We start from the raw sequence: 54,915 nt of genomic DNA, 5'->3' as shown, positions 1-54,915 counted from the left end.
CACAAGCGCCTCAAGGAGGAGCGCCGCCGGGTGAAGGCCGAGCGCAGGAACGAGCTGCGCGCCGAGCGCCGGGAACTGCGGGGCGCACGGCGCGATGAGCGCCATGAGGAGCGGGAGGAGCGCCGGCTGTCCCTGGAGAAGGAACGCCGCCGCGACGACTACTAGGGCTCGTACGGGGCTTCTGAAGAGGCTCCGGCTGATCCCGCTGAGCTTGCGGCTAGAGCTCGGCCGCCGTGCGGCCCCGCAGGTGGTCCAGGTCCAGCGCCCGCGCCATCGCCCGGTAGCCGTTGTCGCTCGGGTGCAGATGGTCGCCCGAGTCGTACATCGGGCGCAGCCGCAGCGGGCTGATCGGGTCGCGCAGCGCCTTGTCGAAGTCCACGACCTCGTCGAAGACCCTCCCGGCGCGGATCTGCGCGTTGACCCGCTCGCGTACGGCGTCGAGCTGGGGGGTGTAGCCGCGGTGCCCGTAGAAGGGCGTCAGGGTGGCTCCGATGACCCGCAGGCCGCGGGCGTGGGCCTGTTCGGTCAGCCGCTTCAGGCCCCACACGATCCGGTTGGGGTCGGTCTCGTGGGGGATGCGCAGTATGTCGTTGACGCCCAGTTCGACGATCACGGCCTTGACGCCCGTACGGGACAGCACATCGCGGTCGAAGCGGGAGAGCCCGCTGGGGTTGTTGGGCGGGTACTGCGTGCCGTCGCTCAGCACGCGGTTGCCGCTGATGCCCTGGTTGAGCACGCCGAAGCGGGGCGCGCCGGGCTCGCTGCGCAGCCGCTCGGAGAGGAAGTCGGTCCACCGGTGGTTCGCCCCGGCGGTGGAGGTGATGCCGTCGGTGATCGAGTCGCCCAGCACCGCGACCGCGCCCTCGGCCTGCTTGGACCACACGTCCACGCCGGTCAGATAGCGCCAGTACGGGCTCTGCTGGGTGTAGGCGGCGCCCGCCGTGTCCTCCGTACGGTCGCCACGCGCCATGTACGACGTCTGGCGGGCGTGCGGATGGTAGGTGACGGAGCCGGACGCCTGCGGGGTGTAGGTGGTGACCAGCAGATCGGCCGAGTCCGGGACGGCGAGCCGCGCCGGGTCGCTGATGACGGCCTTACCGGGCGGGATCGTCACCCAGGAGCGGTTGTTGAAGGTGAGGCGGCGCATGGTGCCGGTCGCCGCGGTGGGGTTGCTGGGCGCGGCGGCCAGCGCCAGCGAGGCATGCGTGATCGTCAGCGGACGGCTGCTGTAGAAGTTGGAGAGCTGGATACGGGCGCTGGTGCCGCCGATGGTGGTGTGCACCACGTTCCGTATCGACATGCCCGACAGGCCGCGCAGCGTCCGCGGCTCGGCAGCCGCCGCCGAGGTGGACCAGGTGCCCACCCAGGACCCGGCCGACGCCGGGTCGGCAGAACCGCGGGCCCCCTGCGCACGGGGGTCCGTACCGCCCTTGTCGCCACTGAGCCCGATGAATATCGCGGTGGAGACGAGGATCACCACAGCCGCCAGCGCAGCGAGCACGGCATACCCCGTGCGTCTGGGCATTGGGGGCATGCTCATGAGCGGGTTGTCTCCTCGGGCGGACGGAGCCCGAGGCTCCGGAAGTGGACGGGAACGGCGGGTGGTATCCGGCAGCGCCGATGCGGTCCGGTCGGTGACTCATGATCCCATGGTGGGACCCGGCTCCGCCTGTCGGCCTGCCCCCAATGTGCTGGGTCGCTCCCCCAGACAGACGACGGGAACTCACCGTACGTTCCACCCATGGGCGACTGAGACCGGAAAGAGACAATGCACGAGGGGACGGGTCGACCGGGTGGAGCGTATGGAGCGAAGAACGACTGGTGAGACGGCGGCCCCGCCGCCCCGGGGCGCGGCTGTGCCCTTTGTCACGGACAGCCCGCTGGACGTGGAGCGGCGGCGCGGAGTGCGCCGGATGAAGGCGCTCGCCACCGGCATGCTGCTCGGCGTCGCACTGGTGTACGTGCTCGCCACGTGGGCGCGCTCCTCCGGCGTCGACGGCTGGCCCGGCTATGTCGCCGCGGCCGCCGAGGCGGGCATGGTGGGCGCCCTGGCCGACTGGTTCGCGGTCACCGCGCTCTTCCGGCGGCCCATGGGGTTGCCCATCCCCCATACGGCGATCATCCCCACCAAGAAGGACCAGCTCGGGGCCAGTCTGGGGGAGTTCGTCGGGGAGAACTTCCTCTCCGGGGACGTCGTACGGATGCGGCTGCGCGCGGTCGGCATCGGCGGTCGGCTCGGCACCTGGCTCGTCCAGCCCGAGCATGCCGAGCGGGTGACGGCCGAGCTGGCGACCGCGCTGCGCGGCGCGCTCACGGTGCTGCGCGACTCCGATGTGCAGGCGGTGGTGGGCGAGGCGATCACCCGCCGGGCGGACGCCCAGGAGGTCGCGCCGGGCCTGGGCAAGCTGCTGGAGCGCGTTGTCGCGGAGGGCGGCCACCGCCGGGCCGTGGACCTGGTGTGCCTGCGCGCCCACGACTGGCTGGTGGAGCACAACGACTCGGTGATGCAGGCGGTGACCGGCGGCGCCCCGGGCTGGACGCCGCGGTTCGTGGACCGCAAGGTCGGCGACCGCGTCTACAAGGAACTGCTGCGCTTCGTCACCGAGATGCGCGATATGCCCGCCCATCCGGCGCGCGGCGCCCTGGACCGCTTCCTCACCGACTTCGCCGGGGATCTGCAGTCCGACACCGACACCCGGGCGCGGGTGGAGCGGGTGAAGAGCGAGGTGCTGGGGCGCGGCGACGTCCAGGACATCATCGCCACGGCCTGGGCCTCGGTGCGGGCGATGATCGTCACGGCGGCCGAGGACGAGCGCAGCGAGCTGCGGCAGCGGGCGCGGGCGGCGATTCTTTCGCTGGGCAGGCGGATGGTGACGGACCAACGGCTGCGGGACAAGGTCGACGGCTGGCTGGAGGACGCCGCCGTCTATGTGGTGACGACGTATCGGGACGAGATCACCTCGCTGATCACCGAGACGGTGGCGGGCTGGGACGCGGAGCACACCTCTCGGAAGATCGAGGCCCATATCGGCCGGGATCTGCAGTTCATCCGGATCAACGGCACGGTGGTGGGTGCCCTGGCCGGGCTGGTGATCTATACGGTCTCGCGGGCGCTGGGCGGATAGCCGCGCCCTGTCTCTGGCAGGTGCGCGCGGCCTGGCCTATGGTGCGCGCGTGCGACGTCGTGGAGGGCGGGCCGTGCTCGCCCGGGGGTTGTGGACGGTCGGTGAACTCGCCGTCACCCTCGGGGTCGTGGTGCTGCTCCTGGTCGTCCACCAGCTGTGGTGGACCAACCGGCAGGCGAGGGCGGGCGCACGGCACGAGGTGGGCGTACTGGAGCGGCAATGGCGCGACGGGGCCGCCGAGTCCGGGACGCCGGCGCCGGGGGCGACGCGATCCTCCGATTCCCCTCGTGAGGACGGACGCGACCGTGACCGGGCGACCGGGGGCGGGGGTCAGGAGCCGCGCCGGGACCAGACGTACGCCGTGCTCCGGATCCCGCGCATCGGCCTTACGGTGCCCATCGCCGAGGGCATCAGCCGGGCGGCGGTGCTCAACAAGGGGTACGTGGGCCACTATCCGCGGACCGCCCAGCCGGGCCAGGCGGGCAATGTCGCCCTCGCGGGCCACCGCAACACCCACGGCGAGCCCTTCCGGCAACTGGACGAGGTGCGCACCGGCGACACGGTGCGCATCGACACCGCCGACGCCCGCTTCACGTACACGGTCGAGCGCACCCTGCCGCGCACCTCGCCCGCCGACGGCACGGTGATCGCCGGGGTGCCGTACAGCTCCGCCCATCCCCGCTACCGCTACACCGAACCGGGCTACTACCTCACGCTGACGACCTGCACCCCCGAATTCACCTCCCGCTACCGCCTGGTGGTCTGGGCCCGGCTGCGGGTCGCCGCCCCACGGGCTGTCGGCGGGGGCCATTAGACTGACGGAGCCAGGTGGGGAGACCGGCCGGGAGAGGGGGTGTGACGGTGTCGCGACGACTCGAAGCGCTGCGCATGCAGCTCGGCGTCTGCCTGTTTCTGCTGACCGGGGTTCTCCTGGCGCAGAGCGGGGCCGTCAGCGCCGTCGCCCTCGCCGCCACCGTGGCGACCACGGCCGCCGTCGCCGCGGCGCTGCTGACCTGCGCGATCCTCGCCGCCCGCGGCCGAATACCCGCCCCCGCCGGGCGGATTCGCACCGCGATACGGGACCGCGAGCGCCGTACGGCGTTCCTGCCCCAGCGGGATCCCGACGCCTCCGGACGCCCGAGGCCGCGAGCGCCGGGCCGTCGTCTGCCGACGGCCGCGTAGGCGCACCCATTTCGCTGTACGGCGGACCCCCAGCCTCCGGCGTTCGAGGAGCGGGGGCCGGGGCGTTAGTCCCGGAAGCTCCAGCATTCGTACCGCCGCGCCACGCGGCTCGTCACGCCGATGTCTTCCTCACTCCGGCACCACGAGACCCGCGGAGGGCTCCCATGTCTCTTTTCTCTTCCCTCGGCACCCTGCTGACCACCATGGCGGGCGGCCTCGACCCGCTCTTCGGCGCGTCCGCGGCGGCGGCCGCCATCGTCCTGTTCACGCTGTGCGTCCGCGCGGCACTGCATCCTCTCGCCCGTGCCGCGGTGCGCGGTGAGAAGGCGCGGGCCGCGCTCGCGCCGAAGCTCACGGAGCTGAGCCGCAGGCACAAGGGCGACCCCGAGCGGCTGCGGAGCGCCATGGCGGAGCTGCGGGCGAAGGAGGGCGCGTCACCGCTGGCGGGCTGTCTCCCGGCGTTCGCCCAGCTTCCGGTCTTCTTCGTCATGTACCACGTGTTCTCCACCGGCAGCGGCGCCGGAGACCTCCTCGGCCACACCCTCGCCGGGGCCCCGCTCGGCGACCGGTGGGGCGGGGCGCTCAGCGGTGCGCCGGGTCTGGTCTACCTCGGGCTCTTCGCGCTGATCGCGGCTGTGGCGACCTGGACGTACCTCCGTGCCCGTAGGACGACCGTCCCCGGGGCACCCGGAGTGGCCCGGGCGCTGCCGCTGCTGTCGTTCGGGACCCTCGTCACCGCCGCCGTTGTCCCGCTGGCGGCGGCGCTGTACCTGGCGACCAGCACCACCTGGACGGCGGTGGAGCGGGCCCTGCTGCACCGCGGATGACGGCGCCCATGGCGGCCACCCGTGACGGCGCCCGTGGCGGCACCCATGACGGGGCCCACAACGGCGCCCAGATCGGCACCCGTCGAAGTCACGAGTGGAACCGCTGTCCCAGTCCGTGAATGAGGTCTTGCGGGCTGGACGCCCCTGAAGAGAGGATCGATCAGCCGGTAGGCGCCTCGCACCGGCCTGTGACCTCGGGAGTCTTGGGATGAAACTGCTGCGAGTCGGACCGGCGGGCGCGGAACGCCCCGCGCTGCTCGATCAGAACGGCACCTTGCGTGATCTGTCCGCCCTGGTCCCGGACATCGACGGCGCCCTCCTCGCCGACGAGGTCGCCCTCGCGCGGCTGCGCGCGGCGGCGGCCGCCGAGGGCGACGACGCGCTGCCGGTGATCGAGGACGGCGGGGTGCGCATCGGCCCGCCGCTCGGCAGTATCGGCAAGATCGTGTGCATCGGGCTGAACTACCACGACCACGCCGCCGAGACCGGCGCCAGCGCCCCCGAAGAGCCCATCATCTTCATGAAGGCCCCGGACACGGTCGTCGGCCCCGATGACACGGTCCTCGTCCCGCGTGGCAGCGTGAAGACCGACTGGGAGGTCGAACTCGCCGTCGTCATCGGCCGCACCGCCCGCTACCTCGACTCCGACGAGGCCGCCCTCGCCTCGGTCGCGGGCTATGCGATCGCCCACGACGTCTCCGAGCGCGCCTTCCAGATCGAGCGCGGCGGCCAGTGGGACAAGGGCAAGAACTGCGAGACGTTCAACCCGCTTGGCCCCTGGCTGGTGACCGCCGACGAGATCCCCGACCCGCAGGCCCTGGGCCTGCGCCTCTGGGTCAACGGCGAGGTCAAGCAGGACGGCACCACCGCGGACCAGATCTTCGGGGTGGCCCATGTGGTGCGCTACCTCAGCCAGTTCATGACCCTCTACCCCGGCGATGTCATCAACACCGGCACCCCGGCGGGCGTGGCCATGGGCCGCCCGGAGCCCAAGCCGTACCTCCGCTCCGGCGATGTCGTCGAGCTCGAGATCGACGGGCTGGGGCGCCAGCGCCAGGAGTTCAAGGACGCGTAGCCGGATGCCGGGCCCGGATGCCGGGAGGGGCGGCCCCGCCGGGGCCGCCCCTCCGCACGGCCGCCTCAGGCCGTCGCCGCCAGATAGCGCTCCAGCGCCTCCACCACCAGCGCGTGGTCCTCGGCCTGCGGCAGCCCCGAGACGGCGACCGCGCCGATGACGCCCGTGCCCGTCACATGGAGGGGGAAGGCGCCGCCGTGCGCGGCGTACCGGTCGGGGTCGAGGCGGGAGGACTCCTCGAAGCCGGCGCCCTTGGCGCGGAAGCGGGCGCCGACGAGGTACGAGCTCGCCCCGTAGCGCTCCACGACCCGGCACTTGCGCTCCAGCCAGGCGTCGTTGTCGGGGGAGGTGCCCGGCAGGGCGCGGTGGAAGAGCCGCTGACCGGCCCGGTGGATGCCGATCGTGACGGCGGCGCCGCGCTCCTGGGCCAGGTCGGCGACGAGACAGCCCAGACGCCAGGCGTCGTCGTTGTCGAAGCGGGGCAGGCGCAGCCGGCGCTCCTGCTCCTCGATGCGGGATATCAGCTCGGTGTGCTCGCTCATGCGGGGACCTCGATCCGGACGGTACGGCGCTCCACGGCCGACATCCGGGCCGCCTCCAGCACATGCAGGGCGGCCGCGGCCTCGGCGGCGGTGACGGGCGGCGGGGTGCCGTCGCGGAGGGCAGCGGCGACGGCGGCGTAGTACGCGGGGTAGTCGCCCTGGAGGGTCGGCACCGGGACCCCGCCGCCGGTCAGCGGGGACTCTCCGGCGCCCAGCCGGCCCCATTCGCTCTCCGGCTCGGCGCCCCATTCCGCGGACGCGTCGCCGGGGCGCAGCCCCTCGCGCAGGGCGGCCTCCTGCGGGTCGAGGCCGTACTTCACATAGCCCGACCCGCTGCCCAGCACCCGGAAGCGCGGGCCGAGCTGGGCGGTGATCGCGCTCATCCACAGGTGGGAGCGGACCCCGCTGGTGTGGGTGAGGGCGATGAAGGTGTCGTCGTCGGTCTGCGCCCCGGGACGGCGCACATCCACCTCGGCGTAGACGGACTCGACGGGGCCGAAGAGGGTGAGCGCCTGGTCGACGAGGTGGCTGCCCAGGTCGTACAGCAGCCCGCCGACCTCGGCCGGGTCGCCGGACTCCCGCCAGCCGCCCTTGAGCTGCGGCCGCCAGCGCTCGAAGCGCGACTCGAAGCGCTGCACGTCGCCGAGCGCGCCCTCGGCGAGCAGCTTGCGGAGGGTGAGGAAGTCGTTGTCCCAGCGGCGGTTCTGGAAGACGCTCAGCAGCAGCCCGCGGGCCTCGGCGAGCGCGGCCAGCTCCTCGGCCTCGGCGGCGGTCGCGGCCAGCGGCTTGTCGACGACGACCGGCAGCCCTGCCTCGAGAGCGGTGCGGGCGAGCGGGACATGGGTGCGGTTCGGGGAGGCGATGACGATCAGGTCCAGCTCATCCGCCCGGCTCCACAGTTCATCGGCGGAGTCCGCGAGACGGACATCGGGGAACTCGGCGCGCGCCTGCCGCTGCCGCTCCGGGCTGGAGGTGACGATGGTGTCCAGCACCAGTCCCTCGGTGGCAGCGATCAAGGGGGCGTGGAAGACGGATCCGGCCAGGCCGTAGCCGATCAGTCCCACGCGGACGGTGCTGCTGTCATCCATGGCATCCATGAGGCCACTTTGGCAACAGTGTTGCCAAAGTGCAAGCGGTGGCCACAATGGAGGGGTGAACAGCACCATGTCGGGGGCGGCCGGGCCCGGAGCCAATCTGACCGCCCTGCGCAGCCATAACGCCGCGCTCGTCCTGCGTCTGCTGCGCGACGCGGGCGAGGCCGGCGTCAGCCGACCGGAGCTGGCCGGCCACACCGGCCTCACCCCCCAGGCCGTCAGTAAGATCACGGCGCGGCTGAGGACGGAGGGGCTGGCGGTGGAGGCCGGTCAGCGCGCTTCGACCGGCGGCAAACCGCCCGCCGTACTCCGCCTGGTCCCGGGCGCCCGCCATGCGATCGGGCTGCACCTCGACCGCGATGAGCTGACGGCCGTTCTCGTCGACCTCGCGGGCACACCGGTCGCCGCCCGTACGGCGCCCTTCGACTTCGGCGCGGGGGCGGAGGAGGCCCTTACGGCGGCCACCGCCGAGGTCAGGGCGCTCCTCGCGGACGCCTGTACCGGCCCTGACGCCGGGACCGGCCTTACGGAGACCGGCACGGAGACGGGTGGCGCGACCGGTACCGAGACGGGTGGCGCGGCGGGCGGCGGCCTGGCGGGCGGGCTGCTCGGCGTCGGTGTCGCCGCGCCCGGTCCGCTCGACCACTGCTCGGGCGTGCTGCACCGCGTCACCGGCTTCCCCCAGTGGGACGGCTTCCCGCTGCGCGACGCGCTCGCCGAGCGGCTCGGCCTGCCCGTCGTCCTCGACAAGGACACCAACGCCGCGGCGCTCGGGCTGGTGACCGCCGGGACCGCCCCATCGGCCGCCTATCTCCATCTGGGCACCGGCCTCGGTGCCGGTCTGATGCTCGGCGGGGACGTCTACCGAGGGGCGCGGACCGATGCGGGGGAGTTCGGGCATCAGGTGATCCAGCTCGACGGGCCGCCCTGCGAATGCGGCAATCGCGGCTGCCTGGAGGCGCTGTGCCTGGCCGCCGTCGCACGCGACGACCATACGGATGCGGCGCGGCTGCTCGGCGTCGGTGCGGCCAACCTCGTACGGCTGCTCGACGTCGACCGGGTGCTGCTGGGCGGCCGGGTGGTGCTGGCCGGCCCCGAGCCCTACGTTCGCGGTGTGGCCACGATGCTCGCCGAGGACTCCGCCCGCGCCAGCCGCCTTACCGTGCCCGTGGATGTGGTGGAGCGGGGCGGGCGGGCCGTGGTCGAGGGCGCCGCCCGGCTCGTCCTCGCACCGCTGTTCGCACTGGGCTGATCGAGGGGGATCCTGACCGCCAGTCGGGGGCAATCCGGGCCTGGTGCGGTGTGTCGCCGTGCGGACGCGGAATGTAGCGCAGTGCTCGGGGAAACCCCGCACAGCAGAGGTCACTCATGCGCTTGCCCACCGCACTGTCCCTACGAGCTGTCCTTCCGGCGGCCGCGCTCGCGTTCGCCCCCGCCCTCTATGGAATCCCGGTGCACGCCGCCGAGGCCGAGTCCGCCGCCTGTGGGGGCCGGAACGCCTCCGACTTCCCGATCGAAGCCCATCTGCGCGATGGGCCCGATCAGTACGCCCGGGGCGGCGGCTGGCGCGGCTGGCACCTCGAACTGCGCAATGCCACGGACACCGGCTGCCGCGCCATCCACCCCATCGCCGTCCTGATCGACGAGGCCCGTGAACTGCGGCCCCGCCATATTGGTTTCGAGTTCCTGGACCCGTCCGCGGAGGGCGGCGCCACCTGGCGGGCCGTCTCCTTCCAGACGACGGACGAGGACGAGAACATCGGGGTCTTCGACAACAGCCACTTCAAGGGTTTCACCGTGCCCGCGCACAAGACCGTCGACGTGCAGGTACGCACGCGGTTCACCGAGGACGCGCCCGAGGGTCCGGTGACGGCCAACGCCATCGCCGTACAGCGGCACGCGGACGATGGCGACTGGGTGGGGCAGTCGAACGACTACGCATTCCACATCGGCCCGGCGGCGACGGGGGCGGCTTCGGGTACGGGCGCGGATGCGGGTACGGGCGCGGGTACGGGCGCGGGTACGGAGGCCGGGGCGGGTACGGAGGCCCTGACGGGTACCGGAACGCGGACGAGGGCCGCTACGGGCGCCGTCAGGGACAGGGAGACGGATACCGGTGCCGGCGCCGGAACCGCTACCGACGGAGCCACCGAGACCAAGCCCGCACCGCAGCCGACCACCCGCTCCAAGAGCCCCACGGCCGTTCCGACGCGCACGCCCGAGAAGACCCGGCCCTCCGCCGCGCCGAGCCGGACGCCGAGCGCCGGCGCAAGCCATGAGGAGAGCCGTCCGGCCACGGTGCCGCCCCGTGCCGACAGCGACGCCGATGGCGACGCGGAGGCGGACGCCGACGTGGGCGCGGAGGCCGACGTCGACACCGATCCCAGTGCCGAGACGGACACGGGGACCGGAGCGGATGCCGGGACGGATACGGATACGGGCGCCGATACCGAGCTGGGTGCGGATGTCGACACGGACGTGGACACCGACGCGGACGCGGACCTCGGCTCGGACCTCGGCTCGGACGCCGACGCCGACGCCGACGCCGGTACGGACGCCGACGCCGGTACCGGCACCGACCTCGACGAGAGCCTGGACACCGACACCGACCTCGGTACCGACACCGACCTGGGCACGGACACCGCGCTGGGCACGGAGACCGACGATCCCAGCGCCGAAACCGACCTGGGCACCGAAACCGACCTGGGCACCGAGACGGAGCTGGGCACCGACCCCGGAGCCGAGACCGATCCGGGCGCGGCCGAAACCGACCCCGGAGCGGAGACCGACCCCGGAGCCGAAACCGACCCCGGACAGGAGTCCCAAGCCGATCCCAGCACCGGCGCCGGCACCGATGGACGTCATGAGGAGGACGGCGGCCACGAGCGCGAGCGGGTGCCCGAACTCGCCGCGACGGGTCGTCACACCGCGCTGTTCGCGGGGCTCGGCGTCATCAGCGCCGCGCTCGTGGCCTGCGGCACCGTCCTCGTGGTGAAATCCCGGCGCTCGGGGACCTGAAGCCCCGACGTCCCCGACGCCCTCAACTCCGAGCTACTGGCCCCGGGGCCCCTCGCCCCGGCGGCGCAGCTCGTCGTCGATCTTGTCCGAGCCGGACTGGATCTGCTCCGAGTGCTGGCCGCCCGTCTTCTTGTCAGCGGCCTCGGCCCCCTTACGAGTGCCCTTCCGAGCCTTGTCCGGGTTCTTGCTGATCGCGCCCTTGAGCTTGTCCATCATGCCCATCGCGGCCTCCTTACGGTCCGGCTCGTTCCAGGGAGGGGCGGAATCCGCCCCTCCCTCAGGATCAGACACCTGTGCGGATCTGTCGCGCTGGGACGGGGCGCGAACGGACGGCGAACGCATTGTGCTCCCGGACACGGGGCGGTCTCCCCGGGACTTTCCCCGGTTAGGCTGAGGTCGTCGCAGAGGTCGATTCCGAGCGGAGAGCAACCAGTGGCAGAGCGCAAGCCGATCGAGTCATGGCTCACCGACATGGATGGTGTCCTGATGCACGAGGGCATACCGGTGCCGGGTGCCGATGCCTTCGTCAAGCGGCTGCGCGAGTCGGGCACGCCCTTCCTGGTGCTCACCAACAACTCCATTTACACCCCGCGCGACCTCCACGCCCGGCTGTCCCGGATCGGGCTGGACGTCCCGGTGGCCAACATCTGGACGTCGGCGCTGGCCAGCGCCCAGTTCCTGGATGAGCAGCGCCCCGGCGGCACCGCGTATGTGATCGGGGAGGCGGGGCTGACCACCGCGCTGCACGACATCGGCTACGTCCTTACGGATGTCGAGCCGGACTATGTGGTGCTCGGCGAGACCCGTACGTACAGCTTCGAGGCGCTCACCAAGGCCATCCGGCTGATCAACGACGGTGCGCGGTTCATCGCCACCAACCCCGATGAGATCGGCCCCTCCGCCGAGGGTGCGCTGCCCGCCACCGGCTCCGTGGCCGCGCTGATCACCAAGGCGACCGGCCAGAAGCCGTACTTCGTCGGCAAGCCCAATCCGCTGATGATGCGCTCCGGGCTGAACGCGATCGGTGCCCACTCCGAGACCAGCGCGATGATCGGCGACCGGATGGACACCGATGTCCGGGCCGGGCTCGAGGCCGGTATGGAGACCTTCCTGGTGCTCACCGGGGTGACCAAGGCGGGGGAGGTGGACCGGTATCCGTACCGCCCGTCCACGGTCGTCGACTCCATCGCGAATCTCGTGGAGCGCATCGCCTGACCCGGCGGGGACCCCTGCCTGACCCGCCGGGGCCCCTGTGCCCCGGATGGCGCAGTAGGCGCCCGCAGCGGATGCGGGCCCCTGTCGGGCGCGTGAGCCTCTTGGTATCGGGAGGTTCTCACCATGCGCATCGTCGCACTCACTGTCTGTACCGCAGCATGCGCCGCCGTCGCGGCGGTGACGGCCGCTGCTCCGGCCCTCGCCGACCAGCGCCACTCCGTCACCACCACGATCCGGATCAGTCCGCATGCGCTCGCCCCCGGCGCCGAGGTCGAGGTCTGGGCCTTCGGCTGCCCTGACCGGGAGGCCACGGCCTCGTCGCCGGTGTTCGTGGACGACGCGGAGCTGACGCCCGAGGGGAACGCGCTCTTCAGCGAGGCGACGATCCGCTCGACGGCGACCAAGGGGGCGCACCGGGTCACCGTCGACTGCGCGGACAGCCTCGCCCGCGAGGACCGTGAGGCACGTGAGGACGGTAAGGGCGGCATGAGCGGGGTCTCCCTCGCCGTGGAACGCCCGCCCTCGCCCGTCGCCCCCGTCCGCGCGGGCGGCGGAGGCACCGCGCCCGACGAGACCCGGGCACGCGATGACATCGGTGGTGCGGAGGCGTACGGCCTGGTGCTCTCGGGCGGTACGGCCCTGGCCGTCGGCGGCCTCGCGGTCCACCGCCGCCGTCATCCCTCCGGTACGGCGGGTTGATCGCCATGGACATGGATACCGAGATGGACGGGAACGTGGACGGGAATCGCTTCTCCGGCCTCGGACGGCTGGTTACGGGATTGGCCTGGGTCGCGCTGCTGCTCGGCCTGTGGATGTGGGGCCGGGACACCACGGAGGGAACGAGCGGTCCGGCGCCGATGACCGGGGACGTGGCCGCGGTCGGACGGCCGCCCGCCCATCCGCTGCCCCCGGCGCACGCACCGCTGGCGTCCGCCCGGCCGAAGCGGATCGTGATCGAGGCGGCGGGGGTCCGCGCCCCCATCGTCGCCAGCGGCCTCGACCGTGACGGAGCCGTGAAGCCCCCGTCCGTCAGCCGCCCCGGCACGGTCGGCTGGTACCGCGCCGGCCCCGAGCCCGGCTCCCCGGGCGCCGCGCTGCTGGTCGGCCACCTGGACACGAAGAGCAAACCGGCGGTCTTCCACGGGCTCGGCGACCTCAAGCGGGGGGAGCGGGTGCGGGTCGCGCGATCGGACGGTACGACGGCGGAGTTCACGGTCGAGGACGTCGAGGTGGTGCCGGAGAAGCACTTCGACGCGCGACGGGTGTACGGGTCGCGCTCCCATGACCGCGCGGAGCTGCGGCTGATCACTTGCGGAGGGAAGTTCAACCGCTCGACCCGGACCTATACGGCGAACGTCGTCGTCTCGGCCTACCTGACCGGCACGACGGGCTCCGCCCACAACGTGTCGGCCGGCAGCCGCAGTGCGCACTAGGGCGGTGCGGGTGCGGGCGCCTGCGGCGGGCAAAGCCCCCCACCCCGCCCCTCGAAACCAGGGGGCTGCGGCCCCCTGCACCCCCGCCCGGGGCTGCGCCCAGGACCCTGCTCGGGGCTCCGCCCCGGACCCCGCTCAGGGCTCCGCCGTGGATCCCCGCTGGGGCACGGCGCCCTGCACCCCCCGTTGGGGTACAGCGCCCCGCACCCCGCTCGGGTCCCATCCCCATCCCCGCCGCGGAGCGCGCCGTGTCATGGCGTACGGGCGAAAAACGGGGTGGGTTGTGGATGAGGCCGCGGTGGTTCGGGGTGGTGTGTAAGGATTGATTCGACCGGTCTTGTCCCGCCGGGGGATCACCGCCTGTTCCCCGGAGCGTGCACCCAAGGGGGAGTGGATGTACGGCAGTTGTACCGGCCGTTCGCGTCACGTTGTCCGTAGCCGCATCCGTGCTCTCTCCGCCGCCGGGGCGCTGTTGTCGTGTGTGGCGCTCTCCGGGTGTTTCGGGGCCTCGAAGGGGGACAGCGACCACGCCTCCCTCGCCGGGCAGGCGAAGCAGCGGCCCAAATCCACGATTCCCTACTGGGTGAATCCGGATGGCCGCGCGGCGCGGCAGGTGGCGGCGTATCGCAAGAAGGGGGCGGACGGCGAGGCGAGACTGATACAGAAGATCGCGGAGCAGCCCGTCGCGGAGTGGCTCGGGGTGGACGATCCGGAGGGGCAGGCGCGGGGGTTCACCGCGGCCGCGGATCACGTGAACCGGGACGCACTGCTGGTCTTCTACAACATCCCGCACCGCGACTGCGGGCAGTACTCCAAGGGCGGCGCCGCCGACGGCAACGCCTATCGCACCTGGCTGGACAAGGCGGTCCGGGGGATCGGCGACCGCCGGGCGACGGTCATCCTGGAGCCCGACGCGCTGCCGCACGTGGTGGACGGCTGTACGCCCCAGCAGTTCCACGAGGAGCGGTACGACTTACTGACCGGCGCTGTGGACAAGCTCAAGGGGCTGCCGCGCACCAAGGTCTATCTGGACGCCGGAAACCCCCACTGGATCAAGGATCCCCGTCGGATGGTCGGGCCGCTGAAGCGGGCGGGTATCCGTAAGGCCGACGGCTTCGCGCTGAATACCTCCAACTACCAGACGACCCAGGAGAACAGGGCGTACGGCAAGAGGCTGTCCGCGCTGACCGGCGGCAAGCCCTTCGTGATCGACACCAGCCGTAACGGCAATGGTCCGGCCCCCGGTAAGGACGACCCGCAGGCGTGGTGCAACCCGAAGGGCCGGGCGCTGGGCGAGCGGCCGACCACCGACACCGGGGACAAGCTGGTCGACGCCTATCTGTGGATCAAGCGTCCGGGCGAGTCGGACGGCACCTGCAAGGGCGGTCCCACCGCGGGTCGGTGGTGGCCCCGGTACGCGCTCGATCTCGCCCGTAACGCCAACCGTAAGGACAGCTAGGACAGTCGGCCTGCTGTTACTTCTTCGTGGGCGCGGGCACCTTCACCCACACCGCCTTCGACGGTGTGCCCTGGTCGTCCACCGCGTTGAGCATGTACCACCCCGGCGGCATCAATGACGCGTCCTTCGGCAGCGTCACCGTCACCCCGTCCTTCGTCCGCGTGAAGTCGAGCGCGATCGACCGCTGCTCGACATTGGTCACATGGGTGAAGGACCCGGGCCGGATCAGCCGCATCTTGGTGATCGCCGATGCGTGCGCGGTCCGGTACGTGGTCTTCGAGCCCGGCTTGACCGTCCTGGGCGCGGTGTCGGTGAGCTTCGGACGGGAGTCGCGGAAGAGATACGGCGGGGTGTAGAGGTCGATCTGCTGCTGGAACTCACCCGGCTTGGTGTTGGCCTTGTCGCCGAAGAGCGAGTCCGAGCCGAAGGTCATGACCCGGCCGTCCGGCAGGAGCAGTGCCCCCGAGTGGTAGTTGCGGCCCACCAGCGGATCGGCCACCGGGCGCGCGGTGTTGGTCTTCGGGGTGTAGAGCTCGGCCTTGAGCACATTGGTGTCGCCGCGGCCCCGGTAGTCGCCCGAGCCGTTGGTGGTCAGAACGGTGTCGTCGGGCAGGATCACGCTGCTCGGATAGCGCGCCTTCGCATAGAGATCCGGCCCGTTCTTGAAGCGCGGATTGTCCGCACGCAGATCGACGATCCGGGTCTTCGCCGTGGACGTGGCGTCCTCGCCGACCCCGCCCCCGCCCAGCACCATGTACCGCTGGTCCTGTGCGGGCGGCAGCAGTACGGACATCGAGGTCTCCAGGGCGTCCGGGTCGCTGATGCCCGGGACCACGTCGAACCGATTGCTCTTCAGGTCCCAGATGCCGGGCGTGCGGCCCTTGTCATCCGGGCCGTATCCGGCATTCGAGCCGGTGTAGAAGATCCGGCCCTTGCCGGTCAGGAACAGCGCGGGATACGTCGGGAAGAAGCGCTTCTTGGGCAGGTACTTCCACTTCTTGGTCTTCGGGTCGTAGATCTCGTTCTTCCCCGGGACCACCTGGCCGATCTCGTCCAGTCCGGAGACCGCGAGCACCTTGCCGTCCTGGAGGCCGGTCAGGGTCGGGTACCAGCGGGCCTCGTTCATCGGATCGACCGGGATGTACCGCTCGGCCACCGGGTCGAACTCATACGCCTGCTTGATGCCCTGGAAGTCCTTCTTGTCGAACGACAGCTTCTGCGCGATGCCGTAGAAGTTCTGCCGGTCCTTGCCCTTCAGTCCGGCGATCCGGTAATTGTCCTCGGTACCGGTCTGATACTTCCTGCCCTTGCGCAGCGCCTCCACATAGACCCGTGCCGTGCTCGCGCTGACCTTGACCTTTTTGGTCTTGGGGTTCGTCTTCTTCGTCGCGCGCGGAACGAGAAGCGGGTCCTTGGACACGAAGGTCTTGCCGCTCTCCTTCCCGGTGAAGCGGGTCCCGGCGGGGAGGGTTTTGGGCTTGTCGGGGTCCTCGTTGTGGACGAACATCAGTCCGCCCGCCTTCTCGACATCGCCCCTGAGCTTCTCGTAGCGCTGGGTGCCGCCCGCCACCAGCAGCTTTCCGTCCGGGAGCTGGGAGTGCCCGGAGCAGAAGAGGTCCTTGGGGGTCGGAATGTTGGTGAAGGTGTTCTTCTCCGGATCCCACAGGACGCTGCGGAAGGATTTGGCGGCGAAGTTCTTGGCGTTGTTGCCGGAGCCGGCCACCAGCAGCACCTTGCCCGTATGCAGCAGGGCGGCGTGGATCGTATTGATCCGGTATTGCTCGGGGACGTCGACCACATCCCAGTGGCCGTTCTCCGCCTTGTACTCCGGTTGGTTGATTTTGTACGCGTGGTACTTGTCCGAGCTGAAACGGTAGAGAGCCGGGCCGTTCATCCCGGCCAGCACGGTGATTGCCGCCGCACCGATCCCGAAGCGACGGGTGCGGCGACTCGGTCGGTACTTCACTTCTTATCGTCCCCCAAGAGCGGGCTGCGGGTTCCGTTTTTCCTGGCGGACGGTCCACCGCCAGGCGATGATCGGCGCGGCTGTGACAGCCAGGGCAATTGCTGCCCAAACGGTCATCGCTGGATGACTGTGGCCGAAGTGGAAGGAAGAGGCGAGCGACCCGCCGAAGACCGCCAGGAAGAAAAGATGGGTCCGGAAGGTACCGAAGAGGGTGTCGGGGCTCGCGGAGTCGCCCTTCGGCGTCACCACGAAGCGGCTCTTGCGGCGCAGCACGGTGTCGAGCAGCGAGCGGGCGTAAATCGGCGCGGCCAGCGCCGACATCACCATTCCGGCTACCCCGCCGGACCCCTCCGGCTCATGGGGAGAAACGTTGTGTCGCCGGTTCCAGACGTAGAGGCCGATCTGGAGGGCGGAGGCATTGCCGTAGAGCATCATCCAGATGGCGGGGTCGATCTCGACGCCGGAGGCACCGAAGCCCAGGAACAGCGCGCAGCTCAGCGCGGCCAGGATCCAGTTGAGCGCCGACATCGGATAGAAGATCACCAGCAGGGAGTAGTTGAAGAGCCTGCCGGGCGGCAGCGAGAACGGCGCCTTCCAGAACTGCTGGACGATCGTCTCGTAGGTCCCCCGTGACCAGCGGAGCTGCTGGGTGAAGAAGTCCGTCCAGGCGTTCGGTCCCTCGCCGACCGCGAGGACATCGGGGGTGTAGACCGACCCCCAGGCGCGGCCGGTCGCCGGATTGCGGTGGCGGTGCAGCTCGAATCCGGTGGCCATGTCCTCGGTGATCGAGTCGTACAGGCCGCCGATCCCCTTGATGGCGCTGATCCGCACCGCGTTGTTGGTGCCCACGAACATCGGCGCCCGGTAGGCGTTCCCGGCCCGCTGGATCAGCGCGTGGAAGAGGAACTGCTGGCTCTCGGCGGCCTTGGTGACGGCCGCGTCATAGTTGCCGTAGACCTGCGGGCCGACGACGAAGGCGATGTCCGGATCGCGGAAGTAGCCGAGCATCCGCTCCAGATAGTTGGGCAGCGGCACATGGTCGGTGTCGACGGAGGCGAAGAAGTCGTACTCCTCGCCGTGCGCGTCCAGCCAGGCGTTGTAATTGCCGTGTTTGGTCCTGGCGCGGTGCGGACCCTTGGGCTGGTTCCACTTCTCGACGCCCTTACGGGTGAAGTGGTAGACGTTCAGCCGCCGGCAGACCTCCTTGACCTCCGGATCGTCCCCCTCGTCCAGCAGCCAGACATGCATCACCCCGCGGTGCCGGACGCGGATCGCGGCCTCCAGGGTCTTGCGCACCATCTCCAGCGGTTCCTTGCCGGGGACATAGGTGGTGATGAAGGCGACCTTGGTGCCGGTCTCGGGCACGACGGGGACGGGGTCACGGGCGACGAGCGTCGCATGCGCGTTGGACGCGACGTTCATCGTCCGGAATAACTCGATCAGCCCTATCGAGACCAGCATCACCACGTCCATGACGGCCAGGACCGGGCCGGTGCCCTCCCGGCTGGTCCAGTGCGCGGGCTGCATCAGCCAGATCAGCAGCCCCAGCGAGACCAGCGGCGCGGCGCCGAGCAGCAGCGCAGCGCGGATCCGGTGCGGCTCCTCGGCGAGCAGGCTGCGGTAGCGCACCCGGTACGGCGTGCCGGGCTCGGGCTGGGTCAGCGGTCCGGCGAGCCTGCTGTAGTGCTCGTAGTCGTACTTCGGCAGCGGCCGCCGCCGGGCCCGGTGCCGGTGCCGGTCCGGCGCGGTCGGATGCTGCCGCGGGATGCGCAGGCGTGTCGTCCTGGACGAGTCGTACCCGCCGTACGACGGATGGCGGGCGCCAGTCGGCGTCGACGTCATGAGTTATCCCCCCGCACGCATGACTGAGTGCGTGCCGTCACGTTCTGCCGGCCCCCGGCCCCCTTCGGCCGCAGGGGAACGATAGTGGAGGCAGCCGACCTTACGGACATGGAATGGCTACGTTTCGGATGTTTGCGCAGTAAACGAACTTGCTTGGTCGGCAACCGTCGAGGTTCGCCTCAATAGCCCATAGAGCAGGCGGAGTTGACGCCAATGCGTCTCACTGCCGGGTGTCGAACGGGCGTCGGTGGTCGCAAGTGTGAACGGTCTGTTTATCTGACAAACATGGTCAAGGGGAGGGCGCCGACTCCCGACTTGAAATCAGCCTATGGGGGTGTCCGACGGACCAAGCGGCGGGGAGGGGAGCAGTCCGCCGCAGGCGTCAGGATCGGCCTACTCGCGATGCGCCGACCGCAGCCGGATGCGGATGTTCCCGAAGTGGTCGCGGATCGCGCCCTCGGCCCGTAGGGCGTCCCCCGAGCGCACCGACTCCAGGATCTCCCGATGCTGCTTACAGGTGACCCTCGGATCCGTGGGCACGTCCACGAGATCGGTGCGCACCCGGTGGAAGGCGTCCCAGAACGCCTCCAGCACCTCGCTCAGCAGCGTGTTGTCCAGGCTCCCGTAGAGCGCGGCGTGAAACGCCCGGTCCGTCTCGGCCCGTACCGAGCCCTCCGCCGCTTCCGCCTCCATCCGCCGTACGACCGCGTCCAGCTCGGCGAGATCCGCCTCCGGGATGCGCCCGGCCAGCCGCGCGATCAGCCCGGTCTCGACGGCCTCGCGCAGCTCCAGCAGCTCCAGCAGGCTGTCCTCGCCCCGGTAGTGCCCGGCGACGGTACGGAAGATCAGCCCCTCGATCATCGGTGCCATCGACATGGGCCCGACGTACGTCCCGAAGCCGTGCCGGATTTCCACGATCCCCATCGCCTGCAGCGCCTTGAGCGCCTCGCGTACGGAGTTGCGGCTGACGCCGAGCAGCTCCATCAGCTCGGTCTCGGTGGGCAGTGGAGCGCCCGAGCGGAGCCGCTGGTCGATGATCAGCCGCTTGATGCGTTCCTGGATGTCGTTCGTCATCCCCCGCGAAACCCCCCGCGCGGGGGAATGCGAATGCGAATTCGAGTGCGCCGCCACCGCCACCTCCGATCCGAACAGCTTAGCGGCGGCGGCGCGAGCAGGTCAGATGTGCTGCGAGGAAGGCGGCCCGGGCTGCCGCGCCGCCATCCCGCTCCCCGAGGGGCGGTCGGGGTGATCAACCGGCGCATCAGCCGCACCTGACGCGGTCCGCACCACCATGCGCCGGGGGTGGTGCTCTGGCGTGTGTCCCTCTGGTGCGGAAGATTCTGCCGCGCAAGCAATTTGGTGCATTGCCGAATGTGTCGCACTGGAGGGGAACATGTCGCCTATTCGCATCTTTGTCGCGTCGCTCGCCGTCGCCGGCGTACTGGCCGGTACCGGGGCGGGTGCCGCGTCGGCCGCCGCCGTCAGCCGTTTCGACGACGGCAGCTTCGAGACGCCCGCGGTGGGGGCCAACACGTTCGGGACCGTGGTGGCCGGGGGGACCATCGGGCCGTGGAAGGTCACGTCCGGAAACGTGGACCACATCGGGGACGGCTTCTGGCAGGCGGCCGAGGGGGGCCAGTCCGTGGACCTCAACGGTACGGGCGCCGGCACGGTGGCCCAGACCTTCACGACGGTGCCGGGGAAGCGGTACACGGTCACGTACTCCCTGGCCGGAAACCCGGCGGGCGGTCCCACCGTGAAGACCGGCTCGGTGCTGGTCGACGGGCAGAACTTCCGGAACTTCACCTTCGACATCACCGGCAAGTCCTTCGGGAACATGGGCTATGTGACCCAGGAGGTGACCTTCGTGGCGCGGGGGACCTCCACGACGCTGGCGTTCGCCAGCACGAACAACTCCGCCTACGGGCCGGTCATCGACGACGTCATGGTCCGGAGCTGCACGCCCTGCCCGTCCTGCGACTGAGTGCGAAAGAGAGCCCTCGGCGCCCCACGCGCCGGGGGCTCCCCGTTCTCTGCGGGCGCGCGCCTGGTCGGCCCGGGCCGACCAGGCGCGCACCTCATGGACGCGCCCCGCGGTCCGCCGCTCAGGCGGCCGCGCGCTGGCGGTGTGCCAAGGACGCCGCCGCCTTACGGCGCCCCGGCGCGAGGACGTCGACGGGAGCGCCCGCGCCGCTGCCCGGGGTCTCGCGCCAGCGGCCCAGCCGGGCCATGACCTCGGCCAGCCGCCGATCGCCGGGCTTCACGGCGAGGTAGAAGAGCGACTCGTCCGGCTTCCGGTCGTCCCCGCCCCAGCGGACCACGCCGTCGAGCTCGGCGAGGATGTCGCGGAGCACGACCTCCTGCTGGGGGAAGAAGCCGCCCTTGACGCCCTGCGGGTAGTGGCCGGGGCGGATCCGGACCGCCGTACCGGATGCCAGGTTGCCCTCCGGCAGCCCCTTGCGAACCGTGCCGGGGCTGCGCCAGCCCACCACATCGCCCTTGCGCAGCTCGTCGATCTCGTAGTGGAAGCGGCGGATCACATGGACCAGTACGGCCTCCGGTGCGCCGATGCGGACGGTGACGCCCTCCAGCGGGGTGCCGGGCACCGGGCGTGACCAGATGGTTCCGCCGCCGTCGGTGACCTTCTCCATCTCCCAGCCGTTGGGGCTCGGTCTGCCCGTCAGCACCCGGGCCTGGTTGGCCTGGAAGCGGCGGTACGCCTTCCGGATCTCCTCGCCGGTGGGCGTTTTGGAGTGCGAGGACGCGGCGTACGCGGGCGTCGCCAGCAGGGCCGAACCGGGGAGGGAGGCCAGCGCCGCCGCGCCGGCCAGCGCACCGGAGCGGATGAGCAGCTGCCTACGGGATGGGTCGAACACGCTCATTCATCGTCCCCTCGTGACGGTAGGGCTGGTGGACCGGTCCTGGTCGCGGGCCACTACGGATACCGCGCCCGTGGCGATGGCCAGGATGAAGGCGATGGCCATGGCCGGGTTGACGTATCCGGGGACCGCGGCGTGGTAACTTCCGCCCTCGTCGAGATGGCAGGTGAAGCGAAGCGGAAGGTAGTGCGCTTCATAGCGGTCGACCTGAGCCGCCTTCGCCGCCCCGCCCGCCTCGGCGCACTCCTCGCGCATATTGGCGTTCTCCATGAACATCACGTGGAGCGCGCCCCAGATGTACAGGGCGATGGTGGCGCAGACGGACAGCAGGGCGATTCCCCCGAGCCAGTCGGCCAGGGTCTTCCGGCGGCCGGTGCGCTTGGAGACGCCGGAGCCGAGTATGCCGATCAGGGTGAAGATGACGATGACCCCGATCAGGCAGATGAAGAGCAGCAGGATCGAGTCGTGCCCGCCCGCCGAATCGGCCGCCAGCAGGGAAGGTTCTTCGCTCACCGCATCATCCTGTTGTACTTCTCGAAGATGTAGTAGAGGGGCATGCGCTTTCTGGCATCGGTGAACGCGGGCTCCTCATATCCCTGGTAGCGGCGCAGCACCTCGTAGATCTCGGACTCCTTGTAGTCCAGCGAGGGGCGGCGGATCCCGGTTTCCTGCTCCGCGGCGGTGCCACCCGGCTTGCCGTCGGCTCCCCAGATATGCGCGTGGCCGACGGAGGTGAGGGCGAAGTCGTTGTCCGTACGGAGCTTGTCCCACACCGAGAAGATGTCGGAGTCCTTGTCCGGGTCCTTCGGGGTGCCGGTCACCAGGCCGCTTCTGATGGAGTTGTTCCAGCAGAGAACGCCCGCCCGGCCGAACATCTGGCCCACTCCGGTGCTGCTGTCCCGGAACGCGTCCACCTTGGGGAAGTCCTTGGCCCAGTCCGGCACATAGCCGTTGTGGTAGAGCCACACTCCCGCGTCCTTGACCAGGTCCTCATTGCCGTAGTGCCGGAACTCCCAGAACGCCGTCGTCTGGATGAGGGCCTTGCGCATGCCGTAGGCCCGTGCCGTATTGGTCACGGCGACATCCCGGGCGATGATGGTCTCCAGGCACTGGCCGGTGGTGTAGATCTTGCCGTCGTCCTCGGCGAAGCCGATGGATTGCATATAGGACCGGACGTCGGCCAGCAGCCCCGGGTAATAGGCCTGGTTGAAGAGGCTGTCCGGCATCGACGCCACCGGCGGGTTGAAGGATCCCTGTCCGGTGTCCAGGCCGGAGGCGATGTTGTTGTCGATGTTGATCGAGCCGTCGCCGGAGCCGATGGTCTTGGTGACGATCTGGTCGAAGGCCCAGTTGGGCGGCAGCGGATAGCCGTAGTTCCCGGAGAAGCCGCTGGACATGTCGGAGACGAAGCTCGCCGTGGCATGGCCCGCCTCGGAGACCCGGATGCACACATTGCGCGGTCCGTAGACCCCGATCTTGTACCGGTTCCCGGCGATGGCCATGCCGTCCACGATGCCCTTGAAGTGCGGCAGGACATTGTCGGTGACTTCGTAGTCGTAGGCGTCGAAGTCCACGGCGAAGTAGATCCGGGTGCCGTCCTTGAAGCCGTGGTCATCGGCCGCGTTCGCCGCCGCGATGGCCGCCGCGTTGCCGGCGGTGTAGTTGAAGCCCGAGGCGTCACGGCCGAAGGTCTGATAGATCGGGAAGCAGCGGAGCCCGTTGTCGGCGAGGGTCTGGAGCTCACCGATCTGGATGGCCTTCTCGGGGAGATCGGTGGTGCTGGGGTTGGTGAGATAGCGGCCGATGTACTTGTACCCGGCGGCCTTGAGGGTGTTGGCACGGGCCTGGGTGATCTTGGTGACGCCGTCGCATGCCTGGCCCTGGCGGTCCTGGTCGCCGTAGGAGACCAGCAGCGACGCCCAGGTGGAGTAGTCGCCCTTGCCGGTGACCGGCAGCTTGGCGAAGCTCTGGAAGCTGTTCACCGCGGAGCCGAGCGCCGATCCGAACGAGGAGCTGAACGGCACATTGGGCCGCTGGTTCAGGATCATCGCCCCGGAGAACAGCCGCACCCACGTACTGGTCTCGCCCGAGGAGACGGGGTGCTGCTTGAGCCCGGACTGGGTGCCGGGGCCGAAGTTTCCGTTGGCCACACCGTCGGCCATGCCGAGTTCGTACTGCACGGCCAGCAGCATGGACTTGGCGACGGTCCGTGAGTGGTGTCCGTCGCACGGGATGACGAAGTAGTCCTGGCGCTTCACGTAGTTCGCGTTGAGGTACTGCTGCACCGTGCGGATATCGGCGCCGCCGTCACCGGTGACGACATAGGCGTCCATGGTGAGCAGCCCCTTGAAGACCTTGGGGGCGAGGCTGCCCGCCTCGAAGACACCCGCCACGCCCATGTCGGTCATCAGCTCGGTGATCGAGCCCGCCACCGTGGAGCTGAACACCCCGTCGATTCCGCCGCCGTTGTACCCCTTGCAGTACAGCCCCGACTGCACGATCTTCGTGAACCTGGTCGAGGGCGTCGTACTGGCGTTGACCTTGGGGTACTTCGACTGCAGCGTGCTCAGGGTGGTGGGGCCGAAGCTGTCGGAGAGGCTGGTGATGCCCAGTTCGTACTGGAGCGCCCGGGTGAGCGCGTACATCACGGTCCAGCCGGTCTTCCCGTCGACCTCGAGTGCCGGAATGCCGAGCTTCCCGGCGTACGTCTCGTTGATGAACTGCTGCGCCCGCATGACCATGGCGTCGGCCACGACGTCTCCTTGAGTGCCGAGTGACGGGGGTCAGTTGCACGGGAAGACGTAGTCGGATGAGTAGTTGATGTAGAGACTGCTGGAGGTCTTGCCCATCTTGGCGGTCACCGGGGCGCAGGCGATGCTGGAGACATAGACCGGGCCCGCGTACTCGCTGAAGTTGCCCGAGTCGGTGTCGCAGCCGGTGCCGTCCACCTTGCAGACCTTGAGGTACATGTACTGCGAGGCGCCGTAGTTGTTGTCGAGGATCGCGCAGCCCTTGCCGCCGTTGGTGTAGCTGAAGAGCGTGGCCAGGCGCTGGCTCGGGTCGGTGCCGACGGGCAGCGGGATGGCCTTGTTCAGCGTGTAGCCGGTGCCGCACACGGTCGCGGCGGCCGCGGTGGGCGCCGGGTTGGCCTTGGCGAACGCCTTGGTCTCGGCGGAGGCGGACGGGGCCACCTCGACGCTGGGGGCCGCGGGGCGCTCGGCGGCCGACGCCTGGGGCGCGGTGAGGGTGAGCACGGCCGCCGCGGCGGAGGCGAGGGCGGCACCGACGGTGGATCTGAGGATCGTGGACATGGACGTACCCCTCCCGTAAAGGCTGCTGAAAACGGAGATCGCCGGGGCCTCTCCCCAAGGCCCGGACGCGGGAACAAGCGCTTTCCGCGCTGTGGTCGCACGGAACATATGCACTGGTCATGGCCTTGGACAAGAGGTCTGAAGAGGCCCGGGGAGCGGAGTCGGAGCCTCCGCCGTCGGGTGGTCACGGAGGAGGTATGGGGTGCGTCACCGTGCGTCCGCCATGAGGGGATAAAGCAACTCATGTACAACGAGCTCGGTATACAGAGGGTTGAGATGTGTTGCTGGTCACTATCTCTGGACTCGGCGGGTGGGGTCCGCACTGCCATGAGGGCCCGTCATAAAGAGACCCGGCGCCCCGAGTTCACCGTCTCCGGGGTCACGGGGCGGGGTGGGACGGCGTGACCGCCGCGTGCTTGCTCGCACTGATGTGGCGCCGTCCGAGGTAGCACCGGACGGGAACGGCCAGGAGCCACCAGTACTCCGCCGCGTGGGACGAGATGATCACCGCCACCGGCACCGAGCTTCCGAAGACGAGTGCGACACCCGCCGCGTGCTGGAGTGACTGGACGAACAGGGAGCGCGGAATGTCGGTGCCGCGCAGGCTGGGGCGCCGGAGGAGGCGGGTCGCCATCGCCGCGATCAGCAGCGCGGCCACGGCGATCGTGCCGGCGTACAGCGAGGTCTCGATCGCGTTGCTGTGGTACTCCGTGACGATCTTCGTCGGAAACGGCGGGGCGGCGACGAGGGCCATCAGTGCCAGATCCAGGTGCAGCAGCGGACCGTCCACCACCTTGGTCATCCGGAACAGCCGGTGATGCGAGATCCACAGTGCTCCGACCACGACAAAGCTGAGCAGATATCCGGCGGCGGACGGGAGCGCCTCCTCCCTCCGCGCATGAGCTTCTTCGAGGTTTTGGCCGCCGTGGCGGTCGTCGTGGCCCTCATCGCGCGTCAATTGCGGGGAGAGGCGCTCACCGGCCGGCGGCTGATGCTGCTCCCCGTGGTCCTCACCGTGATCGGCATGGCCGACCTGAGCCGGCACGACCGCCATCCGGCCTCCATCGACGTGGTGTGCCTGGTCGTCGGCGCGCTGCTGGCCGCGGCCATCGGCGCGGCTCAGGGCGCGACCATCCGGCTGGACCGGCGCGCCGGTGTGCTGTGGGCGCGGATGCCGGCGGTCGGTCTGTGGCTGTGGGCCCTGCTGGTGGTCACCCGCGTGGGGATGATGGCCGTCGCCCACGTGGTGGACGCGAAGGTGGCGGCGTCCTCGGCGACCATCCTGCTGATGCTGGGCGTCAACCGGCTCGGACAGGCGCTCGTCCTCGTCCCGCGCGTGATGTCCTCCGGCATGGCGTTCGCCCCGGAGCGGGACGGCAGGACGTTCCCGGAGCAGGTGTCGCAGCGGTTCGCGCCTCCGCCGCTGGACGACGAGCCCCCCGGGCGCCCGGGCGGCGCCGGCCCGGCGACGCCGTACGCCGACGGGCGCCAGGGCGATCCGCTGGACCTCATACGCGGTCGCAGGCGGCAGGGGCGGGCGCGCCGGTTCACTATTCGGCGGTCGCGGCCGCATGAACAATGGGCGTCCTCGGAAGCTGAGGACGCCCAGGTCAGCGATATGGGTACTGGTGCGCCGCCAGGGACTCGAACCCCGGACCCGCTGATTAAGAGTCAGCTGCTCTAACCAACTGAGCTAGCGGCGCCTGCTGACGTGGAAATTCTACCCGACCTCAGGTGGTGGTCAGGCCCGACCTCGGGTGGTGGTCAGGCCCGACCTCGGGTGGTGGTCAGGCCCGGCCTCGGGTGGTGATCAGGCCCGACCTCGGGTGGTGGTCAGGCCCGGCCTCGGGTGGTGATCAGGACGCCGCGAGCCCCGCCGCGGCCTTGCTCCATTGGTATGGACATGACTATTGGCCCTGGATACTCTCAACTTGGTCTAGACCGCCGTGCACGGCTCATCGAAGCACTCCCCACGTCTTCAGGAGCGAAGCATGCGCAAGAAGATCAGCGCCGCCGTCATCGGCATCGGTCTCGCGGCGATTTCCGTCCTCGCGACCGGCGGCAGCGCCTCCAGCCACGGCTACACCGACTCACCCATCAGCCGCCAGAAGCTGTGCGCCAACGGCACGGTGACGGGCTGCGGTGACATCCAGTACGAGCCCCAGAGCGTCGAGGGCCCGAAGGGCTTCCCGTCCGGCGGTCCCGCGGACGGCTCGATCTGTGCGGGTGGCAACAGCCGGTTCTCCCAGCTCGACGACCCGCGGGGCGGCAACTGGCCCGCGACCAGGATGACCGCCGGCCGGAGCTACACCTTCAACTGGCGGTTCACGGCCTCCCACTCGACCACGGACTTCAAGTACTACATCACCAAGAACGGCTGGAACCCCAGCCAGAAGCTCACCCGTGCGAGCCTGGAGTCCCAGCCCTTCCTGACCGTTCCGTACAACGGCCAGCGTCCGCCGTCCACGCTCTCCCACTCGGGCACCATCCCGAGCGGTAAGAGCGGCAGACATGTGATTCTCGCCGTGTGGACCATCGCGGACACCTCGAACGCCTTCTACGCCTGCTCGGACGTCCAGTTCTGATCGTTGTCCGGTCGATCCGGTAGTGCGGGTGGGTGCGGTGCCGTCCCGGGACGGCACCGCACCGACGTGGCGATCAGGCGTCGAACGCGCCCGCCTTCGCACTGCGGACGAAGGCGGCCAGGACCGGTGGCGCGGTGGTCAGGACGGTTCCGGGGGCGTCGCTCTCCCGCAGTTGGACGCGGCCGTCGGCGGCGGCGACCTCGACGCACTGGCCCTCGCCCGCGGAGTACGAGGACTTGCGCCAGTGGGGGCGGTGGTGCGTGGTCGTTTCAGAGGTGTTCATATGTGGGGCCCTCTTTCTCATACCAGACCAGCGATGAGGGCCTTCGTCGCATCCGTGGACAGTGCGCGGTCCACGATATGGCCGAAGGCGTCGGCGAAGACGTTGACGTCGTCGACTCCTTCGACGTACGAGGGGCCGCGCAGGTTCTCCTGGGTGACCACATCCGGCATCGGACCCGGGAAGGCCACAAGTGTGAACGCGCCCGCGTCCCCCGGATTGGGCGCCGCGTCGATCGGCATCACCTGCAACGTGACCGTGGGCCACTCCGCCACCTCCAGCAGCCGCCGCAGCTGAGCGGCCATGATGCCGGGCTGCCCGGCGAACCGGCGGCGCAGCGCCGCCTCATGGATGACGGCCCACAGCCGCAACGGATGGCAGGAGCGGGTGAGGACGGCCTGGCGGGCCAGGCGCACCTCGGCGAGGGCGTCGACCTCGGCGGCGGTGCGGGCCACGGCGTTCGCCGCGATGGTCTCGCGGGCGTAGTCGGCCGTCTGCAGCAGGCCGGGGACGACCAGCGGGGCGTAGTCGCGGACGCTCTCCGCGTCGCTCTCCAGCGAGATGTAGTCGGCGTAGGCAGGGGCGACGACGCCACGGTAGGTCTGCCACCAGCCGCGTTTGCCCGCGTCCTTGGCCAGTCCCTCCAAGGCGATACGGGTGGTGGGGTCGGTGACGGCGTAGGCCCTCAGCAGCGTTTCGACCTCGGCGGCGCGGATCGTGGCGTTGGCGTTCTCGATCCGGGAGAGTTTCGGCGCGGTCCAGCGGCGGGCGTCGGCCGATCCGTTCGCGGCCGCATTGAGCGCCGCGGCCGCCGCGTCGAGTGTCATCCCCGCTTCGGTGCGCAGCTGTCGCAGCGTGGAGCCCAGGCGCCTGCGCCGAACGGTGGGCACTGGCTGGTAGGACATGTCGCCAGTCTGTCGTATTGCCAACTACGCCTACCAGCCGGGCATATGCCAGTCTTGTGCGACTGGGTCGAAACATTGCGAGTGGGACGTTCCATAGGCCAGGATCGCTAGGGGACACGGCAGCGCGCCGTGGTGTGGAGGGGCCCCGGATCATATGGCTGAGTACATCTCGCAGCGATACGAACTGCGCCTTCGCGCTCATCCGCGGATGCTTGCCGACATTCGGCGTGCCGTCGGTGCGCGCCTGCGGCTGTGGGGGCGCGAGGAGCTCATCAGCGCGGCGGGGATGTGCGTCACCGAGCTGCTGTCCAACGTCCACAAGCACGCGGCCTCTCCCGAATGCGTCCTCACCCTGGAGAGGCTTCCGCACGGGATCCGCGCGGCGGTCAGCGACTCCGAGTCGGCGCTGCCGGTGGTCAAGGAGCCGGACTTCCTCTCCGAGAGCGGCCGGGGGATGTTTCTGCTCAGCAAGACCGCCCATGAATGGGGTACGGACCTCACTCCCACGGGCAAGACCGTCTGGTTCACCCTGCGCGCGGAATCGGTGGAACCGTGACCTGCGGCGCCGGTAGCGTGGAGCCGCGCACGAGGGCAGGGGGCGGGCCATGGACCCGGTGACGGCGGGAGCGCTGGTCACGGCGGTGAACGCGGCGGTCTCGGGCGCCGGCGGCGAGGCCGGGCGGCGGGCCCTGGAGTCCTTCGGCACGCTGGTCCGCCGGGTGCTGCGGCGGGGCGAGGGCGAACCGGCCGGTGCGCCGGAGCCGGTCGCGATTGCGTACGACGACGGCGAGCGGCTGCGCCAGTTGGCCGATCTGCTGGTCGAACGGGCCCGGCAGGACCCGGAGTTCGGCCGTGACCTGGCCTCCTGGATGCGGGAGCACGGCAAACCGGCCGGGGAGACGGACGCCGTGCACAACACCATCGCGGGCAACGCCCGCATCACCGGCCCGGTCATCCAGGGACGGGACTTCCACGGGCCGATCAGCTTCGGCTGATCCCGGCGGCCGCCCCGGGGCGAGGGAGGGGACGTCCGGTGCCGAGCTGGCAGCAACCGGACACCGTCCCCCACTCCGTGTCGTCGAACGGGGCCGAATCGCTGCGGTCCGTAGTCCCGCCGCGTGCGGAACCCGGACTCGCCGGTAACTTGTGGACATGCGCCCCCGGCGTATCGGCGGCGCGACCGTAAGATACGAGCCGCCGCACCCGGTTTGGTCAACTCTTTACCTCACGCCCCGCGTTGACGTGGTCGCTGTGCGCGAATTAGTGTCGTCATGGATTTCGCACAATGCTGCCTCCGCAATTCGGGGCAGCGAAATTGACGAGAATCAGGCCGGTATTCGCATAACCAGGTCACTGTCGCCCGGCAGGGGAAGTCATGGTTGGTCTTGTGAGGGTGTCCGAGCCTTCGCCGCTGAGCACGGAGACTCCCTCGTCAGGCGCCGTCGACTATGTCGAGCACGCGCTGCTGGCCGCCCGTGATCTGATCGAGTCGACGGTCACCCGGCACCGGAGGGAGCTGGCCCAGGACTCCTGGGCGGGGACGGCTCTGGGGAAGGTGCCGCTCGCCGAGGTCGTCGACACCCTGGTCGACTGTGCCGAGCGGACCGTCAGCGTGGTGCTGTCGGGGAACGAGGAGCAGACGCGGGCCGTCTGCGCCGCGCTCGCCCGCCCGGCCAGGGGAAGCCGGCGCGCCGTCGTCGTACGGCTGTTGTGCGAGGAGTCGGTGCCGGCCTCGGGCGCGGTAAGGGCGCTGGCGCGCACCGATCCGCGGTGCGAGATCCGGATCTGCGACGGCGGGCTGCCGCCGTTACCCGAGGCGCTGCTCATCGACGGCCAGGTGGTCTACCTCAGAAGGGGACCGTCGGAGCCGGGGCGGGGCCCGGGGCAGGCGTCGCTGGTGGAGGACCCCGCCACGGTGCGGGCCCTGGAGATGATGTTCGCCGGGACCTGGGGGAACGCCGTGGCGCTCGCGGACCATCCGCGGCTGGGCGGGCGGTTGTGCCCGGAGTCCGTGCGGCGGATCCTGGAGTGTCTGCGCACCGGCCACACCGATGAGGTGGCGGCGCGCACGATGCAGGTCTCCTTGCGCACCTACCGCCGGTACGTCGCGGAGATCATGCGGGAGCTGGGGGCCAACTCCCGCTTCCAGGCGGGGGTGCGGGCGGTGGAATTGGGGCTGCTGCCCGGCCGTCACTGACGGCGCTCGAGACCTTGACCACGTCACGAGGCGGGAAGTACGGGAATGTCGACATGAAGGACCGCGGACGCGATCCTGGACCGGAGGCCGCGCTCGCGGGGGGCCTGCTGGAGGGGACGCTACGGGAGGTACGGGACCTCATCGAGTCCACGGTGATCCAGCACCGCGCGCGGCGGAGCCGGGACGCGCGGTTCACCGAGGTGGGGGTGGAGGACGCCGCGTTCCTCGCCGCCGCCGAGGAGGTGATCGGCCAGGCGGGGCGGAGCGTGGACGCCGTCTTCCCCGAGTGCTCGGCCCGGATGGCGCCGGTGCAGGCCGCGCTCGGCGCGCTGGTGGAGGACCTCGGTGACCCGGTCGGGGTGCGGGTGCTGCGCGGCAGATCCGCTGCCGGCTCCGGAACCGCCGGATCCGGGCCCGCCGCTTCCGGAACCGGCCCCGGGACCGCCGCCGGAGCGTCGCCCGGGCCCGTGCCGCGGCCCATCCCCGGGCCCGCGCCGCCCGCCGAGGCGCCCGGCGCGGCAGCGCGCCCCGTGCAGGTGCGGATCGCGGCGGTGGCGCTGCCCACCGCGGTGATCGCCGACGGCCGGACCGCCCTGGTGTGCACCGAGGCCGAGGAGGGGCGGCAGACCTCGGTCGTCGAGGATCCGGTGGTGGTCGCGACCCTGTACGGCATGTTCGGCTCCATCTGGGGCGGTGCGGTGCCCGCCGCCCGTCCGCTCGACTTCGGCAACCGCGCCCGTACCGAAATGGTCCGTCGGGTGCTGGCCCGGCTGCGCGACGGGGTCACCGACGAGGCGGCCGCCCGCGACCTGGCGATCTCGGTGCGTACGTACCGCCGCTATGTCACCGGGATCCTGGAGCTGCTGGAGGCCAACTCCCGTTTCCAGGCGGGGGTGCGCGCCACTGAGCTCGGCATCCTCGGAAATACATCAACATGATTATTTCGTTTTCCCCATCGACATTGTGATCCGGAGCGTGCTGGCGATAGGTTGCCTGCGGGCGTGCCGAGATCTGGCAACAGCCGGTAATGCAAGGGGATTTGGGGATGACCGAAGGGCACGGAAGGGGCGCGACCGCCACGGCGGGCGCGGACGGCGAGCCGAGTACGGACGAGCCGCATTCACCCCGACCGGGACATGCGCGAAAGACCGGCGACAACGGCGGAAATGGTGAGAAGTCATGGCCCGGTGACAGCCGGAAAATGACCGGATCGGCATCCGGTGCGGCCTCCGCCGACCGGCGCGGAACGCTGTTCCGGGGTGTGCTGCCGCCGCTGGTATTCGGGCTGTTGCTGCTTGTCGTCTGGGACATCGTGACCCGGACCGGCGCCGTTGCGGAGTTCTATCTTCCGGCTCCGCTCGACCTCGCGCGGCATTTCCTCGACGACGTGTTCCACGGTGATCTCGTCGACTACACCAAGGAGACGGTGTGGGAGGCGCTGGCGGGCAGCGGTATCGGGATCGGAGTGGCGCTGCCGCTCGGCTATCTGATCGCCCGAAGTGAGCTCGCGGCGGCCGCGCTCCAGCCGTATGTGGCCGCCTCGCAGGCCATGCCCGCGGTGGCGCTGGCCCCCCTGCTGGCCCTGTGGATCGGCTACGGACTGCTGCCCATCGCGGTCCTCTGCGCGCTGCTGGTCTTCTTCCCCATCCTCGTCAACACCGTGCTGGGGCTGCGTTCGCTGGACCCCGATGTGATGGGGGCGGCGCGGGTGGACGGGGTGGGGTGGTGGGGGATGCTCTGGTACATCGAGCTTCCGCTCGCCCTGCCCAGCGTCCTCGCGGGGGTGCGCAACGGCCTCACGCTCTCCATCACCGGCGCGGTCGTCGGCGAATTCGTGATGGGCGGCGACGGACTGGGGCAGCTGCTGTCGGTGCAGCGCCAGGAGGCCGACACCATCGGACTGTTCTCGACGCTCGTCATGCTCGGCCTTCTCGCCGCCGTCCTGTACGGAGTGGTCCGCCTGGTCGAGCGGCTCGTTCAGCGCGACTGACAACTTTCATCCAGAGGAGAAGTACGTGCGTTTCGTGCAGACGTCCATGAGGCGTGCTCGCAGACACCGGGTCATGGGCGCGGCCCTCGCGTCCATGGTGGCCCTGGCCACCTTGACCTCATGCGCCGAGGAGCCGAAGGACGCGGGGGCAAGGGCGGGGCAAGCATCACGGTGGGGCTGACCTACACCCCCAACATCCAGTTCTCCCCGTTCTATGTGGCCGCCGAAAAGGGCTACTACAAGGACGCCGGACTCAATGTGACGCTGCGCCACCACGGCGCGGCCGAAGATCTCTTCGGGGCCCTCTCCTCGGGCAAGGAAGATGTGATCTACGCGGGCGGTGACGAGATGCTCCAGGCGCGCGCCAAGAATGTGCCCGTCGTGGACATCGCCACCTTCTACCAGAAATATCCGGTGGGGCTGATCGTGCCCAAGGATTCCGACATCCGCACCCCCGCCGACCTCAAGGGCCGGAAGATCGGCACACCCGGTCCCTTCGGCGAGACCTATTTCGGTTTGCTGGCGCTCCTCAAGGAGGGCGGTCTTTCCGCCAAGGACGCCAAGGTGCAGAACATCGGCTTCACCCAGCAGGCGGCCCTCACCGGAAACAAGGTGGAGGGGGTGATGGGCTATCTCAACAATGACGCCGTCTCGTTCAAGGAGGCCGGCAAGGACGTCCGGTCGATTACCCTCGACTCGGGCACGGCCGGAGATCAGCTGGTGGGCGTGGGTCTGGGCGCCAAGAAGAAGACGCTCGACAAGCGCGGTGACGACATCGGGAAGTTCGTCGACGCCTCTTTGCGCGGATTGCGCTATGCGATCGACCACCAGGACGAGGCCATCGAGCTCAGCGAGAAGTACGTACCGGGGCTGCGCGGCGAGAAGCAGCGGAACAACGCCCGCGCGGTGCTCAAGGCCACCGCGCCGCTGATGAAGAACGACCAGGGCGAGCTCGGCGCGATCGACCCGCAGACCTGGACCCGGATGGCCGACTTCATGTACGACCAGGGGCTCCTGGAGAAGGCGGTCACGCCGGAGGACGCCTACGACACGTCCTACCTGCCCAAGTCGTAAGGCCTTTACGTGGGTTCGGGAGACGGCGGGCGGTTCAGGTGTTCGCCGTCCGGCCACGCAGCGCGGCGGTCACGGCGAACGCGGCCGCCGCGCCCAGCGCGAGCGCCAGCCAGCTACCTGTCGCCGAGGCGTGGGCGACGATGAACAGCCCGAGCGGTGGCCCGGAGGCCGTGCCCAGATTCCAGGCCAGCGACGCGAGGGCGCTCGCCCGGCCCACCGCTTCCTCGCCCGACCAGCGCAGCAGCAGCGGATAGAAGGCGGAGGAGTACATCAGCTCGCCCGCCGCGAAGACCACCGCGAAGGCCAGCAGCAGCCCGTACCGCACGGCGGCCGGGGCCGCCTGTCCGGCCAGCGCCGCGCCCAGACCGCAGCCGAACGCCACCGCCCACAGCACCGGACCGCCCGCCAGGACCACGGTCTCCGGCAGCCGCTCCAGCCGCCCGCGCAGCAGCGGCTGCAGGGCGATCAGGGCGAAGGAGTTGGCCGCGACCACCACACTGACCCAGCCCAGCGTGACCGCCATCCGGTCATGCAACAGCAGCGGGACGGTCGCCTCGATCTGGGTGAAGCCGACGATCGCGAAGAGCGCCTGGGCCAGGATCAGCAGGGCCATGGGGCGGGCGCGCAGCAGGGAGCGATAGGTCGGCCCGGGCCCCGAAGGCGGTGCGTCGCCGGGCCGTTCCTTCGGCTCGGTCCTGGCCCGGGGCCGTACGCCCAGGATCACCGCGATCAGCGGCAGCGCCGCCAGTCCGTTGGCCAGGTACAGCCAGCGCAGCGTCCCCGCCGGGGTGTCCGCGCCGTGCAGCGCGAGCCCCGCCGCGACCGAACCCAGCCCGATCCCGGCGTTGTTGACGATGTGCCGGATGGCGAAGGCCGCGCGGCGGCCGCTCTCGGGGACGGCCGTGTCCACGATGCCCACGATCGAGGCGTAGAAGAGCCCGAAGCCGACCCCGACGCACACCCCCGAGGCGAGCACCAGCGGCACCGAGCCGGCCGGCGCCAGCAGGGCGTACCCGGCCGCGAGCGCCGCGGCGCCCAGCGCGCCCACCCGGTGCGGGCTGCCCCGGTCGGCCAGTGGCCCGCCGGCCAGGGCGGCGGCGAAGCTGGCCGCGGCCATCGCGATGAAGTAGCCGCCCGCCGCCCGGCCGCCGAGCCCCAGCAACTGGCTGATGTAGATCGAGGTGAACGGGAAGCACAGCCCGTTGCCCAGGCTGGACAGCAGCAGCGCGCCCATGAGCAGACCGAAGCGGCGCCCCAGGGGCGTGCGGGGCGCCGTCGCGCGGAGGGCCGTCACGAGGTGAGCGCGGCGCGCACCTTGAGCAGCTCCTCGGCCTTCCGCAGGTCGTACGGGGCCGGGAGGGAGAGCACCACATGGACCGCCCCGGCCTCGGCGAACCCCTCGACCAGCGGCAGCTGGTCCGGGTTGACCATCACCGTGCGGGCGACCTGGCCCGGGTCCCGGCCGACCCGCTCGCACCACTGGTCCAGGACGCCGCTCAGCTCGCGGAAGTCGGCGACCGGGTCCTCGGAGGCCCAGCCGTACCAGTTCCACCAGTCGGCCTCGCGGGCCACCAGCTCCAGGGTGCGCCGCCGCCCGGCGCCGCCGATCAGCAGTGGAAGCGGTCCGGCGGGGCCGGGGTTGAGCTTGGCCAGCCGCTCCTTGACGCCGGTGACGGCCGCGGCGAAGGCGTCCATGCGCCCGGCCGGTCCGGGGAAGGGCAGCCCGTACTCGGTGTGCTCGGCCTCGAACCAGCCCGCGCCCAGCCCCAGCACCAGCCGCCCGCCGCTGAGCTGGTCGACGGTGCGGGCCATGTCCGCCAGCAGATCCGGATTGCGGAACGCGGTGCAGCTCACCAGCGGCCCGATGGTGGCCCGCTGGGTCTCGACCGCCATCGCGGACAGCAGCGACCAGCACTCGTAGTGGCGACCGGCGGGGTCGCCGGTGTGCGGCAGGAAGTGGTCCCAGGTCCACAGCGAGTCGACCCCGAGGGCGTCGGCCTCGCGCCACGCGGTGCGCAGCTCGGCGATTCCGGTGTGCTGGGGGTGGAGTTGCACGCCTACGCGCAGGGACACGGAGGTGAATCCTTTCTGTGGGGGACTGGCGATTCGCGATGGGCGGCTCTGTTGACGCTGCGCCCGAAGCGGAGCCGTTACGGCGTGACGACCACGCGGTAGACGGGGGTTTCGGCGGCCTGCTTGAGCGCCTTCTCGACCTCGTCCAGCGGGTAGCGCGCCGTGACCAGCGTCTCCAGCCGTGCGGCCAGCCGGCCGCCGCGCAGCAGTTCGGCGGCGGCGCGCCAGTCGTCCGGCTCATGGCTGAAGGAGCCGGTGACGGTGAGCTGGCGGCGGTGCACCTCGTAGCCGGGGAGCTCGGCGGGCGGGCCGCCGGGGCCGCCGCCGTAGAGGACGATCATGCCGCCGTCGGCGACCGCGGCGAGGGCGGCGGCGATGGCCTCCTTGGACGCGATGGTCACGACGACCACGTCCGCCGGGGGCAGTTGGCCGATGTCCTCGGGGGTGACGGCCGCGTCGGCGCCCGCCGCCGCGATGGCGGCCAGCCGCTGCTCGTCCCGTTCGACCACCGCGACGCCGTGGGCCTGCAGCTGCGCGGCGACGGCGAGGTGGAGATGGCCCATATAGCCGGCGCCGATGACGGTGACCCGGTCCCCGGCGCGGAAGCCGCCGCGGCGCAGCGAGTGGACCACGCAGGCCAGCGGTTCGCCCATGGCGGCGACGGCGGGGTCGGTGTCGCCGACCGACCACACCCGTGAGGCGGGCAGCGCGATGTATTCGGCGAGCCCCGCGCCCATGGTGATCGCGCCGTCCTCGCGCTTGTGCCCCTGGAGCGCGACGCAGATGGCGGTCTGGCCGCGCCGGCAGCTGCGGCAGGCCCCGCAGCGCGGCAGTCCGTCGAGGGTGACGAGGGAGCCGACCGGGGGCATGTCCTCCAGTGCGGCGGCCTTGGCGCCGATCCGCTCGACCCAGCCGGAGATCTCATGTCCGGCGGCGGCCGGATAGACCGTCATCCGGCCCGCGTAGAGATTGGCCTCCATGGTGCAGATACCGCAGGCCGCGATGCGTACCAGCACCTCGGAGTCACCGATGTCGGGGACAGGTATCTCTCTGGTCTCCACCTGGCCTGCCGCCGTGATGACAGCTGTACGCATGTGAACTGCCTTCCGGATTAAGGACGTTGTGCCGGGAGGCTATGCCGGGGGGACAGGGGTGGCAAGGAAGAACGATCACATGCTGGATCGCGCACCGGAAGACGTCCTGCGGAAGGCCCACCAGATGATCACGGCTCCGGCCGCGGCGGCGGCCGCGCCGACGACGGAGGCCACATGCATGGCGTGGACGAACCCCTCGTCGGCGATGTCCGACAGCCGGGGCAGCCGCATCTTCGCGCCGAGCAGCCGGGTGGCCTCGGGCGACTCCCCGGCGGCGTCGGCGGCACCGGAGGGCAGCCCGCTCAGCCGCGGGGTGACCCGGTCGCGGTAGACGCTGACCAGCACGGAGCCGAGGACCGCCACGCCGAGGACCCCGCCGATCTGCCGCAGCGAGTTGTTGACGGCGGAGCCGGCGCCGGTCCGGTCGGAGGGGAGGATGGCCATGATCGCCTCGGTGGTGGGCGCGACGGCGGCGCCCATGCCCAGGCCCTGGAGGATGAGGAAGACCCAGAACAGCGGCAGTCCGCTGCTCTCGTCCAGGAAGACGTAGGCGACGAAGCCGGTGGTGGCGATCAGCATGGCCGCGGTGACGACCGGGCGCACCCCGTGGTTGCGTACCAGCTTGGCCGAGAGCGGGGCGCCCAGCAGCACGCCGAGGGCGACCGGGGCGATGGACAGCCCGCACTCCAGCGGCGTCTGTCCCTGGACGCCCTGCAGATAGAAGCTGGTGTAGTACATCGAGCCGTTGAGCCCGAAGAACGTGAGCATGACGGCGACGCTGGCACCGGTGAAGCGGATGTCGCGGAAGAGCCGGACGTCGAAGCTGGGGTTGGCGACGCGCAGTTCGACGAGGACGAAGACCACGACCAGCAGCACGCCCCCGGCCAGCGAGGCGACGATGGCCGGATCGGTCCAGTCATTGCGGTGGCCGCCCTCGATGACGCCCCAGACGATGGCGAAGAGCCCGGCGGTGGAGAGCACCACGCCCAGCGGGTCGAACTTCTGCCGCACCCGGGTGACCACACCGGGCAGGAAGACGAACGAACCGGCCACGCACAGCACCACGATCGGCACATTGACCAGGAAGACCGACCCCCACCAGAAGTGGTCGAGCAGCGCTCCACTGAGCATCGGCCCAGTGGCGATCGCGATTCCACTGGAACCCGACCAGATCGCGATGGCGGTGGCCCGATGCCGCTCGTCGAAGACCTGGGCGATCAGGGCGAGGGTCGCGGGCATGATCAGGGCGCTGCCGATGCCCATCGCGCCTCGGGCCACGATGAGTTCGGTGGCCGAGCCGGAGTAGGCGGCCCAGGCGGAGGCCGCGCCGAAGAGCACCATGCCGGTCAGCAGTAAGCGGCGGTGGCCGTAGCGGTCGGCGAGCACACCGCCGGTGAACAGCAGCACCGCGAAGACCAGGGTGTAGGAGCTGATGCTCCACTGCAGCTGATTGGGGCTCGCCCCGAGCCCTTCGTCGGGATCGGCGAGGGTCTTGAGGGCCACATTGAGCACGGTGTTGTCCAGCCACACCGCGAGTTGGGACAGGACGAGCACCGAGAGCGCGAGCCATTGGCGGCCGGTGGGGGAGTGTGCGGAACCGGCCTGCGCGGCATCGGTGGTCGCGGTGTTCTGTGCAGCCATGGGGGCGGCGCCTTTCGGGACCCTGGGGAAGGTGGGGGGGTCCGCGTCGTATGGCAAGGGATGGCGTGCTGGCTCCAGAGGAAGTTACCAATCCGCCGAGCGGGGGCGCAGCCCCTTGCCGACACGGGGAGGTGTCGTGGCCGGAACGCGAGGGTATTTCCCGGCGGGAAGTGTCCCATAAGGAACGATCTTCCTTGCCGTGTGCCAGGGGGCTCGTTACTGTTCCCGGAAAGGGAACGGGGGTGTCCTTTGAGCCATTTCGGAATTCAACCAAATGGGCGAGTGCCTATTGACGGATTTGACGCGGAGGTGGGCGCGGGGAGAGCGGTTCGAACGGAGCCGGACATGGGGTCGGACAACCTGGAGGAGACTCTGGGCCAGGCGTTACGCCTGCTGGAGTCCGCAGTGCACCACCACCGCCGCTCCGCGCTGGCCTCGGCGTCCGCCGAACTGCCGGTGGCCGGGGAGGCCGTGGCCGGGTGGGTGGCGCGGCTGGTGCTGCGCGCCGAGCGGGATGTGATCTGGAGCCTGCCCGAGGTGACGGGCGATGACCACGCCCGGCTGGTCGGACAGACGCTCGCCCAGCTGGCGGGCAAGGGGGTCAGGACCCGGATGCTCTGCCCGCCGGGCGTCATCCGGGGCGCGGCCTGGCAGCGCTCGGTGGGGACCGTGGCGCGGCTGGAGGTGCGCGTCTGCGAGGGCGTGCGGCAGGAGTTGGTGGTCGTGGACGGCGCGGCGGTCATCGCGCCCGACGCCTCGCCGGGCGAGCCCGGCGGCTCCCGCGCCTCGATGATCCAGAACTCGACCGTGGCCGATATGCTGCATCAGCTGCTGAGCGGCATGTGGGACACGGCCCAGCGCCCGATGCGGCCCCTGTCGTTCGAGGGCGGCGCGCGCGGCCGGGTGCTGCGCGAGGTGCTGAAGCTGATGGCCGAGGGCTACAAGGACGACGCCGCGGCCCGCAAACTCGGCCTTTCGGTGCGTACCTACCGTCGCTATGTGGCTGACATCATGCGGGACCTGCAGGTCGAGTCGCGGTTCCAGGCCGGAGTGCGCGCCGTGCGCGCCGGGCTGATGGAGTCCGACCCCGACTAGGGGCGTGCCGCACATCCGGGCAGCGGCCGGGTTGTTGATGGTTTGAGCGTTATTGGCACGCTTCTGTCCGCCGGCGACCTGGCAGCTTCCTGCAGATTCCAAGTTCTGACCGCGCGGTAACCGGCTGCCGTCTGCAGCTTTATGACACCCGGACCAGTCGAATGCTGGTGTTCACCCGGCGCGTGACAGCTAGTGGACTCTGGGGTTGTCCCCTCCTCTACCGGCGCCTAGCGTCAGCGGCAGCTTCGTCGCTTTGCCCATGCCCGAAAATGGAGGTGCGCGGTAATGACCGCCATCGTCGAAGAGCGTCGTGAAACCATCAAGGAAATCGTCACCGATATTCTTGAGATCGACCCCGACGAGGTCACTGAGACCAGTCTCTTCAAAGAAGAGCATGACGCGGATTCACTGCGTGCCATTGAAATACTCGCGGCTTTGGAGAAGACCTTCAATATCGTCATAGAGCAGTCCGAACTCAGCCGGATGGTGAATCTTCAAGGCGTCTACGAGGTTGTCTCCGACGCGGCGGGCTGGTGACCGCCGGATCCAGGCGGTCTCTCGGAAGGCAGGGCGAAATGCGTGGTGAGCCGGGTCGCAGGGTCGTCGTCACCGGCCTCGGTGCGGTGTCCGGGATCGGCATCGGCGCGGCGGAATTCCTCGCCGGACTGCGCGCCGGGAAGAGCGCGGCGGGCCCCATCACCGCGTTCGACACGGAGGGCTTCGACCGCTCTACGGCGTGTGAGGTCAAGGATTTCGAGCCGGGCCGGTGGATTCGAAATCTCGATGTACGGACCCTGGGCCGGGCCAGCCGGTTCTCGGTCGCGGCGGCCCGTATGGCGGTGGCCGACGCCGGATTCGCCGAATCGGAGAGCGCGCTGCGCGACATCCCCTGTCTGATCTCCGTCGGCACCACCGACGGCGAGTCCAGGGACCTGGACCATTTGGTCGAGGAGGAAGTGGACCTCGGCCCCGAGCGAATGGACCCCACGGTCGCCCGGCGGGTGCCCGCCGGACGGCTTTCGAGCGCGATCGCCCAGGAGTTCGGCCTCACCCGGGCCGAGGCGGTCACCCTCCCCACCGCATGCGCCGCCGGGAACTACGCGATCGGCTACGGCTTCGACGCCATCCGCGCCGGGGACGTGGACCTCGCGCTGTGCGGCGGGGCCGACGCCCTGTGCCGTAAGACCTTCACCGGCTTCTACCGCCTGGGCACCATCGCCCCCGAGCGCTGCCAGCCCTTCGACAAGGACCGCAAGGGCATTCTCACCGGCGAGGGCGCGGGCATCCTGGTGCTGGAGAGCCTGGAGTCGGCGCTGGCCCGGGGCGCCCGTATCTACGCCGAGGTCCTCGGCTACGGACTCAACTGCGACGCGGACCACCCGGTGGCCCCCAACCAGGACAGCGTGGCCCGCTGTATGCGGCTGGCCCTCGACAACGCCAACGTCAAGCCGGACGAGGTCGACTTCATCTCCGCGCACGGCACCGGCACCAAGGCCAACGACATCACCGAGGCCCGCGCCATCCGCCAGGTGTTCGGGGACGCCGCCCCGCCGCGCACCGTCTCCATCAAGTCGATGATCGGCCATTCCATGGGCGCCGCCGGGGCGCTGGCCTCGATCGCCTGCGCCCTCGCGCTCACCGAGGGCTTCATCCCGCCGACCATCAACCACCAGGAGACCGACCCGGAATGCGGTCTGGACTGTGTGCCCAACCAGGCCGTGGACGCCGACCTGAAGGTGGTCCAGAACAACGGCCTGGCCTTCGGCGGCAACAACGCCGTCGTCATCTTCGGCAAGAGCCGAGCGGACTGGGCATGAGTCAGCTGGTGACCGGCGCCGGAGCCGTGGCGAGCGTGGGCGAGGGCGTCGACGAGGTCTTCCAGGCTCTGTGCGCCGGCATCAGCGGACTCGGCGAACTGCGCGGCTTCGACCGGGAGCGGTACCGGACCCGCCACGCGTACGAGATCGACGACCGCCCCGCGCCCGGTGCCGACCTCCCGGGCCGCGCCACCGACTGGCTGCTGCGCGCGGTCGGCGAGGCCGCGGCCCAGGCCGGGCTCGGCGAGGATCTGAGCGAGGTGCCCGTCCTCGTCGGCACCGGGCTGCGGGAACTGCGCTCCGCCGAACTCGCCTGGCGCGACGGCGCGCCTTTCGACATCGGCCGGCTGCACTTCGGCACCGCACTGCGGACACGTTTCGGCGCGGTCCGCACCCACACCTTCTCCGGGGCCTGTTCGGCCTCCCTCTACGCGCTCGCACTCGCCGCCGACCTGCTGACCACGGGGGCCGAGGACACCGTGATGGTGGCCGGTGTGGACACCCTCACCGAGTCGATGTACGGGCTGCTGGACCGGGTCAACAGCGAACCCCCCGACCGCGTCCGGCCGTTCGACCGGGACCGCCGCGGGGTGCTGATGGGCGACGGCGCGGCGGCCGTGGTGCTGCGCCGGGAGGAGCCCGGCGCGGGGACCGGCGCGCTCGGCCGGGTGCGCGCCGTCAGCATGAACTGCGACGCGCGCCATGTGACCGCCCCCGACCCTCGGGGCATCGCGCGGGCGGTGCACGAGGCGCAGTGGCGGGCCGGCGTCAAACCGGGCGACATCGATCTGGTGCTGCTGCACGGCACCGGCACCCAGCTGAACGACGCGGCCGAGGCGGCCGCCATCGCCGAGGTCTTCGGCCATGAGGTGCGCGGGCCCCTGATGACCGCCATCAAGTCCATGACCGGCCATACCTCGGGCGGCTCCGGTCTGCTCAGCCTGATCGTCGCGCTGGAGTCCCTGGCGTCGGGCCGGGTGCCGCCCACCCTGGGGCTGGCCGAACCGCTGCCCGAGGCCGAGGCGTTCCGGTTCGTCCGGGAGGAGGCGCGGGACGGCGGTGATCTGCGGGTCGCGCAGATCGACGCGTTCGGCTTCGGCGGTGTCAACGCGGTCGCCATCGTGGAGAGGGCCGGCCGATGACGCACGGCCGCGGCGAAGTCGTCGTCACCGGCGTCGGCCTGGCCCTCCCGGGCGCCGACACCCCCGACGCGTTGCTGCGCCGCACCGCCTGCCCGGTCACCGGACCCGCCGCCGAACCGTTCGACACCGCCGCCCGGATCGGCCGCCGGGGCCACCGCTACAAGGATCGGGCCACCCGGCTGGCGCTGTGCGCCGCGCTCGACGCACTGCGGGACGCCCGTCTGATCCCCTCCGACGGCGAGGAGGTGACGGTGCCCGGCGAGACCGTCGGCGTGGTCGCCAGCTCCAACCTGGGCAACCTCGACACCGCCTGCCTCACCGCCGCCGCCATCGCCGAGCGTTCGGCCGTGGACCTCAGCCCCATGAGCCTGCCGAACGCCTCCAGCAATGTGATCGCCTCCTGGGTGGCCATCCGCCACGGTCTGCGCGGCCCCAACCTGATGCTGTGCAACGGGGCGACATCCGGCCTGGACGCCGTCCACTGGGGTGCCGCGCTGGTCGCGGCGGGCCGGGTCCGGCGCGCGGTGGTGATCGGCGTGGAGACCCACAACGCCGTCGTGGAGGATCTGCTCGGCCGGTCCGCCGATGAGCTGCTGGACGGCGCGGCAGCCATCGTCGTCGAGGGCGCTCGGTGGGCCGAGGGCCGGGGGGCGCGCGCCGCCGCCACCCTCGGCCGGTACGAACGGCGGGCCGGGCTCAGCGGCTGTGTGGAGGCCCTGCTGCCCGGCGGCGCCGCGCCCGGCGTCTGGTTCACCCCCGAGCGATACGCCGAGGGGCCCGCCGGGGCCGGCGTCGGGACCGGGACCGGGACCGACGGGGCCGTACCGGTGCCGGAGGCCGTGCCGCGCTACGACGTCACCAGCGCGGTGGGCCGGGCCTCCGGGGCCCTCGGGGTGCTGCAGTGCGCGGCGGCCATCGGCTGGCTGGCCCGCAACGAGGCCGGGACGGACGCCGAGACCGGCGCCGGGACGCAAGACGCCGGGCCGCAAGCCGGGCTGCAAGACGCGGAGCCGCGAGCCGCCGGACCGCAAGTCGCCGGGTCGGAAGCAGGAGCCGGGAGCGGTACCGCCTTGGACGTCGGTCCCGGGGCCGCGCCGGGCCCGGCGCCCGTGCCCGCGTCCCGCCAGGCGCTGATCACCAGCGGTGACGACACCGCGGACGCCGTGGCCGGACTGCTGCTGCGCCCCACGCCCGACCGGTGCCACCCGCACCCCTCACGTGCCCCCCTTTCAGTCATGGAGTGTTCCCGATGACCGCCGCCGCCCCGCCGATGTCGACCAAAGCCCTGCTGACGGACGCCACCACCGTCCGGCTGCGCCCGCGCTACGAGGGCTCGAACATCTGCACCTGGATCGGCTTCAAACACGTCAACTACCTCGTCGAGGAAGCCGTGCTGGTGCACTTCGCGGACTCCGGGGCGCCCGCCCGCCGGCTGTACGAGGAGCACGGTCTCGGGCTGGACATCGTCGCCCTGGAGACCCGCATCCTGCACGCCTTCCACATGGACGACGTGGCCGAGGCAGAGGTGACGCCGGACACCGCCGACGACGACCGCACCCTCGGCTTCCGGGTGACCCTCCGCGTGGAGCGCGGCGGCTCGGTCCTCAAGGCCGTCGCCGCCAAGGTGCGGGTCTCGCTGCGCGCCGACGCCTATCTGCCGGAGCCCACCGAACCCCCCGCCGAATTCGCGCCGTTCGTGGTGGACCGGCTGGGAGCCGAGGGGTCCGCCGGCGAGCTCGCGCGGATCCGGGTGGCGCTGCCGGACGGCGACGAGGACGCCGTCCTGGCCTCGCTGACCGAGGGCCGCAACGCCTACGCCTGGAAGTGGAACATCCCCTATCCGTACTGCCACTTCACCGAGCGGCTGCAGATGTCCGGCTATCTGCGGCTGATGGAGGAGGCCAAGGACCGTTTCGTCCTGGACCGCGGCATCTCCATCAAGACCCTGCTGGACGACCGCAGGTGGATACCGGTCGTACCCCAGTCCTCGGTGCGCGTCATCGACGAGGCGGTGATGGAGGAGGACCTCTACACCGTCTACACGGTGGAGGAGATCTTCAAGGACCTCACCTACACCGCCCGGATGGACTGCTTCGTCATCCGCGACGGCACGCTCACCCTCACCGCCACCGGCCGGATCACCCACGGCTACGCGGTGATCGAGAACCGCAGTGACTGGCGGCTGGTCCCCTTCGACCAGCGGGTACTGGGCGCGCTGGCCGGAAAGCAGAGCGGCACCTGATGGACGACGTACTGGTCACCGGCCTCGGCGCGCTGTCCCCGCTGGGCACGGGCGTCGATGCCTTCTGGCGCGGGATGCACGCGGCGGACACCGCGCCGGTGCGGGTCCCCGATCCGCTCGCGCACATGGACCATCCGCTGATGTACCTGGTGCCGGAGGCCGACCTTCCGGACGGTCCCGAGGAGCAGGACGGGCTGCCGCTGGGGCGCGGCTCCCAGTTCGCGCTCGCGGCGGCGCGCGAGGCGGTCGCCGACGCGGGGCTCGCCGCGCTGCCGGGGCCGGACGCCTCGGGCGCCACGGACGCCGGGCTCGATCCGCGCCGGGTGGCCGTCGCCCTCAGCACCGGTATGGGCGACACGGATCTGCACGAGGGCTGGTGGACCGGCGAGGCCCCCGCGTCCGGCCGCTGGGCGCCCGCCTTTCCGCTGGCCTCGGTGGTCGGCGGGTGGTTCGGCGCCCAGGGCCTCAACACCTGTGTCAGCAACGCGTGCGCCGCCAGCGGCTACGCGCTTTCGATGGCCGCCGATCTGATCCACTCCGGCGAGGCCGACGTGGTCATCGCGGGCGGCGCCGAGGCGTACTCCCGGGTCGCCCTCGCCTGCTTCAACCGGCTGGGCGCCATCGACCCCGAGCGCTGCCGCCCGTTCGCCGCCGAGCGGCGCGGCACCGTCTTCGGCGAGGGCGCCGCCGTGCTCGTCCTGGAGTCCGCCTCGCACGCCCGCGCGCGCGGCGCGCGCACCGTCTACGGCCGTCTGGCGGGCGCCGGCTGGAGCTGCGACGCCTACCACCCGACCGCCCCCGAGCCCTCCGGTGAGCAGATCGAGCGCGCGATGCGCGTGGCGCTGCGGGAGGCGGGGGCCGGGACAGGCTCCGGGGCCGGGGCCGAATCCGGCTCCGGCGGGCTGGGATTCGTGATCCCGCACGGCACCGGCACCGCGCTCAACGACGTGGTGGAGAGCCAGGTGCTGGACGCGCTGACCCCCCGGACGCCGCTCTACAGCGTCAAGGCGCTCATCGGGCACACCGGCGGCGCGGCGGGCGCGTTCGCCGCGCTGGCCGCCAGTCTGGTGCTGCACCACAAGACGCTGCCGCCGAATGTGCCGGTCGGCACGCCGGACCCGGAGTGCGCGGTGCCGCTGCCGTCCGGCTCCGCGCCCATGACCGGGGCGTACGGGCTGGTCAACGCCTACGCCTTCGGGGGCAACAACATCTCGCTCGTCTTCGGGGAGGCCGCCGCGTGAGCGACGCACGTGCGGCCGCCGGGCCGCGGATGGCGACGAAAGCCGCGCCTCCGCGCCGCGTGGGCGGAGAAGCGGACGAGGAGGCGGCGCGCAGCGAACCGGCCGTCGGCCTGGTGGTGACGGGCATCGGCACCGTGGCCGCGGACGGCTTCGACTTCCGTACGGCGCTCGGCCGGCACGGCTACAAGTACCTGCCCGCCGCCTCCCAGTACTTCCTCGCCGCGGCCAAGCGCGCGCTGGCACAGGCGGGCCCGGACGCCCTGGAGGCGGTCGGGCCCGAGGAGCGGGGCGCCGCGGTGGGCACCAACAGCGCGGCCGTCGCCCTGCACCACACGATGGACCGTACGGTCACCGCCACCGGGGCCGGGGATCTGTCCCCGGTCACCGCGCCCTACTTCTCCATCAACCTTTTCGGCAGCCGGCTGGCCACCGAACACGACCTCAAGGGCTTCAACCTCACCTTCACCAGCCCCCGGGTCGCGGGCCTCGAAGCGCTGCAGAACGGCCGGCGCGCCCTCGTCACCGGCCGGGCCCGGTGGCTGCTGGCCGGGGCCACCGAGGAGGCGCTGCCCGAGGGCGAACCGGGGGCGGAGACCTCGGAGGCCGGAGCCGTCGCACTGGTGCTGGAGCCCGAGACGGCCGCCCGGAGCCGGGGGGCGGCGACGCTGGGCCGGGTGGGCGTCCGCTCGTTCTTCCTGCCGCCGCGGGTGGCCACCTGCGCCGAGGGGGCCGAGCGGGCCGCGGCGCTGCTGCGGGACGCGCTGGACGCCCTCGGCCACCGGCCCGACCAGCCCCTGGCCGTCACCGCCGTCCTGGACGGCTCCCCGGTCGGCGAGGCCGTGGCGGCGGCGCTGGAGGAGAAGGTGCTGCACGAGCAGGCGCCGGGCGGGCGGACGGCGGCCGGAAAGCCCGAGCGGGTCCCGGCGGGCACGGGCGCCCTGGAGCCAGTGGCGCGCGTGGCCGCCGCCCTCGGCGCACCGGCGGGGCATGTCCACGCCGTCATCACGGCGGCGGCCGAGGGGAACATCGCGGTCTGCCTGGTCACTCCAAGCGGTGCCACCCCGGACGGCGCCACCCAGGGCAGCACCGCCGGAGCGGAAGCCGGCAGAGCGGAAGCGAGCAGCCGATGAGCGGACGACGGAGGGCGAGCGGCCGATGATCACCCGACTCGAGGGTTCCTGGTGCCTGGTCCTGGGCGCCTCCAGCGGTATGGGCCTGGCCATCGCCCATGAACTGGCCCGCGAGGGCGTCCACATCCTGGGCGTCCACTTCGACACCACCGACGGCCAGGAGAAGGCGGCCGTCGCCCGGGAGGAGATGCGCGGCCACGGCGTCGAGGCCCACTTCTTCAACGCCAACGCCGCCTCCGCCCGCACCCGCGAGGAGCTGCTGCCCCGGTTCGAGGAGCTGACCGGCGGCACGGGCATCCGGATCGTGGTGCACTCCCTGGCCTTCGGCACCCTGCTGCCGTACGTCGGCGCCGAGGGCGAGGACAGCCTGACCGCCCGCCAGATGAACATGACGCTCGACGTGATGGCCCACTCCCTCGTCTACTGGACCCAGGACCTGTTCACCGCGGGGCTGCTGCGCGAGGGCGCCAAGGTGTACGCGATGACCAGCGCCGGGGGCACCCGCGTGATGCCCCACTACGGCGCCGTCTCCGCGGCCAAGGCCGCCCTGGAGTCCCACGTACGCCAGCTCGCCCTGGAGCTCGCCCCCTCCGGTATCGCCGTCAACGCGCTGCGCGCCGGGGTGACCCCGACCCCCTCCATGGAGCGCATCCCCGGCAGCGACCGGCTCGCCGTCCACGCGCGGGACCTCAATCCGCACCGGCGGCTGACCCGGCCCGAGGACGTCGCCGAAGCCGTCTCGCTGCTCTCGCGCACCGACTCCTCCTGGATCACCGGCAATGTGATCGGCGTGGACGGGGGTGAGCTGTTGACATGACGGCCCATCTGCTGATCGAGACGGGCGGGACGCAGACCGGACCCGCCTGCGAGCGGTTCCTCGGCGACGCCGCGCGGCTGGCCAGGGACGGCCACCAGGTGGTGCTGTTCCTCGTGGAGAACGGCGTGACCGCCGCCGTCCCCGGCACCGCGCCGGCCATCGAGACGTTCCTCGGCGACGGCGGCGAGCTGTGGGTGGACTCCTTCTCCGCCGCCCAGCGCGCCCTGCCCGCCGCCGATCTGACCCCCGGGCGCGGCTGGTGGAGATGGACGACGTGGCCGCCAAGCTGCTGGAGCCGCGGGTCAGGGCGGTGTGGCACTGATGCCCAGGCCCGTTCCCCGTACCGATGTGCTGCTCAACCTCTTCGGCGCGCCCCACCAGAGCGATCTGGTCACCTCGGCGCTGCGGCTGGCGTCCGCGCTGCTCGCCCGGGGCGCCAGGGTGCAGATCTGGACCTGCGGCGACGCCACCCGGCTGACCGGTGCGGCCCTCGGCGACACCAAACCGCGCGACTACACCGACCTGGGGCGCGAGCATCCGTCCACCGCCCGCGTCGTCCGCGAGCTGATCGAGGATCACCCCGACCGGCTGTACTGGTACGTATGCCGCTTCTGCGCCGAGGAGCGGGGCGCCGCAGAGCAGATACCGCAGGTGCGCACACGGGCCCCCTTCGTCTTCGCCGAGCATGTGAACGCGGCGGACAAGAGCCTGCTCATGGGGGTGTGCTGAGCCATGGGCGACCAGGCGCGCTGGCTGCTGATCGTGGAGAAGGCGTACCGGGGCTCGATCGAGACCCAGTACGCCGACGTGCTGTACTGCGTGCCCGATCTGCACCGGCAGAGCGGCGGCTGCGATGTGGCGCTGCGCGGCCCCGCCGTCGGCTACGCCCTCGACACGGGCCCACGTCCCACGCTGCGCCTGGGCACCCGCCCCCTGGACACCCTGCCCCATCCGCCCGCCTCCGTGGCGAAGCTGCTGGCCGCCGGGGTGACCGTGCTGGTCGAGGAGGACGGCCTGGCCGCGCTCGGCCGCACCGCCGCCGACCGGTTGCTGCCCGGCGTACGCGTCATCGAGGGCGACGACCTCGCGGCCCGCTGGCCCTCCTACGAACAGGTGTGGTTCCTGTGACCCGCCCCTCCCACGGCCCCCGGGCCTCTACCGAAGGAGTACCCGAACCCATGGTCAACGCCCCCGGCGGGGCAGCCCCGGTCATCTCGGCCTGGACCGCCGTATCGCCCCTGGGACTGCGCGGGGCCGACTTCACCGCGGCCCTGCGGTCCGGCCGCGCGGCCGGCCGTCCGCTGGACCCCGAGGAGTGGTCGGTGCCGTTCCGCGAGGCGAGCCTCGTGCCCGACTTCCACATCCGGCAGATTCTCGGCCGTAAGGGCACCCGCTCGATGGACCGGGCCACCGGACTGGCCGTCACCGCGATCCGCCATCTGCTGACCGGGGAGCGGGAGCACGACGAGGCCGAGCGGCTGCCGGGGGTGGGCGAGGAGACCGGCCTGGCGCTCGGTACCAGCACCGGCTCCGCCCAGAGCATCATGGACTTCACCCGGGACTCGCTGGTGGGGAAGAAGCCCTTCTATGTGGACCCGGCCCGGTTCCCCAACACGGTGATGAACTGCGCGGCCGGTCAGTCCGCCATCTGGCACGGGCTCAAGGGCCCCAACACCACCATCGCGGGCGGCCGCGCCACCGGACTGCTCGCCCTCCGGTACGCGCTGCGGCTGCAACGCGCCGGACGGGCCCAGGCCGTGCTGTGCGGGGCGGTCGAGGAGTTCTCCTCCGCCCGCGCCTGGCTGGAGTGGCATGCCCGCACGGATGAGGAGAGCGCCGACAGCGCCGCCGTGCTCGGCGAGGGCGCGGCCGTGTGGCTGCTGGAGCCCGACGCCGCGGCGCGCGAACACGGCCGTAAGCCGCTCGCCGAAGTCCTGGGCCTGGAGTTCGGCTGCGCGGCGGACGCGAAGCAGGCCCGTACGGTGCTCGCCGAGGCGATCGGCCGGCTGCTGGACCGCACCGGCGTGGCTCCCGGCGAGCTGAGCGCCGTCGCCGACTCCGGCGCCCCCGGCGCAGAGGGGGAGGCCGAGCGCGCCGCCCTCGCCGACGCCCTCGGGGGCGCGGAGCCGCCGCGGATCACGGCCGCCGACACCGTCGGGGACACCTGCGCCGCCGCGGCGGCCTTCCAGATCGCCGCCGTCCTGGCGATGGCCGAGCACGGTCGACCGCCGAGCGCGACTGAAGCGCCCCGGAGGCGAACCGAGCCTCTGAAAACTGGCGATACCGCCCTGGTCACCACCGTGGACCGGGACGGCGTGGTCGGTGCGGCCCTGCTGCGGATCCGGTGACGGGCCGGCCGCCCCCGAGCTGAAGGAGCTGGTTGAGATGACGGACCGAGAGACGACGGGCGGCGCCCTCGACGGCGCGGCGCCCCGTACGGCGCTGGTCTTCCCCGGGCAGGGCGCCCAGAAGGCGGGCATGGGCCAGGCGTGGCGGGACACCGCCTCCTGGGCGCTGGTGGCCGAGGTATCGGAGTACACCGGTATCGACGTCGAGGAACTCCTGCTGAAGGCCGACGACGAGACGCTGCGCCGCACCGATCTCGCCCAGATCGCCGTCTTCACCACGGAGGTGCTGGCCCACCGCGAGGCGGAGGCGGCCGGGCTGCTGGGCGATGTGGTGGCCTGCGCCGGGCACAGCCTGGGCGAGTACACCGCGCTCCACGCCGCCGGGGCCCTGCCGCTCGCCGACACCGCCCGCCTGGTCGCCGCCCGCGGCCGGGCCATGCGCGCATGCGCCGAGCGGTCGCCCGGCACCATGGCCGCCGTGGTGCGGCTCGGCCCCGAGACCGTGGCGGCGCTGGTCGCCCAGGTCCAGGAGGACGGCGGCCAGGTCTGGATCGCCAATGTCAACGCCCCCGGTGCCATCGTGCTCTCGGGCACCGCCGAGGCCGTGGACCGGCTCGCCGAACTGGCCGTCGAGAGCGAGGGCAAGGTGATCCGGCTCGCCGTCGGCGGGGCCTTCCACAGCCCGCTGATGGCCTCGGCCGCCGACGATGTGCGCGAGGCCCTGGCCGCCGTGCACTTCGCCGCCCAGCACCTCCCGGTCGTCGCCAACGTGGACGCCCGCCCGTACGCGAGCGGCGAGCACTGGCGGGAGCTCGAACTGAGCCAGCTCACCAGCCGGGTGCGCTGGGAGGAGAGCGTCCGCACGCTCGCCGATGAACTGGGCTGCACCCGGTTCGTGGAGCTGGGCCCCGGGCGCCAGCTCACCGGCATGATCCGCCGGATCGCGAAGGGCGCGCTCACCGTCCCGGTCGAGTCGGCCGCCGCCCTCGCCAAGCTCACCGCCCCCCGAAGCCGCTGAAGCCGCTGAAACCCCTGAAGCCTCCGAAAACCCGGAAACATCCGGAACCCCCGAACCCCGCTGAGCCTCACCCTTTGAGAGCGGAAGGAGACCCCCGCATGGCCGACGCCACCGCCGCCCTGGACATGGACGAACTGCGCACCTTCGTCGCGGATGTGCTCGATGTGGACGAGGAGGACGTCACCGACGACGCCGACTTCGTCAAGACGCTGGGCGTGGACTCCCTCATGGCCCTCGAGGTCATGGTCGTCCTGGAGAAGAAGTACGCGGTGAAGCTGGAGGAGCGGGAGATGAAGGACATCACCACGCTCCGCAAGGTGCACGATCTGCTCGCCTCGAAGCTGGAGAAATGAGATGACGGCGGCCGCCTGCGGGCCGGTCGACGGCACCGTGGAGGTCGTGGACCCCGGTGTCCCCGGTGAGCGGCCCGCCCGGTGCGTGGCCGTGGTCGGCGCGTCGGAGAAGGTGTTCGCCGGGCACTTCCCGGGGTTCGCCATCTTCCCCGGCGTATGTGTCGTGGAGTACGTCCAGCGCGGCGCCCTCGCCACGCTGCCGGAGCGCGTACCGGGCGGGCGCTGGGTCCTGGCGGCCGTCGAGTCCTCCCGCTTCCTCAGCCCGGTCTACCCCGGAGACGAGCTGACCAGCGAATATGTCTGGTCGCGCAAGGACGGGGCGGTGCGCTGCCGGGCCTCGGCGGCCACCGGGCGCGGACCCGCCGCGCAGATAAGGCTGCGCTTCGAGAACCGGGACGCCCGGGGTGCGGAGGCCGGGGCGGGGAGTGGCGAGACCAGGGCCGAGGAGCGGACGCCGGATGATCACCGTCGATGAGATCAAGCGGGTGCTGCCGCACCGCTACCCCATGCTGCTGATCGACCGGGTCACCGAGCTGGTGCCGGGCGAGCGGGCGCGCGGGCTGAAGGCGGTCACCTGCAATGAGCCCTGGTACGAGGGGATGCCGGACACCGCGTCCGCGGAGGACTACCACTATCCGTGGACGGTGCTCATCGAGTCCTGGTGCCATGTGGCCGGGGTGCTGGTGGCCTGGGACCGGCCCAACCCCGACGTACGCAAGGGCAAGGCGATGCTGCTCGGCGGCATCACCGACGCCGAGTTCCACCGCCCGGTGGTGCCGGGCGATGTGGTGGAGCATCATGTGCGATTGGCCCGCCAGGTCGGCGAGACCTTCGTCTTCGAGGGCGAGAGCCTCGTCGGGAAGGAGACCGTCCTCACCATCGGGCGGCTGACGATGACCATGCGCCCGGCCTCCGACCTGGACGCCCCGCCCATGACCGCCTCACCTGTGACCGGTCCGCCCGCGACCGACTCGCCGGCGGCCGCGCCACCCGTGCCCGACCCCCCTGTGCCCGACCCCCTCTGACCGACACCACCTCCGGGAGAAGGACCTCACCGTATGTCCGACCGAATATCCGACGACACGGGCCGCGCATCCGGTGACAACGAGCCGACGCCGCGCGTCGCGCTGGTCTCCGGCGGCTCCCGCGGCATTGGCCGGTCCACCGTGCTGCGGCTGGCCCGGGACGGCTTCGATGTGGCGTTCTGCCATCACTCCAGCCCCGATGCCGCCCGTGAGCTGGAGGAGGAGGCGGCGCGGCACGGCGGCGGACGGGTGATCGGCCGGCAGACGGACGTCCGCGACGCGGGCGCGGTGCGCGAACTGGTCGCCTTCACCGAGGAGTCGCTCGGCCCGGTCGACGTCGCGGTCACCTCCGCCGGGATCACCCGGGACAATCCGCTGCTGCTGATGAAGGACGAGGAGTGGCGGGACGTTCTGGAGGTCAACCTGGACGGCACCTATCACCTGTGCCGTTCCGTGGTGTTCGGAATGATGAAACGCAAGTCCGGATGCGTCATCAACATCTCGTCGGTCGCCGGGGTCCACGGCAATGCGACCCAGAGCAATTACGCGGCCTCGAAAGCGGGGATCATCGGCTTCACCAAGTCGCTCGCCAAGGAGGTCGGACGGTATGGCATACGGGCCAATGTGGTGGCGCCCGGCTTCGTCGAGACCGATATGACGGCGGAGCTTTCCGAACGGGTGCGCAAGGAGGCGGAGCAGAGCATCCCGCTGCGCCGCTTCGGCCGTCCGGAGGAGGTCGCCGACATGGTCGCGTACCTGGTCGGAGCGGAGTATGTGACCGGTGCGGTGTTCCAGGTCGACGGCGGCATCGTCCTCTGACGGGCGCCGTCGGCACCTTTGTTCGAGCGGTGTCCGGCGGCTGAGGGCCGCTCGATGAGCGTCATGCACGAGATGGACGAGCGAGGGGGTACGGACGTGGCAGCCAAGCGCAGCAAAGTACCGCGCTTCTATTTCAATTTCCGCAGCCCGTACAGCTGGATCGCCTACCGTGATCTGATGGACCGCTATCCGGATGTCGCACAGGCGGTGGAATGGCACCCGTGGTGGGAGCCGGACGCGGATGGTGAGCGCCGTATGGCCGAACAACGCCATCACTTTCCGTATACGGCGATGTCCCGGGAGAAGCATCTCTATATCCTCCAGGATGTGCGCCGGCTGACGACCGACCGCGGCCTCGCGGTCAACTGGCCGGTGGATCTCGACCCGGTCTGGGAGGTGCCGCATCTGCCGTACTTCCTGGCGCTGGACGCGGGGCTCGGCCCCGACTACATCGAGCGCGTCTACCGGGCGCGCTGGCAGGAGGGCCGCGACATCTGCGACCGTACGACCATCGCGGCCATCGCCGGTGAGCTGGGGCTTCCGGCCGACCGGGCGGCGGCAGCGGCCGATGACGAGGAGCTGCGCGGCGGCCGGGGACTCCAGGCCCTGCTCGCGCTCAGCGACGCCGGGGCGTTCGGCGTGCCGTTCTTCACCCACGGCTATGACAAGTTCTGGGGCGTGGACCGGCTGCCGGCCTTCGTCGACGCGGTCCGCTCCGGCTCCGGGCCGCGCCCGGGCTCCGGTGACCGGTCCGGCCCCCGTGCCCGGGACACGCCCGCCGCCGTGCCGTCGGACACCGACTTCGCCGCCGCCCGGTCGGCCGATCCGGGCCATGCCGGAGGCTGTGGCTGACTCTTCGCCCGCCCGCTCGTTCACACGTTGTCGCCCGTCCGACCGCCCGTCCACCGCCCGCCGCGACCGAGACGAGAACGCCCTGACCGCCGACGGACACTCCCCCTCCTGGAGGACGCAGATGCCCGAGCCACGCCAGACGTCGGCGCGCTCCCCCTCCCTGGGAGCCCGCGCCCTCTCGGCCGCGGCCCTGCCGATCGCCCCGCTGT

58 protein-coding genes and 1 tRNA gene (2 of these 59 only partly in view) are annotated in these 54,915 nt (G+C 71.2%); 39 read left to right on the top strand and 20 right to left on the bottom strand.

Going from position 1 to position 54,915, the window contains the following annotated elements; genetic code table 11:
- Positions 1-165, top strand: partial view of a DUF1707 SHOCT-like domain-containing protein gene (locus BLV72_RS12105; RefSeq protein ID WP_244320734.1) — the end only. It extends 639 nt beyond the left edge of the window; only the last 165 of its 804 coding nucleotides appear in the window; its start codon lies off the left edge, out of view; it ends in the stop codon at positions 163-165.
- A gap of 52 nt (positions 166-217) precedes the next feature.
- On the opposite strand, the gene BLV72_RS12100 is transcribed toward BLV72_RS12105, so the two are convergent.
- The gene (locus BLV72_RS12100) at positions 218-1,525 is read right to left on the bottom strand and encodes an SGNH/GDSL hydrolase family protein (protein WP_093462154.1); all 1,308 of its coding nucleotides are present in this window, start codon (positions 1,523-1,525) and stop codon (positions 218-220) included.
- Positions 1,526-1,913: 388 nt separating this feature from the next.
- On the opposite strand from BLV72_RS12100, the gene BLV72_RS12095 reads away from it, so the two are divergent.
- The 5 genes from BLV72_RS12095 to BLV72_RS12075 all read left to right on the top strand — a co-directional run bounded on the left by BLV72_RS12095 (position 1,914) and on the right by BLV72_RS12075 (position 6,209).
- Complete coding sequence (locus BLV72_RS12095) at positions 1,914-3,125, top strand: DUF445 domain-containing protein (protein WP_237512644.1); 1,212 nt, start codon at positions 1,914-1,916, stop codon at positions 3,123-3,125.
- A 49-nt stretch (positions 3,126-3,174) separates the two neighbouring features.
- A complete protein-coding gene (locus tag BLV72_RS12090; protein ID WP_093462151.1) occupies positions 3,175-3,939 on the top strand; it encodes a class E sortase in 765 nt (254 codons plus the stop codon).
- 47 nt (positions 3,940-3,986) lie between these two features.
- Complete coding sequence (locus BLV72_RS12085) at positions 3,987-4,307, top strand: DUF6412 domain-containing protein (RefSeq protein WP_425288367.1); 321 nt, start codon at positions 3,987-3,989, stop codon at positions 4,305-4,307.
- Between the two features lie 164 nt (positions 4,308-4,471).
- Complete coding sequence (locus BLV72_RS12080) at positions 4,472-5,134, top strand: YidC/Oxa1 family membrane protein insertase (protein ID WP_093462148.1); 663 nt, start codon at positions 4,472-4,474, stop codon at positions 5,132-5,134.
- Between the two features lie 208 nt (positions 5,135-5,342).
- Positions 5,343-6,209 carry a fumarylacetoacetate hydrolase family protein gene (locus BLV72_RS12075; RefSeq protein ID WP_093462146.1) on the top strand — a complete coding sequence of 289 codons (867 nt, stop codon included), beginning with the start codon at positions 5,343-5,345 and terminating at the stop codon, positions 6,207-6,209.
- 65 nt (positions 6,210-6,274) lie between these two features.
- Here the strand turns inward: BLV72_RS12075 and BLV72_RS12070 are convergent, their stop codons facing one another.
- A complete protein-coding gene (locus tag BLV72_RS12070) occupies positions 6,275-6,751 on the bottom strand; it encodes a heme-degrading domain-containing protein (RefSeq protein ID WP_093462145.1) in 477 nt (158 codons plus the stop codon).
- Positions 6,748-7,848, bottom strand: coding sequence for a Gfo/Idh/MocA family protein (locus BLV72_RS12065; RefSeq protein ID WP_093462143.1), 1,101 nt, complete (start codon positions 7,846-7,848; stop codon positions 6,748-6,750). The genes BLV72_RS12070 and BLV72_RS12065 overlap by 4 nt, the downstream gene beginning before the upstream one ends.
- 67 nt (positions 7,849-7,915) lie before the next feature.
- Here BLV72_RS12065 and BLV72_RS12060 point away from each other — a divergent pair, with 67 nt between their 5' ends.
- A complete protein-coding gene (locus tag BLV72_RS12060; protein WP_093470308.1) occupies positions 7,916-9,097 on the top strand; it encodes an ROK family transcriptional regulator in 1,182 nt (393 codons plus the stop codon).
- A gap of 116 nt (positions 9,098-9,213) precedes the next feature.
- Positions 9,214-10,863: a hypothetical protein gene (locus tag BLV72_RS48735; protein WP_208905613.1), complete on the top strand. Its 1,650-nt coding sequence runs from the start codon at positions 9,214-9,216 to the stop codon at positions 10,861-10,863.
- Between the two features lie 33 nt (positions 10,864-10,896).
- Here BLV72_RS48735 and BLV72_RS12050 read toward each other — a convergent pair whose 3' ends face one another.
- Positions 10,897-11,085, bottom strand: coding sequence for an antitoxin (locus tag BLV72_RS12050; protein ID WP_093462140.1), 189 nt, complete (start codon positions 11,083-11,085; stop codon positions 10,897-10,899).
- Positions 11,086-11,295: 210 nt separating this feature from the next.
- On the opposite strand from BLV72_RS12050, the gene BLV72_RS12045 reads away from it, so the two are divergent.
- From BLV72_RS12045 to BLV72_RS12030, 4 genes are all read left to right on the top strand, one after another.
- Complete coding sequence (locus BLV72_RS12045; RefSeq protein WP_093462138.1) at positions 11,296-12,078, top strand: HAD-IIA family hydrolase; 783 nt, start codon at positions 11,296-11,298, stop codon at positions 12,076-12,078.
- Between the two features lie 123 nt (positions 12,079-12,201).
- Positions 12,202-12,777: a hypothetical protein gene (locus BLV72_RS12040; RefSeq protein ID WP_093462137.1), complete on the top strand. Its 576-nt coding sequence runs from the start codon at positions 12,202-12,204 to the stop codon at positions 12,775-12,777.
- Between the two features lie 5 nt (positions 12,778-12,782).
- Positions 12,783-13,511 (top strand): class F sortase, encoded by a 729-nt coding sequence (locus tag BLV72_RS12035; protein WP_093462135.1) that lies wholly within the window; start codon positions 12,783-12,785, stop codon positions 13,509-13,511.
- Between the two features lie 394 nt (positions 13,512-13,905).
- The gene (locus BLV72_RS12030) at positions 13,906-14,970 is read left to right on the top strand and encodes a glycoside hydrolase family 6 protein (RefSeq protein ID WP_093462134.1); all 1,065 of its coding nucleotides are present in this window, start codon (positions 13,906-13,908) and stop codon (positions 14,968-14,970) included.
- A 16-nt stretch (positions 14,971-14,986) separates the two neighbouring features.
- Here the strand turns inward: BLV72_RS12030 and glxA are convergent, their stop codons facing one another.
- From glxA to BLV72_RS12015, 3 genes are all read right to left on the bottom strand, one after another.
- On the bottom strand, positions 14,987-16,936 hold the full coding sequence (gene glxA / locus BLV72_RS12025; RefSeq protein ID WP_093462132.1) for a radical copper oxidase GlxA: 1,950 nt from the start codon (positions 16,934-16,936) through the stop codon (positions 14,987-14,989).
- Between the two features lie 3 nt (positions 16,937-16,939).
- Entirely contained in the window at positions 16,940-18,778 is a 1,839-nt protein-coding gene (locus BLV72_RS12020) for a glycosyltransferase family 2 protein (protein WP_093462131.1), read from the bottom strand.
- A 393-nt stretch (positions 18,779-19,171) separates the two neighbouring features.
- Complete coding sequence (locus BLV72_RS12015; RefSeq protein ID WP_093462129.1) at positions 19,172-19,852, bottom strand: FadR/GntR family transcriptional regulator; 681 nt, start codon at positions 19,850-19,852, stop codon at positions 19,172-19,174.
- Between the two features lie 319 nt (positions 19,853-20,171).
- On the opposite strand from BLV72_RS12015, the gene BLV72_RS12010 reads away from it, so the two are divergent.
- A complete protein-coding gene (locus BLV72_RS12010) occupies positions 20,172-20,762 on the top strand; it encodes a choice-of-anchor C family protein (protein ID WP_093462128.1) in 591 nt (196 codons plus the stop codon).
- Between the two features lie 121 nt (positions 20,763-20,883).
- Here the strand turns inward: BLV72_RS12010 and BLV72_RS12005 are convergent, their stop codons facing one another.
- The 7 genes from BLV72_RS12005 to BLV72_RS11975 all read right to left on the bottom strand — a co-directional run bounded on the left by BLV72_RS12005 (position 20,884) and on the right by BLV72_RS11975 (position 26,671).
- Positions 20,884-21,660 (bottom strand): hypothetical protein, encoded by a 777-nt coding sequence (locus BLV72_RS12005; RefSeq protein WP_093462126.1) that lies wholly within the window; start codon positions 21,658-21,660, stop codon positions 20,884-20,886.
- Positions 21,661-22,170: a hypothetical protein gene (locus BLV72_RS12000; RefSeq protein ID WP_093462125.1), complete on the bottom strand. Its 510-nt coding sequence runs from the start codon at positions 22,168-22,170 to the stop codon at positions 21,661-21,663.
- Positions 22,167-24,410, bottom strand: coding sequence for a glycoside hydrolase domain-containing protein (locus BLV72_RS11995; RefSeq protein WP_093462123.1), 2,244 nt, complete (start codon positions 24,408-24,410; stop codon positions 22,167-22,169). Before BLV72_RS11995 ends, BLV72_RS12000 begins: the two co-directional genes overlap by 4 nt.
- A gap of 30 nt (positions 24,411-24,440) precedes the next feature.
- Complete coding sequence (locus BLV72_RS11990) at positions 24,441-24,968, bottom strand: hypothetical protein (RefSeq protein ID WP_093462122.1); 528 nt, start codon at positions 24,966-24,968, stop codon at positions 24,441-24,443.
- A 379-nt stretch (positions 24,969-25,347) separates the two neighbouring features.
- Complete coding sequence (locus BLV72_RS11985) at positions 25,348-26,022, bottom strand: TMEM175 family protein (protein ID WP_093462120.1); 675 nt, start codon at positions 26,020-26,022, stop codon at positions 25,348-25,350.
- A gap of 65 nt (positions 26,023-26,087) precedes the next feature.
- The gene (locus tag BLV72_RS47885) at positions 26,088-26,249 is read right to left on the bottom strand and encodes a hypothetical protein (RefSeq protein WP_167746342.1); all 162 of its coding nucleotides are present in this window, start codon (positions 26,247-26,249) and stop codon (positions 26,088-26,090) included.
- Positions 26,250-26,594: 345 nt separating this feature from the next.
- Positions 26,595-26,671, bottom strand: a tRNA-Lys gene (locus BLV72_RS11975).
- Positions 26,672-26,959: 288 nt separating this feature from the next.
- On the opposite strand from BLV72_RS11975, the gene BLV72_RS11970 reads away from it, so the two are divergent.
- Positions 26,960-27,553 carry a lytic polysaccharide monooxygenase auxiliary activity family 9 protein gene (locus tag BLV72_RS11970; protein ID WP_093462117.1) on the top strand — a complete coding sequence of 198 codons (594 nt, stop codon included), beginning with the start codon at positions 26,960-26,962 and terminating at the stop codon, positions 27,551-27,553.
- Between the two features lie 73 nt (positions 27,554-27,626).
- Here BLV72_RS11970 and BLV72_RS11965 read toward each other — a convergent pair whose 3' ends face one another.
- Together BLV72_RS11965 and BLV72_RS11960 are read right to left on the bottom strand one after the other, a co-directional pair.
- Entirely contained in the window at positions 27,627-27,836 is a 210-nt protein-coding gene (locus BLV72_RS11965; RefSeq protein ID WP_093462116.1) for a DUF397 domain-containing protein, read from the bottom strand.
- Between the two features lie 17 nt (positions 27,837-27,853).
- On the bottom strand, positions 27,854-28,738 hold the full coding sequence (locus BLV72_RS11960; RefSeq protein ID WP_093462114.1) for a helix-turn-helix domain-containing protein: 885 nt from the start codon (positions 28,736-28,738) through the stop codon (positions 27,854-27,856).
- A gap of 154 nt (positions 28,739-28,892) precedes the next feature.
- Between BLV72_RS11960 and BLV72_RS11955 the strand changes: the two genes are divergently transcribed.
- The 6 genes from BLV72_RS11955 to BLV72_RS11930 all read left to right on the top strand — a co-directional run bounded on the left by BLV72_RS11955 (position 28,893) and on the right by BLV72_RS11930 (position 33,999).
- Positions 28,893-29,294, top strand: coding sequence for an ATP-binding protein (locus BLV72_RS11955; protein ID WP_093462113.1), 402 nt, complete (start codon positions 28,893-28,895; stop codon positions 29,292-29,294).
- A 49-nt stretch (positions 29,295-29,343) separates the two neighbouring features.
- On the top strand, positions 29,344-29,733 hold the full coding sequence (locus BLV72_RS11950; protein ID WP_093462111.1) for a hypothetical protein: 390 nt from the start codon (positions 29,344-29,346) through the stop codon (positions 29,731-29,733).
- 398 nt (positions 29,734-30,131) lie between these two features.
- A complete protein-coding gene (locus BLV72_RS11945) occupies positions 30,132-30,935 on the top strand; it encodes a helix-turn-helix transcriptional regulator (protein ID WP_244320733.1) in 804 nt (267 codons plus the stop codon).
- Between the two features lie 53 nt (positions 30,936-30,988).
- Positions 30,989-31,873, top strand: a complete 885-nt coding sequence (locus BLV72_RS11940; RefSeq protein WP_093462108.1) for a helix-turn-helix transcriptional regulator — start codon at positions 30,989-30,991, stop codon at positions 31,871-31,873.
- A gap of 488 nt (positions 31,874-32,361) precedes the next feature.
- Positions 32,362-32,925 carry an ABC transporter permease gene (locus BLV72_RS49760; protein ID WP_237299897.1) on the top strand — a complete coding sequence of 188 codons (564 nt, stop codon included), beginning with the start codon at positions 32,362-32,364 and terminating at the stop codon, positions 32,923-32,925.
- Positions 32,926-33,045: 120 nt separating this feature from the next.
- Positions 33,046-33,999 (top strand): ABC transporter substrate-binding protein, encoded by a 954-nt coding sequence (locus BLV72_RS11930; protein ID WP_244320732.1) that lies wholly within the window; start codon positions 33,046-33,048, stop codon positions 33,997-33,999.
- A gap of 34 nt (positions 34,000-34,033) precedes the next feature.
- Here BLV72_RS11930 and BLV72_RS11925 read toward each other — a convergent pair whose 3' ends face one another.
- The 4 genes from BLV72_RS11925 to BLV72_RS11910 all read right to left on the bottom strand — a co-directional run bounded on the left by BLV72_RS11925 (position 34,034) and on the right by BLV72_RS11910 (position 38,807).
- Complete coding sequence (locus tag BLV72_RS11925; RefSeq protein WP_093462105.1) at positions 34,034-35,293, bottom strand: MFS transporter; 1,260 nt, start codon at positions 35,291-35,293, stop codon at positions 34,034-34,036.
- Positions 35,290-36,072, bottom strand: coding sequence for an LLM class F420-dependent oxidoreductase (locus BLV72_RS11920; protein ID WP_093462104.1), 783 nt, complete (start codon positions 36,070-36,072; stop codon positions 35,290-35,292). Before BLV72_RS11920 ends, BLV72_RS11925 begins: the two co-directional genes overlap by 4 nt.
- A 77-nt stretch (positions 36,073-36,149) precedes the next feature.
- Positions 36,150-37,166, bottom strand: a complete 1,017-nt coding sequence (locus tag BLV72_RS11915) for an alcohol dehydrogenase catalytic domain-containing protein (protein WP_093462102.1) — start codon at positions 37,164-37,166, stop codon at positions 36,150-36,152.
- A gap of 75 nt (positions 37,167-37,241) precedes the next feature.
- A complete protein-coding gene (locus BLV72_RS11910; protein ID WP_093462101.1) occupies positions 37,242-38,807 on the bottom strand; it encodes an MFS transporter in 1,566 nt (521 codons plus the stop codon).
- Positions 38,808-39,152: 345 nt separating this feature from the next.
- Between BLV72_RS11910 and BLV72_RS11905 the strand changes: the two genes are divergently transcribed.
- The 19 genes from BLV72_RS11905 to BLV72_RS11810 all read left to right on the top strand — a co-directional run.
- Positions 39,153-39,902, top strand: a complete 750-nt coding sequence (locus BLV72_RS11905) for a helix-turn-helix transcriptional regulator (RefSeq protein WP_059148474.1) — start codon at positions 39,153-39,155, stop codon at positions 39,900-39,902.
- A 285-nt stretch (positions 39,903-40,187) separates the two neighbouring features.
- The gene (locus BLV72_RS11900; RefSeq protein ID WP_078641653.1) at positions 40,188-40,439 is read left to right on the top strand and encodes an acyl carrier protein; all 252 of its coding nucleotides are present in this window, start codon (positions 40,188-40,190) and stop codon (positions 40,437-40,439) included.
- Positions 40,440-40,477: 38 nt separating this feature from the next.
- Positions 40,478-41,719, top strand: a complete 1,242-nt coding sequence (locus tag BLV72_RS11895; RefSeq protein ID WP_093462099.1) for a beta-ketoacyl-[acyl-carrier-protein] synthase family protein — start codon at positions 40,478-40,480, stop codon at positions 41,717-41,719.
- Positions 41,716-42,861: a beta-ketoacyl synthase N-terminal-like domain-containing protein gene (locus BLV72_RS11890; protein WP_093462098.1), complete on the top strand. Its 1,146-nt coding sequence runs from the start codon at positions 41,716-41,718 to the stop codon at positions 42,859-42,861. Before BLV72_RS11895 ends, BLV72_RS11890 begins: the two co-directional genes overlap by 4 nt.
- Positions 42,858-44,114: a beta-ketoacyl synthase N-terminal-like domain-containing protein gene (locus BLV72_RS11885; RefSeq protein ID WP_093462096.1), complete on the top strand. Its 1,257-nt coding sequence runs from the start codon at positions 42,858-42,860 to the stop codon at positions 44,112-44,114. The genes BLV72_RS11890 and BLV72_RS11885 overlap by 4 nt, the downstream gene beginning before the upstream one ends.
- Entirely contained in the window at positions 44,111-45,103 is a 993-nt protein-coding gene (locus BLV72_RS11880; RefSeq protein ID WP_093462095.1) for an acyl-CoA thioesterase family protein, read from the top strand. The genes BLV72_RS11885 and BLV72_RS11880 overlap by 4 nt, the downstream gene beginning before the upstream one ends.
- On the top strand, positions 45,103-46,344 hold the full coding sequence (locus tag BLV72_RS11875; protein ID WP_093462093.1) for a beta-ketoacyl-[acyl-carrier-protein] synthase family protein: 1,242 nt from the start codon (positions 45,103-45,105) through the stop codon (positions 46,342-46,344). The genes BLV72_RS11880 and BLV72_RS11875 overlap by 1 nt, the downstream gene beginning before the upstream one ends.
- On the top strand, positions 46,341-47,474 hold the full coding sequence (locus BLV72_RS11870) for a beta-ketoacyl synthase N-terminal-like domain-containing protein (protein WP_093462092.1): 1,134 nt from the start codon (positions 46,341-46,343) through the stop codon (positions 47,472-47,474). Before BLV72_RS11875 ends, BLV72_RS11870 begins: the two co-directional genes overlap by 4 nt.
- Before the next feature lie 25 nt (positions 47,475-47,499).
- Positions 47,500-48,291, top strand: a complete 792-nt coding sequence (locus BLV72_RS11865) for an SDR family oxidoreductase (RefSeq protein WP_059148466.1) — start codon at positions 47,500-47,502, stop codon at positions 48,289-48,291.
- 321 nt (positions 48,292-48,612) lie between these two features.
- On the top strand, positions 48,613-49,020 hold the full coding sequence (locus BLV72_RS11855) for a DsrE family protein (RefSeq protein ID WP_093462090.1): 408 nt from the start codon (positions 48,613-48,615) through the stop codon (positions 49,018-49,020).
- Between the two features lie 3 nt (positions 49,021-49,023).
- Positions 49,024-49,419: a hypothetical protein gene (locus tag BLV72_RS11850; protein WP_093462089.1), complete on the top strand. Its 396-nt coding sequence runs from the start codon at positions 49,024-49,026 to the stop codon at positions 49,417-49,419.
- Between the two features lie 50 nt (positions 49,420-49,469).
- Positions 49,470-50,639, top strand: a complete 1,170-nt coding sequence (locus tag BLV72_RS11845; RefSeq protein ID WP_093462087.1) for a beta-ketoacyl synthase N-terminal-like domain-containing protein — start codon at positions 49,470-49,472, stop codon at positions 50,637-50,639.
- A 37-nt stretch (positions 50,640-50,676) separates the two neighbouring features.
- Complete coding sequence (locus BLV72_RS11840; RefSeq protein ID WP_093470307.1) at positions 50,677-51,657, top strand: ACP S-malonyltransferase; 981 nt, start codon at positions 50,677-50,679, stop codon at positions 51,655-51,657.
- A gap of 98 nt (positions 51,658-51,755) precedes the next feature.
- Positions 51,756-52,010 (top strand): acyl carrier protein, encoded by a 255-nt coding sequence (locus BLV72_RS11835; protein ID WP_093462086.1) that lies wholly within the window; start codon positions 51,756-51,758, stop codon positions 52,008-52,010.
- Position 52,011: 1 nt separating this feature from the next.
- On the top strand, positions 52,012-52,485 hold the full coding sequence (locus BLV72_RS11830; protein ID WP_208905611.1) for a 3-hydroxyacyl-ACP dehydratase FabZ family protein: 474 nt from the start codon (positions 52,012-52,014) through the stop codon (positions 52,483-52,485).
- Positions 52,469-53,035, top strand: coding sequence for a 3-hydroxyacyl-ACP dehydratase FabZ family protein (locus BLV72_RS11825; protein ID WP_093462084.1), 567 nt, complete (start codon positions 52,469-52,471; stop codon positions 53,033-53,035). The genes BLV72_RS11830 and BLV72_RS11825 overlap by 17 nt, the downstream gene beginning before the upstream one ends.
- Before the next feature lie 33 nt (positions 53,036-53,068).
- On the top strand, positions 53,069-53,854 hold the full coding sequence (fabG, locus tag BLV72_RS11820; RefSeq protein ID WP_093462083.1) for a 3-oxoacyl-ACP reductase FabG: 786 nt from the start codon (positions 53,069-53,071) through the stop codon (positions 53,852-53,854).
- A 54-nt stretch (positions 53,855-53,908) separates the two neighbouring features.
- Positions 53,909-54,706: a 2-hydroxychromene-2-carboxylate isomerase gene (locus tag BLV72_RS11815; RefSeq protein ID WP_093462081.1), complete on the top strand. Its 798-nt coding sequence runs from the start codon at positions 53,909-53,911 to the stop codon at positions 54,704-54,706.
- A gap of 121 nt (positions 54,707-54,827) precedes the next feature.
- A protein-coding gene (locus tag BLV72_RS11810) for an alpha/beta hydrolase (RefSeq protein ID WP_093462080.1) crosses the window boundary here: on the top strand, positions 54,828-54,915 show its beginning. It continues 842 nt past the right edge of the window; only the first 88 of its 930 coding nucleotides appear in the window; its start codon is at positions 54,828-54,830; its stop codon lies off the right edge, out of view.

The sequence above is a fragment of the Streptomyces melanosporofaciens genome (assembly GCF_900105695.1).
Taxonomy (GTDB): domain Bacteria; phylum Actinomycetota; class Actinomycetes; order Streptomycetales; family Streptomycetaceae; genus Streptomyces; species Streptomyces antimycoticus.
Note: the sequence above shows the minus strand (reverse complement) of the source record. Positions and strands in the feature narration are given on the sequence as shown.

Bases quoted from the DNA above. Each gene is read 5' to 3' on its own strand.
- BLV72_RS12100 (WP_093462154.1), bottom strand. From the start codon at position 1,525: ATGCCCAGACGCACGGGGTATGCCGTGCTCGCTGCGCTGGCGGCTGTG.
- BLV72_RS12095 (WP_237512644.1), top strand. From the start codon at position 1,914: ATGAAGGCGCTCGCCACCGGCATGCTGCTCGGCGTCGCACTGGTGTAC.
- BLV72_RS12080 (WP_093462148.1), top strand. From the start codon at position 4,472: ATGTCTCTTTTCTCTTCCCTCGGCACCCTGCTGACCACCATGGCGGGC.
- BLV72_RS12075 (WP_093462146.1), top strand. From the start codon at position 5,343: ATGAAACTGCTGCGAGTCGGACCGGCGGGCGCGGAACGCCCCGCGCTG.
- BLV72_RS12070 (WP_093462145.1), bottom strand. From the start codon at position 6,751: ATGAGCGAGCACACCGAGCTGATATCCCGCATCGAGGAGCAGGAGCGC.
- BLV72_RS12065 (WP_093462143.1), bottom strand. From the start codon at position 7,848: ATGGATGCCATGGATGACAGCAGCACCGTCCGCGTGGGACTGATCGGC.
- BLV72_RS12060 (WP_093470308.1), top strand. From the start codon at position 7,916: ATGTCGGGGGCGGCCGGGCCCGGAGCCAATCTGACCGCCCTGCGCAGC.
- BLV72_RS48735 (WP_208905613.1), top strand. From the start codon at position 9,214: ATGCGCTTGCCCACCGCACTGTCCCTACGAGCTGTCCTTCCGGCGGCC.
- BLV72_RS12050 (WP_093462140.1), bottom strand. From the start codon at position 11,085: ATGGGCATGATGGACAAGCTCAAGGGCGCGATCAGCAAGAACCCGGAC.
- BLV72_RS12040 (WP_093462137.1), top strand. From the start codon at position 12,202: ATGCGCATCGTCGCACTCACTGTCTGTACCGCAGCATGCGCCGCCGTC.
- BLV72_RS12035 (WP_093462135.1), top strand. From the start codon at position 12,783: ATGGACATGGATACCGAGATGGACGGGAACGTGGACGGGAATCGCTTC.
- BLV72_RS12030 (WP_093462134.1), top strand. From the start codon at position 13,906: ATGTACGGCAGTTGTACCGGCCGTTCGCGTCACGTTGTCCGTAGCCGC.
- BLV72_RS12020 (WP_093462131.1), bottom strand. From the start codon at position 18,778: ATGACGTCGACGCCGACTGGCGCCCGCCATCCGTCGTACGGCGGGTAC.
- BLV72_RS12015 (WP_093462129.1), bottom strand. From the start codon at position 19,852: ATGACGAACGACATCCAGGAACGCATCAAGCGGCTGATCATCGACCAG.
- BLV72_RS12010 (WP_093462128.1), top strand. From the start codon at position 20,172: ATGTCGCCTATTCGCATCTTTGTCGCGTCGCTCGCCGTCGCCGGCGTA.
- BLV72_RS12005 (WP_093462126.1), bottom strand. From the start codon at position 21,660: ATGAGCGTGTTCGACCCATCCCGTAGGCAGCTGCTCATCCGCTCCGGT.
- BLV72_RS11990 (WP_093462122.1), bottom strand. From the start codon at position 24,968: ATGTCCACGATCCTCAGATCCACCGTCGGTGCCGCCCTCGCCTCCGCC.
- BLV72_RS11985 (WP_093462120.1), bottom strand. From the start codon at position 26,022: ATGGCGGTCGTGCCGGCTCAGGTCGGCCATGCCGATCACGGTGAGGAC.
- BLV72_RS47885 (WP_167746342.1), bottom strand. From the start codon at position 26,249: ATGGTCGCCGAGGACGCCGCCACCTTCGCGTCCACCACGTGGGCGACG.
- BLV72_RS11970 (WP_093462117.1), top strand. From the start codon at position 26,960: ATGCGCAAGAAGATCAGCGCCGCCGTCATCGGCATCGGTCTCGCGGCG.
- BLV72_RS11965 (WP_093462116.1), bottom strand. From the start codon at position 27,836: ATGAACACCTCTGAAACGACCACGCACCACCGCCCCCACTGGCGCAAG.
- BLV72_RS11960 (WP_093462114.1), bottom strand. From the start codon at position 28,738: ATGTCCTACCAGCCAGTGCCCACCGTTCGGCGCAGGCGCCTGGGCTCC.
- BLV72_RS11955 (WP_093462113.1), top strand. From the start codon at position 28,893: ATGGCTGAGTACATCTCGCAGCGATACGAACTGCGCCTTCGCGCTCAT.
- BLV72_RS11950 (WP_093462111.1), top strand. From the start codon at position 29,344: ATGGACCCGGTGACGGCGGGAGCGCTGGTCACGGCGGTGAACGCGGCG.
- BLV72_RS11940 (WP_093462108.1), top strand. From the start codon at position 30,989: ATGAAGGACCGCGGACGCGATCCTGGACCGGAGGCCGCGCTCGCGGGG.
- BLV72_RS11930 (WP_244320732.1), top strand. From the start codon at position 33,046: ATGCGCCGAGGAGCCGAAGGACGCGGGGGCAAGGGCGGGGCAAGCATC.
- BLV72_RS11915 (WP_093462102.1), bottom strand. From the start codon at position 37,166: ATGCGTACAGCTGTCATCACGGCGGCAGGCCAGGTGGAGACCAGAGAG.
- BLV72_RS11910 (WP_093462101.1), bottom strand. From the start codon at position 38,807: ATGGCTGCACAGAACACCGCGACCACCGATGCCGCGCAGGCCGGTTCC.
- BLV72_RS11905 (WP_059148474.1), top strand. From the start codon at position 39,153: ATGGGGTCGGACAACCTGGAGGAGACTCTGGGCCAGGCGTTACGCCTG.
- BLV72_RS11900 (WP_078641653.1), top strand. From the start codon at position 40,188: ATGACCGCCATCGTCGAAGAGCGTCGTGAAACCATCAAGGAAATCGTC.
- BLV72_RS11895 (WP_093462099.1), top strand. From the start codon at position 40,478: ATGCGTGGTGAGCCGGGTCGCAGGGTCGTCGTCACCGGCCTCGGTGCG.
- BLV72_RS11890 (WP_093462098.1), top strand. From the start codon at position 41,716: ATGAGTCAGCTGGTGACCGGCGCCGGAGCCGTGGCGAGCGTGGGCGAG.
- BLV72_RS11885 (WP_093462096.1), top strand. From the start codon at position 42,858: ATGACGCACGGCCGCGGCGAAGTCGTCGTCACCGGCGTCGGCCTGGCC.
- BLV72_RS11880 (WP_093462095.1), top strand. From the start codon at position 44,111: ATGACCGCCGCCGCCCCGCCGATGTCGACCAAAGCCCTGCTGACGGAC.
- BLV72_RS11875 (WP_093462093.1), top strand. From the start codon at position 45,103: ATGGACGACGTACTGGTCACCGGCCTCGGCGCGCTGTCCCCGCTGGGC.
- BLV72_RS11865 (WP_059148466.1), top strand. From the start codon at position 47,500: ATGATCACCCGACTCGAGGGTTCCTGGTGCCTGGTCCTGGGCGCCTCC.
- BLV72_RS11855 (WP_093462090.1), top strand. From the start codon at position 48,613: ATGCCCAGGCCCGTTCCCCGTACCGATGTGCTGCTCAACCTCTTCGGC.
- BLV72_RS11850 (WP_093462089.1), top strand. From the start codon at position 49,024: ATGGGCGACCAGGCGCGCTGGCTGCTGATCGTGGAGAAGGCGTACCGG.
- BLV72_RS11845 (WP_093462087.1), top strand. From the start codon at position 49,470: ATGGTCAACGCCCCCGGCGGGGCAGCCCCGGTCATCTCGGCCTGGACC.
- BLV72_RS11840 (WP_093470307.1), top strand. From the start codon at position 50,677: ATGACGGACCGAGAGACGACGGGCGGCGCCCTCGACGGCGCGGCGCCC.
- BLV72_RS11835 (WP_093462086.1), top strand. From the start codon at position 51,756: ATGGCCGACGCCACCGCCGCCCTGGACATGGACGAACTGCGCACCTTC.
- BLV72_RS11830 (WP_208905611.1), top strand. From the start codon at position 52,012: ATGACGGCGGCCGCCTGCGGGCCGGTCGACGGCACCGTGGAGGTCGTG.
- BLV72_RS11825 (WP_093462084.1), top strand. From the start codon at position 52,469: ATGATCACCGTCGATGAGATCAAGCGGGTGCTGCCGCACCGCTACCCC.
- fabG (WP_093462083.1), top strand. From the start codon at position 53,069: ATGTCCGACCGAATATCCGACGACACGGGCCGCGCATCCGGTGACAAC.
- BLV72_RS11815 (WP_093462081.1), top strand. From the start codon at position 53,909: ATGAGCGTCATGCACGAGATGGACGAGCGAGGGGGTACGGACGTGGCA.